At 44.9% G+C, this 57671-nt stretch carries 53 protein-coding genes and 2 pseudogenes; 35 read left to right on the forward strand and 20 right to left on the reverse strand.

Translation table 11 applies throughout. The annotated features are described in order from the left end of the window. Positions 1-449: pseudogene (locus tag SHD_RS02370) on the forward strand (transposase); the annotation flags it as partial. A gap of 653 nt (positions 450-1102) precedes the next feature. Then, on the forward strand, positions 1103-3196 hold the full coding sequence (locus tag SHD_RS02375; protein WP_039977246.1) for a TonB-dependent siderophore receptor: 2094 nt from the start codon (positions 1103-1105) through the stop codon (positions 3194-3196). 262 nt (positions 3197-3458) lie between these two features. Here SHD_RS02375 and ggt read toward each other — a convergent pair whose 3' ends face one another. Further along, positions 3459-5198 (reverse strand): gamma-glutamyltransferase, encoded by a 1740-nt coding sequence (gene ggt, locus SHD_RS02380; RefSeq protein WP_039977248.1) that lies wholly within the window; start codon positions 5196-5198, stop codon positions 3459-3461. 109 nt (positions 5199-5307) lie between these two features. Here ggt and SHD_RS02385 point away from each other — a divergent pair, with 109 nt between their 5' ends. Then, the gene (locus tag SHD_RS02385) at positions 5308-6573 is read left to right on the forward strand and encodes a GNAT family N-acetyltransferase (protein ID WP_023265677.1); all 1266 of its coding nucleotides are present in this window, start codon (positions 5308-5310) and stop codon (positions 6571-6573) included. 109 nt (positions 6574-6682) lie between these two features. On the opposite strand, the gene SHD_RS02390 is transcribed toward SHD_RS02385, so the two are convergent. Beyond that, positions 6683-7306 (reverse strand): LysE family translocator, encoded by a 624-nt coding sequence (locus SHD_RS02390; protein WP_023265678.1) that lies wholly within the window; start codon positions 7304-7306, stop codon positions 6683-6685. Positions 7307-7468: 162 nt separating this feature from the next. Beyond that, the gene (locus SHD_RS02395; RefSeq protein WP_200862642.1) at positions 7469-7798 is read right to left on the reverse strand and encodes a hypothetical protein; all 330 of its coding nucleotides are present in this window, start codon (positions 7796-7798) and stop codon (positions 7469-7471) included. Positions 7799-8161: 363 nt separating this feature from the next. Here SHD_RS02395 and SHD_RS02400 point away from each other — a divergent pair, with 363 nt between their 5' ends. The 7 genes from SHD_RS02400 (at position 8162) to SHD_RS02430 (ending at position 14190) form a co-directional block, all read left to right on the forward strand. Further along, entirely contained in the window at positions 8162-8773 is a 612-nt protein-coding gene (locus SHD_RS02400; RefSeq protein WP_023265680.1) for a YbhB/YbcL family Raf kinase inhibitor-like protein, read from the forward strand. 4 nt (positions 8774-8777) lie between these two features. Continuing rightward, positions 8778-9956 carry an L-dopachrome tautomerase-related protein gene (locus SHD_RS02405; RefSeq protein WP_023265681.1) on the forward strand — a complete coding sequence of 393 codons (1179 nt, stop codon included), beginning with the start codon at positions 8778-8780 and terminating at the stop codon, positions 9954-9956. A 21-nt stretch (positions 9957-9977) separates the two neighbouring features. After that, on the forward strand, positions 9978-10439 hold the full coding sequence (locus SHD_RS02410) for a VOC family protein (RefSeq protein ID WP_023265682.1): 462 nt from the start codon (positions 9978-9980) through the stop codon (positions 10437-10439). After that, positions 10440-11444 carry a glycine betaine ABC transporter substrate-binding protein gene (locus SHD_RS02415; protein ID WP_023265683.1) on the forward strand — a complete coding sequence of 335 codons (1005 nt, stop codon included), beginning with the start codon at positions 10440-10442 and terminating at the stop codon, positions 11442-11444. It abuts the gene before it with no gap. Then, complete coding sequence (locus SHD_RS02420) at positions 11441-11923, forward strand: Atu1372/SO_1960 family protein (protein WP_023265684.1); 483 nt, start codon at positions 11441-11443, stop codon at positions 11921-11923. The genes SHD_RS02415 and SHD_RS02420 overlap by 4 nt, the downstream gene beginning before the upstream one ends. 147 nt (positions 11924-12070) lie before the next feature. Then, positions 12071-12610: a sugar O-acetyltransferase gene (locus SHD_RS02425; protein WP_161629201.1), complete on the forward strand. Its 540-nt coding sequence runs from the start codon at positions 12071-12073 to the stop codon at positions 12608-12610. A gap of 176 nt (positions 12611-12786) precedes the next feature. Next, entirely contained in the window at positions 12787-14190 is a 1404-nt protein-coding gene (locus SHD_RS02430; protein WP_039977252.1) for a GGDEF domain-containing protein, read from the forward strand. A gap of 125 nt (positions 14191-14315) precedes the next feature. On the opposite strand, the gene hppD is transcribed toward SHD_RS02430, so the two are convergent. Both hppD and SHD_RS02440 read right to left on the reverse strand, forming a co-directional pair. Then, positions 14316-15356: a 4-hydroxyphenylpyruvate dioxygenase gene (gene hppD, locus SHD_RS02435; protein WP_023265687.1), complete on the reverse strand. Its 1041-nt coding sequence runs from the start codon at positions 15354-15356 to the stop codon at positions 14316-14318. 113 nt (positions 15357-15469) lie between these two features. Further along, positions 15470-16630: a homogentisate 1,2-dioxygenase gene (locus SHD_RS02440; RefSeq protein ID WP_023265688.1), complete on the reverse strand. Its 1161-nt coding sequence runs from the start codon at positions 16628-16630 to the stop codon at positions 15470-15472. Between the two features lie 218 nt (positions 16631-16848). Here SHD_RS02440 and SHD_RS02445 point away from each other — a divergent pair, with 218 nt between their 5' ends. Next, a complete protein-coding gene (locus SHD_RS02445; protein ID WP_023265689.1) occupies positions 16849-17763 on the forward strand; it encodes a LysR family transcriptional regulator in 915 nt (304 codons plus the stop codon). 158 nt (positions 17764-17921) lie between these two features. Next, complete coding sequence (locus SHD_RS02450; protein WP_023265690.1) at positions 17922-18716, forward strand: TIGR00266 family protein; 795 nt, start codon at positions 17922-17924, stop codon at positions 18714-18716. Positions 18717-18813: 97 nt separating this feature from the next. Here SHD_RS02450 and SHD_RS02455 read toward each other — a convergent pair whose 3' ends face one another. The 3 genes from SHD_RS02455 to SHD_RS02465 form a co-directional block, all read right to left on the reverse strand. Next, entirely contained in the window at positions 18814-21651 is a 2838-nt protein-coding gene (locus SHD_RS02455; RefSeq protein WP_023265691.1) for a TonB-dependent receptor domain-containing protein, read from the reverse strand. A gap of 705 nt (positions 21652-22356) precedes the next feature. Further along, entirely contained in the window at positions 22357-22689 is a 333-nt protein-coding gene (locus SHD_RS02460; RefSeq protein WP_023265692.1) for a hypothetical protein, read from the reverse strand. A gap of 58 nt (positions 22690-22747) precedes the next feature. Then, positions 22748-23209: an EVE domain-containing protein gene (locus tag SHD_RS02465; protein ID WP_023265693.1), complete on the reverse strand. Its 462-nt coding sequence runs from the start codon at positions 23207-23209 to the stop codon at positions 22748-22750. Positions 23210-23510: 301 nt separating this feature from the next. On the opposite strand from SHD_RS02465, the gene SHD_RS02470 reads away from it, so the two are divergent. Together SHD_RS02470 and SHD_RS02475 are read left to right on the forward strand one after the other, a co-directional pair. After that, positions 23511-23891, forward strand: a complete 381-nt coding sequence (locus SHD_RS02470; RefSeq protein WP_023265694.1) for a DUF6508 domain-containing protein — start codon at positions 23511-23513, stop codon at positions 23889-23891. 128 nt (positions 23892-24019) lie between these two features. Beyond that, positions 24020-25732: an AMP-binding protein gene (locus tag SHD_RS02475; RefSeq protein ID WP_023265695.1), complete on the forward strand. Its 1713-nt coding sequence runs from the start codon at positions 24020-24022 to the stop codon at positions 25730-25732. A gap of 65 nt (positions 25733-25797) precedes the next feature. On the opposite strand, the gene SHD_RS02480 is transcribed toward SHD_RS02475, so the two are convergent. Then, a complete protein-coding gene (locus tag SHD_RS02480; RefSeq protein ID WP_039977253.1) occupies positions 25798-26064 on the reverse strand; it encodes a PGPGW domain-containing protein in 267 nt (88 codons plus the stop codon). A gap of 339 nt (positions 26065-26403) precedes the next feature. Between SHD_RS02480 and SHD_RS02485 the strand changes: the two genes are divergently transcribed. From SHD_RS02485 to SHD_RS02495, 3 genes are all read left to right on the forward strand, one after another. Then, entirely contained in the window at positions 26404-27162 is a 759-nt protein-coding gene (locus SHD_RS02485) for a substrate-binding periplasmic protein (RefSeq protein ID WP_039977254.1), read from the forward strand. A 220-nt stretch (positions 27163-27382) separates the two neighbouring features. Further along, entirely contained in the window at positions 27383-28408 is a 1026-nt protein-coding gene (locus tag SHD_RS02490; RefSeq protein ID WP_023265697.1) for a M14 family metallopeptidase, read from the forward strand. Further along, positions 28408-29277: an alpha/beta fold hydrolase gene (locus SHD_RS02495; RefSeq protein WP_023265698.1), complete on the forward strand. Its 870-nt coding sequence runs from the start codon at positions 28408-28410 to the stop codon at positions 29275-29277. Before SHD_RS02490 ends, SHD_RS02495 begins: the two co-directional genes overlap by 1 nt. A gap of 62 nt (positions 29278-29339) precedes the next feature. On the opposite strand, the gene SHD_RS02500 is transcribed toward SHD_RS02495, so the two are convergent. Continuing rightward, positions 29340-29747 (reverse strand): YccF domain-containing protein, encoded by a 408-nt coding sequence (locus SHD_RS02500; RefSeq protein ID WP_011626453.1) that lies wholly within the window; start codon positions 29745-29747, stop codon positions 29340-29342. 284 nt (positions 29748-30031) lie between these two features. Here SHD_RS02500 and SHD_RS02505 point away from each other — a divergent pair, with 284 nt between their 5' ends. From SHD_RS02505 to SHD_RS02520, 4 genes are all read left to right on the forward strand, one after another. Then, entirely contained in the window at positions 30032-30982 is a 951-nt protein-coding gene (locus SHD_RS02505; protein WP_039977261.1) for a pyridoxal-phosphate dependent enzyme, read from the forward strand. 95 nt (positions 30983-31077) lie between these two features. Then, positions 31078-31791: an NUDIX hydrolase gene (locus SHD_RS02510; protein ID WP_023265701.1), complete on the forward strand. Its 714-nt coding sequence runs from the start codon at positions 31078-31080 to the stop codon at positions 31789-31791. 326 nt (positions 31792-32117) lie between these two features. Continuing rightward, positions 32118-33005 carry a ribose-phosphate diphosphokinase gene (gene prs, locus SHD_RS02515; RefSeq protein ID WP_023265703.1) on the forward strand — a complete coding sequence of 296 codons (888 nt, stop codon included), beginning with the start codon at positions 32118-32120 and terminating at the stop codon, positions 33003-33005. Positions 33006-33015: 10 nt separating this feature from the next. Next, the gene (locus tag SHD_RS02520) at positions 33016-34488 is read left to right on the forward strand and encodes a nicotinate phosphoribosyltransferase (protein ID WP_023265704.1); all 1473 of its coding nucleotides are present in this window, start codon (positions 33016-33018) and stop codon (positions 34486-34488) included. A 187-nt stretch (positions 34489-34675) separates the two neighbouring features. Here the strand turns inward: SHD_RS02520 and SHD_RS02525 are convergent, their stop codons facing one another. The 5 genes from SHD_RS02525 to SHD_RS02545 all read right to left on the reverse strand — a co-directional run bounded on the left by SHD_RS02525 (position 34676) and on the right by SHD_RS02545 (position 37939). After that, complete coding sequence (locus SHD_RS02525; RefSeq protein WP_023265705.1) at positions 34676-34936, reverse strand: hypothetical protein; 261 nt, start codon at positions 34934-34936, stop codon at positions 34676-34678. Positions 34937-35209: 273 nt separating this feature from the next. Further along, positions 35210-35383, reverse strand: a complete 174-nt coding sequence (locus tag SHD_RS22005; protein WP_023265706.1) for a hypothetical protein — start codon at positions 35381-35383, stop codon at positions 35210-35212. Between the two features lie 525 nt (positions 35384-35908). Next, the gene (locus tag SHD_RS02535) at positions 35909-36604 is read right to left on the reverse strand and encodes a ChrR family anti-sigma-E factor (protein ID WP_023265707.1); all 696 of its coding nucleotides are present in this window, start codon (positions 36602-36604) and stop codon (positions 35909-35911) included. Next, positions 36597-37265, reverse strand: a complete 669-nt coding sequence (locus SHD_RS02540) for a sigma-70 family RNA polymerase sigma factor (RefSeq protein ID WP_023265708.1) — start codon at positions 37263-37265, stop codon at positions 36597-36599. The genes SHD_RS02535 and SHD_RS02540 overlap by 8 nt, the downstream gene beginning before the upstream one ends. 122 nt (positions 37266-37387) lie before the next feature. Then, entirely contained in the window at positions 37388-37939 is a 552-nt protein-coding gene (locus SHD_RS02545; protein ID WP_023265709.1) for an LON peptidase substrate-binding domain-containing protein, read from the reverse strand. Between the two features lie 96 nt (positions 37940-38035). On the opposite strand from SHD_RS02545, the gene SHD_RS02550 reads away from it, so the two are divergent. Further along, positions 38036-38650 carry a class I SAM-dependent methyltransferase gene (locus tag SHD_RS02550; RefSeq protein WP_023265710.1) on the forward strand — a complete coding sequence of 205 codons (615 nt, stop codon included), beginning with the start codon at positions 38036-38038 and terminating at the stop codon, positions 38648-38650. A gap of 223 nt (positions 38651-38873) precedes the next feature. After that, the gene (locus tag SHD_RS02555; protein WP_023265711.1) at positions 38874-39818 is read left to right on the forward strand and encodes a chemotaxis protein CheV; all 945 of its coding nucleotides are present in this window, start codon (positions 38874-38876) and stop codon (positions 39816-39818) included. Between the two features lie 172 nt (positions 39819-39990). Here SHD_RS02555 and SHD_RS02560 read toward each other — a convergent pair whose 3' ends face one another. Continuing rightward, complete coding sequence (locus SHD_RS02560; protein WP_023265712.1) at positions 39991-40632, reverse strand: hypothetical protein; 642 nt, start codon at positions 40630-40632, stop codon at positions 39991-39993. A 57-nt stretch (positions 40633-40689) separates the two neighbouring features. Continuing rightward, positions 40690-41049, reverse strand: a complete 360-nt coding sequence (locus tag SHD_RS02565; protein ID WP_011072081.1) for a DUF2750 domain-containing protein — start codon at positions 41047-41049, stop codon at positions 40690-40692. A gap of 407 nt (positions 41050-41456) precedes the next feature. Here SHD_RS02565 and SHD_RS02570 point away from each other — a divergent pair, with 407 nt between their 5' ends. Both SHD_RS02570 and SHD_RS02575 read left to right on the forward strand, forming a co-directional pair. After that, entirely contained in the window at positions 41457-42749 is a 1293-nt protein-coding gene (locus tag SHD_RS02570) for a lytic murein transglycosylase (RefSeq protein WP_039977256.1), read from the forward strand. A 209-nt stretch (positions 42750-42958) separates the two neighbouring features. Further along, the gene (locus tag SHD_RS02575) at positions 42959-43447 is read left to right on the forward strand and encodes an FKBP-type peptidyl-prolyl cis-trans isomerase (RefSeq protein WP_011623029.1); all 489 of its coding nucleotides are present in this window, start codon (positions 42959-42961) and stop codon (positions 43445-43447) included. Between the two features lie 304 nt (positions 43448-43751). Here the strand turns inward: SHD_RS02575 and SHD_RS02580 are convergent, their stop codons facing one another. After that, positions 43752-45680, reverse strand: a complete 1929-nt coding sequence (locus SHD_RS02580) for a M1 family metallopeptidase (protein ID WP_023265714.1) — start codon at positions 45678-45680, stop codon at positions 43752-43754. Between the two features lie 385 nt (positions 45681-46065). Between SHD_RS02580 and SHD_RS02585 the strand changes: the two genes are divergently transcribed. The 4 genes and pseudogenes from SHD_RS02585 (at position 46066) to SHD_RS02600 (ending at position 52178) form a co-directional block, all read left to right on the forward strand. Further along, positions 46066-46293, forward strand: a complete 228-nt coding sequence (locus tag SHD_RS02585) for a DUF3389 domain-containing protein (RefSeq protein ID WP_039977262.1) — start codon at positions 46066-46068, stop codon at positions 46291-46293. Positions 46294-46345: 52 nt separating this feature from the next. Then, a complete protein-coding gene (locus SHD_RS02590; RefSeq protein WP_023265716.1) occupies positions 46346-47011 on the forward strand; it encodes an alpha/beta hydrolase in 666 nt (221 codons plus the stop codon). 363 nt (positions 47012-47374) lie between these two features. Beyond that, on the forward strand, positions 47375-49093 hold the full coding sequence (ushA, locus tag SHD_RS02595) for a bifunctional UDP-sugar hydrolase/5'-nucleotidase UshA (protein ID WP_023265717.1): 1719 nt from the start codon (positions 47375-47377) through the stop codon (positions 49091-49093). A gap of 436 nt (positions 49094-49529) precedes the next feature. Next, positions 49530-52178, forward strand: a pseudogene (locus SHD_RS02600) (TonB-dependent receptor). A 74-nt stretch (positions 52179-52252) separates the two neighbouring features. Here the strand turns inward: SHD_RS02600 and SHD_RS02605 are convergent. Next, entirely contained in the window at positions 52253-52612 is a 360-nt protein-coding gene (locus tag SHD_RS02605; protein WP_023265720.1) for a TraR/DksA C4-type zinc finger protein, read from the reverse strand. 163 nt (positions 52613-52775) lie between these two features. Further along, positions 52776-53723 carry a tRNA-dihydrouridine synthase gene (locus SHD_RS02610; RefSeq protein WP_039977257.1) on the reverse strand — a complete coding sequence of 316 codons (948 nt, stop codon included), beginning with the start codon at positions 53721-53723 and terminating at the stop codon, positions 52776-52778. Positions 53724-53982: 259 nt separating this feature from the next. On the opposite strand from SHD_RS02610, the gene SHD_RS02615 reads away from it, so the two are divergent. The 6 genes from SHD_RS02615 to apt all read left to right on the forward strand — a co-directional run bounded on the left by SHD_RS02615 (position 53983) and on the right by apt (position 57637). Continuing rightward, the gene (locus tag SHD_RS02615; protein WP_023265722.1) at positions 53983-54414 is read left to right on the forward strand and encodes an HvfA family oxazolone/thioamide-modified RiPP metallophore; all 432 of its coding nucleotides are present in this window, start codon (positions 53983-53985) and stop codon (positions 54412-54414) included. Positions 54415-54557: 143 nt separating this feature from the next. Then, positions 54558-55397, forward strand: a complete 840-nt coding sequence (locus tag SHD_RS02620) for an HvfB family MNIO-type RiPP peptide maturase (RefSeq protein ID WP_023265723.1) — start codon at positions 54558-54560, stop codon at positions 55395-55397. Continuing rightward, on the forward strand, positions 55397-56137 hold the full coding sequence (locus tag SHD_RS02625; RefSeq protein WP_023265724.1) for an HvfC family RiPP maturation protein: 741 nt from the start codon (positions 55397-55399) through the stop codon (positions 56135-56137). Before SHD_RS02620 ends, SHD_RS02625 begins: the two co-directional genes overlap by 1 nt. A gap of 156 nt (positions 56138-56293) precedes the next feature. After that, on the forward strand, positions 56294-56416 hold the full coding sequence (locus SHD_RS22360; RefSeq protein WP_039977258.1) for a hypothetical protein: 123 nt from the start codon (positions 56294-56296) through the stop codon (positions 56414-56416). Between the two features lie 119 nt (positions 56417-56535). Continuing rightward, on the forward strand, positions 56536-56904 hold the full coding sequence (locus SHD_RS02635) for a YbaN family protein (RefSeq protein ID WP_023265725.1): 369 nt from the start codon (positions 56536-56538) through the stop codon (positions 56902-56904). A 181-nt stretch (positions 56905-57085) separates the two neighbouring features. Beyond that, positions 57086-57637 (forward strand): adenine phosphoribosyltransferase, encoded by a 552-nt coding sequence (gene apt / locus SHD_RS02640; RefSeq protein WP_023265726.1) that lies wholly within the window; start codon positions 57086-57088, stop codon positions 57635-57637. The last annotated feature ends 34 nt before the right edge of the window (positions 57638-57671 follow it).

Here is a 57671-nt window from a genome sequence, read left to right on the forward strand (position 1 = left end):
GAAGCTGCGGTATTAGCCTGTATGACTTACGTTGATTTAAATCCGATTCGAGCGCAACTTGCTGATACACCAGAACAATCCGACCATACCAGCATTCAGCTACGTATTCGGGCCGCATTCAAAGGTGAGCAGCCCAGCAATCTCCTGCCGTTTATTGGTAACGAGTGCGACAATCAACCCAATGGCATTGCGTTTTCATTAACGGACTACCTTAAATTGGTAGATGATACAGGCCGAATTATTCGCAATGATAAACGCGGATGCATCAGTGAAAATAGCACCAAGATACTGAACAGATTAAATATCCCCCATCACAATTGGCTCAAACTAACCACAGAGTTTGGCAAACTATTTCATGGTCCAGTGGGCAACTAACCGATTACTGCGAACATCTCGAAAAGCGACGACGGCATTTTGCTAAATGCTGCCAGCACTTTTACAGCAACTGAAAACTACTTATATCATTTCAAAAGCCCCCATCCAGAACACATCCTAAGTACTATGGGCCAATTTACCTCGTCTGAAATACCCAATTTTTAAAGGAATTAGCGCAATTTATTGCCTTAGATGCTCTCCCCGCGACTGTGATGGTTCTTTTTTAAACAACATTAACTTTTACAAGTTGTAGGCAAACATAAAGTGCATTAAGTTTTTGATTTAAAATGGGTGGCTAGATTTACAACTCAACATGCCGAAAAACATCATGCTAGCGAAGAGCAACAGCAAAATCAGTAATAACATTGTCACAATAAATTCCTTTTTAATTAATACGTTAGAGCTTGATAATAAAGAGCGAGTTAATGCTGAGTCAATCTTATTTTTAAGGATAGAGCGCTATGGCGGTGTGTAATAGGCGAGTTTTACCACTTACTTAGTGAATCCTAAAGACCCATGAAACAGACGATATCGAATAAATCTAGATGGCGATACTACCTAGCCATGCAACATCGACCAACAATGAGGACTCGCCTTTAGCATGTGATGCTCCCGACATTTTTACAAACTTTGAATGTAAATGTAATGAGAATTGTTATCAATTCTGTGTATTGATAATTATTTTCAATTAAAATGCATCTCTCAAAAACAATGATGAGGAATCATGATGCAAAAAACGCTGTTAGCGACACTCATTGCGAGTTTTTTACTCGTACCAGGCACCTATGCCAGTGAAGACAAGTCCGCGACCAATATCGAGGTCATTAGTATCAAGGGGAGTCGATTAGACAAGGCCGCAACGGCAACAGGTTTACCCTTAACTCTTAGGGAAACTCCGCAATCAGTTACCATTATCGATCAAGAGTTTATTCAGAGTTTCTCACTTGATAGTGTTGCCGATTTAATGTTTTTAACCCCAGGGGTTTATGCTCAAAAAGCTGAAACTAATCGCTATTTCTTTAGCTCCCGCGGAAATCCCATTACCAATTTCCAGTTTGATGGCGTGCCCGTTAACTATTCGAGTTTCTTTAATGACGCTTCAACCGACACTATATTATTTGACCGCGTCGAAGTGGTTCGTGGAGCAACGGGACTCTTAACGGGGGCGGGTGAACCATCGGCGGCCATTAACCTTATCCGTAAACGGCCTAAAGCGACACCTAGTGGTTATGTCAGCGCAAAAGTCGGTTCATGGGATAGTTACCGCGTTGAAGGCGATGCCTCTGTTGATGTGACGGATAGTGGTGCCGTGCAGGCTCGTTTTGCCGCTGCCTATGAAAAATCAGATAGTTACATTAATCTTGCCGAAGATGAAAATCTCCAAATTTACGGTGTTATAACGGCAAGACTTGGTGACAATACCTTATTTACCCTAGGTGCCGATTACAGTGACCGCGATCCTAAAGGCTCAACTTGGGGTGGTCTGCCGCTATTTTATGCTGATGGCAGTTTGGCCAATGATCTCCCTCGCTCGACCACAACGGCTGCCTCTTGGTCGAGTTGGCAACGGAATGGCGCGAATGTCTTTGCCACGCTTGAACATGATTTTGATAATAATTGGGACCTTAAATTTGACGTCGAACATCGTGAAGATGAGATGGACGGCCACTTGCTGTATCTCTATGGTGCGCCGGATAAAACGACTGGCTTAGGTATGAAATCATCGGCGATGATCTACCAATCGACCCGTAAACAAGATGCCGCACGACTCTTTGCCTCAGGGCCATTTGAGCTCTTTGGTCGCGAGCATAAATTGACCGCAGGTTTATTGTATTCTAAGCAAGACACAACCGCAGATTCCTATTACCCGTTAAATAGCATAAGTATTGGTAACTTCTTCGAATGGGATGGCTCAGTTGCCGAACCTAATTATCCGTCTACGCCAATCTATCAAGAAGGTGAGGAAACTCAAAAAGGGGCCTATCTCGCGACCCAAATTAATTTACATGATCAATGGATGTTATTATTGGGTGGCCGCATTAGCCAATATAAATTTGAATCAAATGCTTCTGATGACTACAACAATAGCGATGTTTTTACACCTTATGCCGGCCTGATATACAACCTGAACGATAGCATCTCGATTTACACCAGTTATACCGAAATTTTCCAGCCACAGGATGCAAAAGACGCGAACAATAAGCGCTTAGATCCCATGACGGGGAACAATATTGAATTGGGGGCGAAAGGGGATTTCTTCGATGAGAAACTGACTGCCAGTGTCGCCGTATTTAAAGTGCAAAAGGAAAATGTGGCAGAACGTGACCCAAATTATCCCACGCCTTTACCCGATGGTAGCTATCCAATGCGTGGAGTGGACGGAACCAGTAACCAAGGTTATGAAGTCGAGCTAAACGGTAAACCAACAGAAAATTGGGATCTGTTTTTCAGCTATACCCATAGTACATCGGAAGATCAAGACGGGGCAGCCTTTAGCACTCATCTACCGAAGGATCTGATTCGTTTATCCTCGCTTTATCATTTTGATGGTGCACTCGCGGATCTGACAGTCGGTGGTAACTTAAGCTGGCAGAGTAAAATTTACAAAGATAAAGCGGGTCCTAATGGCGAGCGTTCCGAGCAAGATAGCTATTACCTAGTCAATCTGATGACAAGCTATCAACTGACGGATGATGCTAAAGTCCAATTAAATATCAATAACCTATTTGATAAAAAATATTACTCCAGCATTGATTTTTACAATCAAGGTTTCTTCGGTGAACCTCGGAAAATTGAGTTAAACCTAAGCTACAACTTTTAAATAATCTTTCCTGTAAGCTAGAGCTGTTAATGCCGTGTCTATTAAGACACGGCATTAACATTACGAAGTGATAGGAGATTAGTGAATGTAACGCCCGGCATTTGCTAAAAATACTAATCTGCTTTTGTTGGCTTGTCCGATTCTTGCTGAGAGAGTCAATATCCACGGCTTAGCTTGAATGCTCTATATCGAGCTGCTTGGCAATTAGCCTTATCACTCCTATCCATACCTTTTTACATAACGCTTGTATGCCAATCAGTGATTAGTAACCGACGGCTTCGCTACCCGAATGACGGGGATCGGTGGCGCCAAAAATCCCTTGCTCTGTCACCATAATGGATTGAGTGCTGCCCATGGCCGATTGTACTTTCACCTTATGCCCTTTGGCTTCGAGTAACGAAATAGTATCGCGGTTCAGGCTGGTTTCGACCCTAAGCTCATCGGGGAGCCATTGGTGGTGTACCCGCGCGGCATTGCTGGCTTCGGCAATGTTTAAGCCGTGATCAATCACATTCATAATGATTTGCAGCGTGGTGGTAATGATGCGTGAACCGCCTGGGCTGCCCGTCACTAAGAAAGGTTTGCCGTCTTTCATCACTATGGTGGGGCTCATTGAACTCAACGGGCGTTTATTACCTTCCACCGCGTTGGCATCGCCACCCACTAGGCCATAACCGTTAGGCGTGCCGGGTTTAGCGGAAAAATCATCCATTTCGTTATTGAGTAAAATCCCCGTGCCTTTGGCAACTAAACCCGAGCCGTAGCTAAAGTTTAAGGTGTAAGTGTTAGACACCGCATTGCCCCATTTATCGACCACCGAGAAGTGGGTGGTTTGGTCACTCTCATAGGGCGCTAGATTGCCGGGTTTGATTTCGGTACTAGGCGTGGTTTTGTTTAGCGCAATTTGGCTGGCAATCTTTTGGGCGTAATGCTTATCGGTTAACTGCTGGGCGGGCACCTTATAAAAATCGGGATCGCCTAAATACTCGCTGCGATCGGCGTAGGCATGCTTCATTGTTTCGGCCATCACATGAATGGTTTGCGCCGTATTGTGGCCAAATTGATCGATAGGGAACTGCTGCAACACATTAAGCATTTCGATAATGTGCACGCCACCTGAGGACGGCGGAGGCATAGAAACCACCTCATATCCACGGTATTGACCACGAACGGGTTCACGCTCGACGGCTTTGTAGTGTTTTAGATCTTCTAAGGTCATAATACCGCCAGCGTCTTGCACGGCCTTAACCAGTTTCTCTGCGGTTTCACCTTCGTAGAACCCTTTAGTGCCTTTCTCGGCGATGAGTTGCAGGGAGTGGGCAAGTTCTGGCTGCTTTAAAATATCATCTACTTGGTAGTCGCTACCGTCGGCCTTATAGAAGATAGCCGCCGTGCTTGGCCATTGGCTCATGCGGCGTTTTAAACCTGCAAGGGATACCGCCAAATCTGGGCTAACGCTAATCCCTTCCTGCGCCATTTTGATGGCGGGCGCAGTGACTTGCGCCATGGTCATAGTGCCATATTTTTCAAGGGCTAAACTCATGCCCATTACAGTGCCGGGTACGCCGACAGCCAGGCCATGCTCACGGCTTAATTTAGTCACCGCATCGCCATTCTCATCGAGGAAAATATCTTTTTTCGCTTTCGAAGGTGCAATTTCGCGGTAATCGATGGCAATGGTTTTATTTTCTTTGGCTAGATGGACAAGCATAAATCCGCCGCCGCCAATATTGCCCGCGCGGGGTAGAGTGACGGCTAAACTGAATGCGACCGCCACCGCAGCATCGACGGCATTACCGCCTTGTTTCAAGATCTCAACCCCTGTGCGACTGGCCAACATTTCTTGGCTGGCGACCATACCATGTTTTGCCCATACGGGTTGTGCCGTGGCCATTTGGCTAAAAATCGAAGGCTCATCAGCATGGAGAGTGGGCGATGACAACAAAGGCAGTGCCATGGCGATGGCGAGAATAAGAGGTCTAAAAGGTACTGCGCGGCGCATATTCAATCCTGAATTTATTTTCATTTTGACTATGCAATGTGCCGAGAATTAGGCTTAATTGCAACCTTGGATCTTGGCTTAGTGTGTTTAACGGATAAGAATTCAACGAATGAGACAACTGATATTGGCCTTTGCCAGCGCAGCGCAGAGTATTGACGCTAACAGCTGGGATCGATTGATGGGGAAGGACAATCCCTTTTGCCAGCATGCTTATTTCCTCAGCTTAGAGCAGAGTTTGTCGGCCTGTGCCGCGACGGGCTGGAGGCCCCATCATTTATGTGTGTTCGACGCCACTGGCAGTGAATTTGCGCAAGAGTTTGAGGCCGATATCATCATTAGTCCAAAAGATGCTGCAGATTTTATGGCTTTACCGCTACTGGCTTTGATGCCGCTCTATCAAAAATCCCACTCCTATGGTGAATATGTGTTTGATTGGGCATGGGCGCAGGCCTATGAGCGCCATGGCCTTGAATATTATCCTAAATTGTTAAATGCCATTCCGTTTACGCCGGTGCAGGGGCGGCGGTTGGGGTTATCGCCTACGCTTTTGGCAGAGGAAGCGCAGCAGCTAAGTCGCGTCGTATTTACGTGTTTAAATGAGCAATTAGCGAACGCGGATGCGCCTATGTCTTCTTGGCATAGTTTATTTGTCTCGTCTTCGCAGCAAGCGCTATTTGCAGAGGCATCTAATCACACCGCACTTAGGCGTTTAAGCACCCAGTTCCATTGGCATAACCGTGGCTATAAGGATTTTGAAGCCTTTTTAGCGGTGCTGACTTCCCGTAAGCGTAAAAACATCCTCAAGGAGCGCACTCAGATCCAACCCTATGGATTGCAATATCAATTTGTCGCGGGAGCGGAGATTAGCAGTCAGCAATGGCAGCATTTTATTGAATGTTATCAATTAACTTACCTTAAGCGCTCCGGCCATAGGGGTTATTTAACTCCAACATTTTTTAACATGATTGCCGAGCGGTTGGCCGAGCAAATTGTCTTGCTTGTTGTGAGTGATGCGAAAGGGCAGATGTTAGCGGGCGCGCTGTATTTTACGGGGCGCAACGAGCAGGGGCAGACATGCCTGTTTGGTCGTTACTGGGGCAGTATTGTTGAGCTTGAGGGATTACACTTTGAGGCCTGTTATTATCAGGGCATTGAATACTGCATCGCCCATGGGATTGATATCTTTGATGCTGGCGCGCAGGGGGAACATAAAGTGCTGCGCGGTTTTGAGCCTGTAGCACTCTATTCCTATCATAATATTGCCCATCCCGACTTTAAGCGAGCGATTGCTCATTTTACCGAGGAGGAAGCCGCGCAAATGCAAGTGTATATGCAGCAGATGTGTGAAGTGTTGCCCTATAAAAAGGGCCAATAACCACCACAAAAGTGAAGCGTTGCGTCAACAAATGCGTTGCTGCGACGCTAATGGGTCTACATAAAAGAGTGATGTGCTAAGTACATATCACTCAAGAGTGAATACTTGATTAGCTCACCGCTAACCAGATCCCAACGCCAATCATTAGGCTACCGGCGATACGATTTAGCCAACGAATATTATCGCCGCGACTTAAAAATATTCTCAGACTCTTACCGCCACTGGCGTAGGCCAACATGGAAGTAAACTCTGTCACCATAATAATGCTTAGGAGGGCAAGAAGTTGCGGCGCAACCTCGCGTTCGGCATTAATAAATGGCGGCAGAAGTGACACCATAAACGCCCAACCCTTAGGGTTAGCAATGGCGGTAATAAAACCCTGTGAAATCAGCGTAAAGTTACTGGCTTTTGGGTTAGTGTCATCATCGCTAAGCATGGCCATCTTGCCTCGGGCGCGCCACATCTGCACGCCGATATAGCCTAAGTAGATGCCGCCCACCCATTTAAATACCTGAAAGACTTCTGGATAGTTAAGCATAATGCTGGCCACTCCCATGACCGCAGCGGTCGCGACCAAGGCTACCCCAACAAGCTCGCCGAGCATCATCCACAGGGTACGGCGCACACCAATGCTCATCCCAAGCGTCATGGCAAGTGTCATACACATACCGGGGGTGATAGAAACAAAGAAAAAAGTCGGAATAAAAACAGCAAGTAAGGCAAAGTCTGGCATGTTTTTGGCTCTCGATGTGAAATAACTGGAACGCTAGTGTAATCAAAATGACTGATTTAGCAACGGAACAGTGCTCAGGCTTTCTTTCGATTATGTTACTTACTGTTACAAACGGCTGTAAGCATAAGGGTAATATGCTGAAATTGATCAAAGCAATGATAGTTAAATCAATAACTGAGTAATTACAGGTTCACATTCTGTATCAATTAAATAAACTGTCTCTTGGCCAATAATATAATAACTATATAAATTTTGATAAATATGCTCACCTAACTGCCCATAACAATGTAGCCTTGCATTTTTTACCGACTTCCATGCTGGCCAAGGCAAACTAAAGTCATCACGCTTGATAAAATCAATATTTAACTCTTGCTCTAAAGGGAATGCTGTATCGTTATTATTGAGTTGATGACAATAGGTTTGATAGCTGGACTCATCAATGATTTGAAGCCCTGCGATAGTTGGAAAATAAATTTCCATGGCTAGAGGCATGCCGGTTTGTCCTTGCCAACTAAGTGTTAACGATAAGTTATTGAGTTGGCAGTTAATCAGAGGATAAGGGCTTAGGCTGCGCTCAAGGGGAAACCAAGGTTGGTAGCGGGTTGATACCATAGATTTATCCTCCATTAATTATAAAGGTTTTTGATAAAAACTGTTTATATTCCCAGATAACATTTGGCCGAATACGTTAAATAGTGCCTCTGATAAAGCAGCATAACCTATTTTTTAAGGATTCATCCATGGCGATTATCTAATAATTTTTGAAACTCATATCAGTAAAGCGTGGCTTATCAAAATTTTGAGCCAGGTTATGCTTAATCATCATGACACTTTTTACTGTGAGTTGATCTTATTATGCAAAAATTTTCAATTGGTTATTCGATTAAATATTCACTAGTTGCAACAGTGGTTATTTTTAATATGGCCAGTATTAATGCGGAAGCTAACGCGACTGAAACAACCTTATTAGAGAGTTCACAAACCCCGTTTAACTTAAAAAGTAATTTAACAGCTAACGAGTTAATTCCTGCCGATTATTATTGGAATAACTTTGGCTGTTCAGGCGCAAATATCGCACCTTCTTTAACTTGGGAGAATGCCCCTAAGGGCACCCAAAGTTTTGCGATGACTTTTTATGATAAAGATGCCCCAACGGGCAGTGGTTTTTGGCATCGTGTAGTCTATAACATTCCAAAAGAAATCAATATATTAGCAGGTGGCGTCAATGGCGGTGAATTGCCTGCTGATGCTGTTGAAGCTAATACGGATTTAGGTAAGCCGGGATTTTTTGGACCTTGCCCACCTAAAGGTCGTGAGCATAGATATGTGTGGACTGTTCATGCTTTAGATGTGGCCAAATTACCGATAGATGCCAATGCTACTCCCGCTTTAGTTGGGTTTTATCTGTGGCAGCATAGACTAGGTGAAGCCAGTTTGACCTTCTTGGCGGGTTCGAAAGAGGGTTAAACCAATGAACAAATATGCATTACGTTTTTACCATAAAACCATTGTGCTTAATCTGTTATTGGTAAGCCAAGTGTTGGTTGCATCAAAAGTAATAGCACAGCAGCCTGATCAACAGGCCATTGCTCAAGTTCAACCTGAGGTTTATGCCAGCCTCGATGGTGCCGTAGGTGGCATTAGTTTTACCTCAACCGATAGGCTTATCTTTAGTTACCATCCTTTCTATCAACCTAATATCAAGGTGGGGGAATTGCTGGCTAACGGTAAGGTCACTCCCTTTCCGAACTCAGATTGGCAGCAATGTCATGATCCTCAAGGTAAACCCAAAGATCCCGATACCTGCTTGAATTGGGTTTTAGGGCTGCGCACCGACAATCAAGATAAAGTATGGCTGCTTGACTCGGGTCAAGCAGAGCCTCGAATCGAACCTAAGTTGGTGGCGTGGGATACCCGTAAAAATCAGTTAGATCGGATTATTCATCTGCCTTTTCCCGTATCGATCCCTGAGTCACAGCACAATGACTTTGTGATTTCATCTCGCCATCAAGCCATCATCATCGCGGACGAAGGCATTGCGACGGGTCCTATTGGTGATAAAGCTGCGTTAGTCGTAGTCGATCTCACCACGGGTAAGAGTCGCCGGGTATTGCAAGGTGATAACAGTGTGATGCCTGATTTGCAGCGGCCACTTATTATCGATAGTCACAGCACCAAACCTAAACAAATTGACGTATATATTGGCGCCGATGGTATCGCTTTAGATAGCGCTCAGCATTGGCTTTACTTTGCACCAATGAACAAGGACAAAGTTTACCGAGTTTCAATGGAGGATTTGCTCAATCCAGATTTAAGCACTCAAGCTTTATCTGCCAAGGTGGAAGCCTACGCCGACAAACCCAACAACGGTGGCCTCAGTATTGATGCTGCTAATAATCTTTACCTTACCGAAGTGGGTGAGCGTGCTATTGGCATCATCCCTGCGAACTCGCGCCAGTATCAAACCTATGCCTATGACGAGCGTATGGTTTGGCCCGATGGCGTGAGCTTTGGCAAAGACGGCTACCTGTATTCGGGCGCAGCACAATTACCGCTATCCGCGGCGTTGAATCATGGCAAAGCAGAAAACTACCCGCCGTATTATATCTTTCGTTTTAAACCCTTAGCTGCTGGTGTGCCTGGCAATTAACACTCACAGGGAGAAAGTCATATGAACATTGTTGGATTAGATCATTTTACCATCCGTACCCCGAAGTTGGCCGAAACCGTCGCGTTTTTTCAAGATGTGTTGGGTTTAACACTGGGATGGCGACCTCGGTTTGGCTTTCCTGGACATTGGCTCTATGCGGCAGATAAACCCGTGCTGCATTTAGTGGAGGTCGGTAGCCGGGCCTTGGATGCCTATTTAGGAGAAAGTCCAGCCCAGTTTGGTTCTGGTCGAGTCGATCATTTATCGTTTCGAGGGACAGATCTTGCGCAAATACAGCAGCATTTATGCCAACTAAAATACCCGTTTAGGGAGCGAATTGTTCCAGAAATTCTTGAGCATCAATTATTTATCGAAGATCCAAACGGTATCACTGTGGAAATGATTTTTCCTTACTCTAGGGATAATGCTGTGGTCGGGATTGCAATGGAAAGGCTCGCGATTCTACCTGAGGATGAAGCCTAAATGACAGCAATCGACCCAAAGCGTCGACAATTATTACAGGCACTAAGTGTCGGCGGCATGGCCTCATCTAGTTTATTAAGCCTCGGAGCGATAGCGATGAATTTACCGAATATCAATCAAGAAAATCAATATGAACATGGTCAAAAGCCTCAGATGCAGGCCTCAGGGCAACTGATCCAGTTAGGTGTTACAGATCTAAGTTTTCATCGAGTAACGGCGGCAGTTGTTGCCCACGTAATGCGGTTAATGGGCAAACAAGTTGAAATAAGTTATGCGCTGCACGAGGCAAATTTTCATCGGCTCAAGCTTGGGCAGATAGATTTGTTGAGCTCAGCTTGGCTACCTCACAGTCATGGCGTTTATCAGCAGGATGTTGAGACCCAAGTCGCAACGCGAGAATTGGGATTACATTACGAGCCGTACGCACTCTGGGGAGTACCAGATTATGTACCAGAGGATGCGGTTTCTCGCATCGAAGATCTGCTAAAATCTGAGGTAAAACAACGGATGCGGCCGATGATTCAAGGTATTGGTGAGGGGGCGGGTATTACCCGTTTCTCTAAAAATATCATGCGTGAATACCAATTAACCGCAGCGGGTTATCAGTTTAGAACGGGTACTCAAGCTGATTGCGTCGCGGCATTTGAGTCAGCTGTGTCGGTAAAAGAGTGGGTCGTTGTGCCACTCTGGCATCCACAATTTTTACATCACCAATATGCAATTCGTGAGCTTAAGGATGTTAAGGGATTGCTTGGGGGCAAAGACAGAGCCGTATTGCTCGCAAGGGAGGATAAGTTAATCGAGCACTTTACTCCTGAACAAATTACCGTGTTAGATAACATAACACTGTCTAATCAAATTGTTGCCGAATTAGATTATGGTGTGAACCGCTTAGGATTAAGCGAAGATCAAGTTGCATCACAGTTTTTAACGAACAATCCCGCAGTATTGACGGCTTGGCTTACGCCACTGTTAACGCAGATGATAAAGAAGGCCACACTATGAGCAAGCCTAATCATTGTACACCAGAGACTAGGCTTGCAGAGGCTGGGATTGCTTTGCCCGAAGTCGCCAATGCCCTGGGGCATTATGAACCCTATGTGATTGTTGGCTCGCAACTGATGACCTCTGGGCAGTTTCCTTACTTAAATGGTGAGCTGATGTATAAAGGGCAGCTTGGGCGCGACCATACCTTGCTTGAAGGTTATGCGGCCTGCCGGCTTGCGGCGCTCAATGCTATTGCTCAGCTTAAACAGGCGTGCGGTGAGTTGTCGCGGATCAAGCAAATTTATCGTTTGGAGGGGGTATTAAGTGTCCACGAATCCTGTGGTGAGCATCCACAAGCATTAGATGGTGCTTCTGATTTGCTACTGCAAGTGTTTGGCGAGGCTGGGCGACATAGCCGGATGATTTGGACTAATCCTGTGATGCCCTTAAACAGCTTATGTTTAGTCTATTTATTTGCTGAGTTGTATGCCGACTAACGCTTTACGCTGGGCGGCGCTTTCAGTCGCCTTTGACTCATTTTTGTTCGCAGTTGTTATGTTTCTTGAATTTTTGCTGGTCGATTGTTAGGGTGCGTCATTATTACAAGCAGTTAGTGTTGAAACTTGATAACAGAAAAGCAAAAAATGTTGGCGGGCCAACCCTATATCGCCTCAGATGAAACCTTATTAGCTGAAAGAATGCAGGCTAAATTGATGTGTCATCGATTCAATCATGCCGATCCTACTGAGCTTGAGGCACGGATGGCCTATTTACGGGAATTGTTGCTCATCCCAAATTGCGGCCATATCGAACCTAACTTCTTTTGTGATTACGGTTATAACATTCAAATCGGTAAGCAGTTTTACGCTAACCATAACTTAACCATACTCGATGTTTGCCAAGTGACCATTGGCGACCATGTGATGTTTGGTCCCAATGTGTTGCTCTCTACCGCAACACATCCTATTGAACCCCGTGCACGCCTCACAACTGAATACGGTAAGCCTATTCAGATTGGCCACCATGTGTGGTTAGGCGGTAATGTCTGCGTGTTGCCCGGCGTGACCATTGGTGATAATTGTGTGATTGGCGCGGGGAGTGTGGTGAATAAAGATATTCCCGCTAACAGTGTCGCCGTAGGTAATCCTTGTAAAGTGATTAAACAGATCCACGATACGGTTTAAGTGCGCCTTCAGCGGTAAATCGGGGTGGCGAATAGGCGTGTTAAAGCAAAAAGCCTTTTATCTATTACACTTAGCCTAGACTGTTGCGCCTAATACATTTTATGGTGTCGCGCATTTGCGTTTAGTTAGCTTTATTCAGATTAATAGCCTTATCACTTTGCAGGATTGATAACGGATTGAAGACACTTTTTACGCCATCTTTTCCACTTCGACAGAGCAATACTTCGCTGCTATTGGCGACGGTGATCTATTGGATGACGGGCGCTTGGGGGCAAACTTTATTTAGTTTACAGCCCGCGAATATCACCTTGATTTGGCTACCATCGGGCGTGGCATTAGTCATGCTGTTAATCTGGGGGCGTAAGGCGTTGGCGCTTATCTTCCTGGCAAGCCTTATGCTGAATTATCAAGGAATGACGCAGGATACTTCGCTGATTCTCTCGATAGCCCATACGGCTATAGCGGCGTTGATTGATATGCTTTCTCCCGCTATGTCTATGTATTTGCTACGACGTTTCTTACCCCTTGGGACTCGCAGTGCAAACGATTTGATGAAGTTTGTGGTTGTAGCGTGCATAGTGCCTATTTTAGGCTCGAGCGCCCTGTTATCGGGAAATTTAGTATTAGGCGGTTATATTCCCTCGAGTGCATTTTGGCGGATGGGACAAATGTTCTTATTTGCCGATATTCTAGGCATAGTGTTGGTGTATCAGCTTTATGCAGGTTGGGTAGAACCGAATGCACTGAATATTACTAAAAAGCGTCATCTCCTTTTGCCTTTGATTGGTCTGCCACTATTTTGTTTGATTGGCGTAAATTTTGACTTAGGTTGGTTGTTTTACATTATCCCACCGTTATTAATCGTCCTGTCCTTTGAGGTGACGCGCTTTTACCTTGCACTCTTTAGTAGCGCCTCCATGCTGTTTATGATTATAGCGACGGCGCAGGGGTATGGTCCTTTTATTAATCCCACACCATTTCAAACCAATACCGAAATGATGGCCTTTGTATTGTCATCTGCATTGACCATTTTTGGGGTGTCACTACAAAGAGCGCAGTTGCGCCGCACCGAGCAGGACAAACAAACGGCAGAGCAAGAAGCCCTGTATGATCCACTCTCTGGTTTATTAAATCGTCGTGGTTTTATGCCACAACTAGTGGATCTGGATACATCAACCACGCCTTACTCTGTCGCTATGTTGGATCTCGATAACTTTAAGATGATTAACGACACCTATGGTCACAGTGTGGGCGATAGGGTCATCCAGCTGTTGGCGCAGCTGATACACAATCACAGCCGTAGCCAAGATATAGCCGCGCGCCTAGGCGGCGAAGAGTTCGCCCTTGTGATTAGGGATATTGATGCTGCGCAGGTGCAGCCTGTGCTTGAGCGGATTAGAAGATCCTTTGCAGAGATGTCGATAGCGGCCGAGGAGCACACGATTTACTGCACTGTGAGCATTGGCTGGGTGGAGTATCAGCAAGGCATCGCTGGCGAGTCGTTGTTGCATTTGGCGGATAAGGCCTTGTATCAAGCGAAAGCAAAGGGCAAGAACACGATTGTAAAGTATCAAGCTTAAGGACAATACCAAGAGTTTTTGTTCGAAAGGACATACGCGAAGAGTGACAAACAAAAAGCGATAATAGGACATAAAAAACGGTACGCAATGCGTACCGTTTTTTCTTATGAGATTAAAGGCGGAAATTACAGCACGCCACGGCGCATTTGATCCCGCTCAATCGATTGGAACAGGGCAGTAAAGTTACCTTCACCAAAGCCTAAGTTGTTCTTGCGTTGAATGATTTCAATAAAGATCGGGCCAAACAGATTTTTAGTGAAGATTTGTAATAAATAGCCTGATTCGTCACCATCTACCAAAATTTGGTGATGCTTGATGCGATCACGGTTTTCGGTCACTTGCGGGACTTTATCGAAAATGGTGTCGTAATATTCGGGAATAATATCCAAGCATTGGATCGAGCTGCCTTCCATCGCATCCAAGGATTTTACGATATCACGGCTTCTAAAGGCTAAGTGTTGTACGCCTGGACCATTGTATTCCTTCAGGTATTCATCGATTTGGTTCTTATCGTTGCCTTTACCTTCGTTAATCGGAATGCAGAAGCTGCCATCGGGTGAGCGCAGGGCATAAGACACCAGTGCAGTTTGTACGCCGCTGATGTCGAAGTAACGTACTTCAGTAAAACCAAAGATGTTTTTGTAGAAGTTGGCCCAATGCTCCATGGTGCCTTTGTAGACGTTATTGGTTAAGTGGTCGACTTCAATAAAGCCTTTCTCTTGGGTGATAACTTGTTCACTTAAGTCTTCAAAGTCAGTGGCATAGATATTGTTGTCGGCACCAAAGGTGTCGATAAAATAAATTAAGCTGTCGCCAATACCATAAATCGCCGGATAGGGCAGATCCTTGGCCGAATCGGCTACGGCTTTGGCGCCGCGTTCTACTGCCACACGGTGAGCAAAGCTGGCATCTTCTACACGCCAGCCCATAGAGCAAATTGCAGGACCGTGGGATTTGGCAAATTCTGCCGAAAACCCTTCGCGCTCGTTGTTGAGCAGGAAGTTAATATCATTTTGTTTGTAGTACAAAATGTCTTTATTCTTGGCTTTTTTCAGCAGTGAAAAACCAAAGTCGATAAACACTTTGTGCATAAAATCGCTGTCGGGGCTGGCGAATTCGGTGAATTCGATACCGAGTAAGCCCAGTGGATTGAGTTCGCTTGCCATGATCTGTTCCTCTTGATTAATTCAACACGCAGTCACTCTTGTTGCTTTGTACACTGTGGTGACTTACGGCTAGTCGGTTTAGTTAAGCCATTTACTCATGCTGCAGTGCAGCGTTAGTTTTCTAGCCAAGAGCGGTTGTAGTCTTTACTCATGCAATTTTGCACATGTTCGGTTAATTTCAGTGGGGCGAAGGTGTCCACCATCACTGCATATTCATAGGTTTCTTTTTTGCCAATCGAGGCTTCGGTGCGGCCAGGTTGTGGGCCGTGTGCCACCCCTTTTTGGTGTAGGGTAATGTAGCCAGCTTCAATCCCGGTGCGGCTCATAAAGTCGCCATCAACGTAGTACAGCACTTCGTCACTATCGATATTGTTGTGATAGTAAGGTGCTGGGATGGCGCGCTCGTGGAAGTCGTAAGGACGCGGTACAAAGTTACACACCACAAAGTTGTGGGCGGTAAACACTAAGTGGTCTGAAGGAGGTAAGTGAATTTTGCCGACTTTAGGCGCGTATTCGGTAATGTTAAATGCCCAGGGGTAAACACAGCCGTCCCAACCCACAAGGTCAAAGGGATGCCACTCTAAGGTGGTCAGTTGGTACTTATCACCAAATTTACATACCAGCGGGAAGGCGCCGCGTTCAATTACGGCATCTTGCAATACGGGCGTGCGTAGATCGCGTTCACAATAGGGTGCTGATTCGAGTAATTGACCATATTCATTACGGAAATGCTTTGGCACTTCCACCATTGAAAAGGCTTCAATCACAAATAAGCGCACATTGCTGTAATCGTTAAATTTGAGCTGATGTGTGGTGCCTCGTGGGATAACTAAGTAGTCCCATTTTTTAATCTCTAGGGTGCCATATTCACTGTAAAGCGTGCCTTCACCTTCGTGCACAAATACCACTTCATCGGCGTAGGCATTACGGTAAAACTCCTGCGTGTCTTGGGTGACTTTTGCGGTGTAAAGGGCCACATCATTGTTATAGAAGATTTTGTTGCGGGCGCTAAAGAAGTTGCCTTCACGATCGGCCGTGCGAGAGTCCAATTTATAGTTTTGAACTAAAGAATCTTCCCATTGGGCACCGTGACCGAGGTGGTAAGGAGCGACTTCTAGCGCCTTCGTCGGCATATTGTGATGATATTTATTGGAATAAATATTGGAAAAACCATGGGTTGAAAACAGCTCTTCACGATATAGCTCGCCGTTTTCCTTCTCAAATGCGATATGGCGCTTATGGGGTACTTGGCCTTGTTTCACATAAAATGGCATGGTGGATCCTTGAGTTTTATGCGCTGTGAGTGGGGCTCTACAGCGCTTATTGTTATGTTGCAAGTTGCATTACTGTGATCTTCTTATCAATTTAGTTGCTTAGATGAACAAAAAAAAGAATAATAAATCTGTCATCTCAATCTAAAAAATAGATGGTATTAACTACTTTACGCTTCGTAGCGTTTGCGTGACATTTATATTCGCGCCAAGGAGTCCCTATGCGCATCGATATTGATGCTTTTAATGTCCTGCAAGTGTTAGTGGAAGAGGGCAGTTTTGCTAAGGCTGCCGAGCGTTTACACAAGGCGCAATCGGCGGTCAGCTATCAGGTCAAAAAGCTAGAGGAACATTTAGGTGTGCAACTTTTTAGCCGTGACCAATACCGCGCCGAGCTGACGAGTGAAGGGCGGGTGATCTTGGCCGAGGGGCAAAGACTGTTACAACACCTTGCCAATATTGAACATCTTGCCAGTCGTTTTAGTGAAGGTTGGGAACCAAAACTGGAGTTAGTGATCGATGGCGCCTTGCCGATGGAGCCGATTATGACTGCGCTTAAACGAATGGCTGAGCATCAAATCCCGACGAAAATTCAGCTCAACATGGAGTTTCTCGGCGGTGTGCAGCACAGATTTGAACGTGATAATGCGGATCTGATGTTGGTTAAAGACTACCGCACCGGCCCCTATTATCACCCACAGCCGCTGCCAGCGATTACTAGCGTGCTGGTGACGAGTGCTTCACATCCGCTGGCACTATTAAAAAAAATCAGTCTGCCTGAGTTACAGCAGCATGTTGAGCTGACCATCGAAGATTCCTCCCCCAATAAAACCTATCGAGATGAGCTGCAATTCGGTGGCGATAAAGTGTTTTATCTTTCTGGTTTTATTATGAAAAAAAACGCGTTATTAAAAGGACTCGGCTTTGGCTGGTTGCCAGATTTTTTAGTGCAGGAGGAGTTATTGAGAGGTGAGCTTGTGGAGGTCGATTTTGTCGGTGGCAGTCGTTATACCTTTATCCCCCAATTAGTGTCGACCCTTGAGCGGCCCCTGGGCCGTGCGGGTAAGCTGTTTACTGAATTGATCCTAGAGGAATTTGCTAAGGTAGAGCAGTTTAATGGGGTGGGTTTAGGTTAATCCGCTGCTACTTGTCATGTTTGGAACAACTTTCTGCTGCAAAATTGAGATAAAAATAATCGCATTTTGACATTTTATGTCATAGAGTAAGTCCTAAATCGAACTATGTTTTACGACTTATCAAATCAATAAGGACTGACAGAGTAAAGGGGAATTGTATGTCTAGACGTTGCCATGAAGTGGACTATGAAATTATCGGCCACAGTATGCAGTTGGTTGAAGTGGAGCTCGACCCTAATGAGACTGTGATCGCTGAAGCTGGTGCGATGAATTATTTGGAGCAGGACATCAGCTTTGAGGCCAAAATGGGTGATGGCTCCGAGCCGGAGTCAGGCTTTTTTGGCAAGTTGATGGGGGCCGGTAAACGTGTGCTGACGGGTGAGAGCATCTTTATGACGCACTTTACGAACCTCGGGCATCAAAAACGCAAAGTCGCCTTTGCAGCGCCTTATCCCGGTACGATTTTGGCAATCGATCTCGCCCAATATGGTGGCGAGCTGATTTGCCAGAAAGACAGTTTTCTCGCTGCAGCCCTTGGAACTCGCGTTAGCATGAAGTTTAATCGCCGTTTAGGTACAGGCTTTTTTGGCGGTGAAGGCTTTATTCTGCAAAGCTTGCAGGGCGATGGCATGGCGTTTATCCATGCGGGAGGCACTTTAGTTAAGAAAGAACTAAAAGGTGAAACCTTACGCGTCGACACAGGTTGTTTGGTCGGTTTTACCCCGGGGATTGATTACGATATCGAGCGCGCAGGCTCGTTAAAATCGATGGTTTTTGGCGGTGAAGGGCTATTTTTAGCGACCTTAAAGGGCCATGGTACTGTGTGGTTACAGAGTCTGCCGTTCTCGCGAATGGCAGATCGCATAATTGCTCACGCCCCTTCTGCTGGCGGTAGCGACCGCGGCGAAGGTTCAGTCCTCGGCGGGCTTGGCCGCATGCTCGATGGGCGCTAAGTGTGTGCAGGTTTATGCTATAACATCAAGGTAAAAAAAGTGACATATCGAAATTGAAGATATGTCACTTTGAATGGGAGATCTTAATTAAAGCTAATTAAAACTTATAGTTAACACCAACGGTAATACGTTGACCTAGGATGTCATAGTATGCACCTTGGTTGTAAACACTTGGTTGACGTGGTGGGGTTTCATCAAACATGTTTAGGATACCTGCACGTACTTGTAGTGCATCAGTAATGTTGTAACGTGTCGTTAAATCAAACGTCATATACGATGGAATATCGTTGTAATTGTTTTGATTCGGTGACCAGTCATTACTGAGGACTGTGCTGCTACGGTAGTTTGCGGTTAACACTGCAGAAAAATCTTCATAGGTATAGTCTGTAGTGAAACGATGACGCCAACGTGGTCTTTCCTGCTCACCCGTTTCTTTGACTTCGTCTTCAGCAAAACCTGTAGAGTTGAACGAGCGTTCTTCTAGGTAAGTACTGAATAAACGGAAGCCCCAATCACCAAAGCTCGTTTCTAAGGTGTAGTTAGCTTCGATATCAAAACCTGAAGTTTTGCTGGTGGCTGAGTTAACTGGTTTCTCGTAGTAGTTAACGATCTCATGAGTATTAGGATCACGTTCAAGCAGAGGACAGAATGGGTTGTTCAATGTACTTGATTGATAACAATATTTTACTACTTCCTGACCTGTGAAACTGTTGATGACATTTTTCATGTCAAACGTCCAGTAGTCCACTGTAAAGCTAAGATTTTCAATATAGCTTGGGGTGTAAACGAAGCCGATTGTGATGTCATCTGCTACTTCGTTCTTCAGATCTTCGTTACCTACAATGAATCCAGGACGTGTAGAGCCATACCAATCCTGTGAAGGTTCGAAATCAGCAGGGATACCCTGAGCCGCACAGTTTGCTAGCACATTATCTAAATAGTCTGGATTGATTTGATTACGGTAACTTGCAGCACAGTAATCTCTCATCGTTCTGAATGTTTGCCCTGGTGGGTTATACAACTCACCAATATTCGGAGCTCTAACAGACTTAGAACGGTTGAAACGCAGTCTTAAATCATCATAAACAGCCCAGTTCAAACCAACTTTCCAAGCTGTATCAGAGCCTGAGGTAGAGTAATCCATGTAGCGGTATGCTGTTTCTAACGTTAAGTCTTGCACAAAAGTCACATCACTTAACAATGGAATAGAAAACTCTGCAGAAGCTTCTGTTACGTCAAACTCACCTTCTAATGGTTGAGATTGGTTGTTGAATAGCAAACCTTCTCGCATTGCTGGATCGGGTAACGTGTCAGCTTTCTCTTTTCTATATTCAACACTGAATGCACTTGATACAAAACCAGCGGGTAATTCGAATAAGTCACCACTTACTGATGCGCCTAATGCAGATTGAGTGATTGACGAACGACGAATTGCGTCAGTGCTAACCCAGTCGTAGGCATCTTGGTCGAAAATACCTCGGCCAAAGACGTTTAAAGGCAAGCAGCCATTATCTCTGGCGCTTTCGCTACGACAAACAACATTACCATTAGCATCTTTTACAGTATCAACAGCATCGTAGAAGCGTTGTTCAAACATTTCACCATACCATTCGGTATCCGCTTGGACATGACCAACTGTAGCGTAGGTATCATATGACCAGTGTTCAGACAGCGAACCCTCAAATCCTAATGCTACACGGGCAGTAGTTCGTTCTTGACTATATTTGCGGTTACCGAAGTCAGATGCTAAGTAACCAACATTCACACCTTTGCCTGGACCCGATTGACCAGCACTAACAAGTGCAGACGCCTCTGGAGATAAGAAGCCGTTATCTTCGTATAATCTGAAGTTTAAAAACGCAGGAGAGCTTTCACCATAAGCGTCTGATTTGCTTAACGTAGCTTCCATTGTCATTTTATGGTTGTCATTGATGTCGTAGCTCATTACTGAGAAGAAGTTGATACGATCCAATGGGGTTTTGATGAATGAGTTTTCGGCAAAGTTATAACCCTCACCGCCCAAATAATCCACGCGGCCAGAAGTTAGCGGTGGTAAAGGCTCACCGAGTTGCATTGGACGAACATTGCCATTTTCATCAAATGTATAGCGCGTACCGTTAGAAACAAAAGTACCCGTTTTGCTATATGAAGCAAGTACTTGCTGACCATATCCCCAAACAACCGCTTGTGGATCATCTGGACCTGTTGCATTTTGGTTTCTGACAACAATAGGAGCGTCACGTAAGAACTCTCTGTCCATATAAGACAATTGGCCTTGACGTGCCCAGCTCAAGTTTGTCACAAAGCTTGCTTTGCCAATCTCCGAACCGAATGTGATCGAGGCGTATTCTTCTTCGCCACCATCTTCTGTCGGCTGAGTGGTTGACACGTCTACAGCAATGCCATCAAAACTCTTCTTCGTGATAATGTTTACTACACCCGCAATAGCATCGGAACCATAGACTGCTGAGGCGCCACCTGTGGTAATTTCGATACGCTCGACCATCGCAGTTGGAATATTGTTAAGGTCTACGGCGCCTGAACCTGGTGCACCTGCAACAAATCGACGTCCGTTAACGAGCACGAGGGTACGGTCAGAACCTAAACCCCTAAGGTCAGTGTTATTTAAGCCGCTAGCAAATACGGTATTGTTGGTCGTTTCAGGTGATAAACCAACTAAGGTATTTGGCATTTTGTGTAATAAGTCGGCAACGTTTACAACGCCTGCATCAACTAAGCCATCACCAGTAATGACGGTAACTGGAGTCGGTGCAAGTTCACCAATACGCTTAATTTTTGAGCCAGTGACTTCAATACGTTCAATTGTTTCAGCTTGTTCTTCAGCTTGAGCATAAACTAAGTTTGAAGCTGTTAAGCTTGCTGCGGCAAATATGCCGTAGCGAACTGCTTTTGCCGTCAGAGACAACGAGTTCATACATTTCTCCTTTATATTTATATTTCTAATTGGTTAATTGTTTTTCTTTTGTGAAATCGGTTGTTAACAATTTCATCAATATATTTATTTGTTGATTACATTGATGTCAATACGGAGAAGATAAACGGAGTGGAACATAGTCAATAATTAAGATTAAATTAAGCTATAAGTTACAAATCTAACAGAAAATTAAATATTTTTTAACAAAAATGTGATGGGTTATGTTTTTGTTGTTTATCTAACCTATTGTTATTAAGTGAATATTTTTAATGTAATTGATTTTGATTTTTTTGTGTCTTTAATTTGTAACTTATTGTTATTGGCGTTTGTTAGGAGTGATCTTATGGGGCGCCGTTCTGCATGTATTTTTATAAAATAGAGAAAAAGTTGTATTTACTTTTTATTTTTGCACAGAGTTTGTGTTGTGTGTTTGTTTCTAATTGTTGCGGCTTGACTGACTTTTCCCTTCGTTATGTTGATCGTTAGATGAGCCTCATCAGTGAGTAGTGCTTAGGGTGTTTTGTGTGTTTTTTAAATAGCGCTGAATTTCTGATTTATCAATTTGGATGTTTTGATGTGAGAAACGGAGGGGAATTGAGTGAAATTATGCTATTGGTACGATTTTAAAAAAGGTTAAAAGCTTACGTGTTGTTAGTTTTACTAAAGCGCACATAATACAATTTAAATGTGCGCTTTTATTTCATCTTAATCTGTAATGATATTTACAATATCAAGGATCTTGCGGCTTTTTTCATCGAGTTTGATGATAGAACCTTCAATTTGAATACTTATCTCACCGTCTTTATCTAGCGGAACTACCACGCGACCACGGTTGTAAATATCGTAATCTAGGATATCGCCACGGTGCAGTTTTTTCTGCCATCCAGGCGGGAGAGGTTGGCCGTTATCGACTTTCTTCTGTAAGCCTTGAGGTAAGTCTTTGTCCTTTTTATCATTATCGTGTTTTGCCAAAGCGTTTATCGGGGCGATTAAGCTGAAAACGACTCCGCCAATCAGTGAAGTGGTGAATTTATTCATACTTGCGCTCTGTTAAATTCAACCTCGTATGGATGAATTTTGAGCTCAACATAAGCTGTTATCGAGTGAGCATCAGTACGGCTTGCCATTGCTCGGCGGTAACGGGTTGAATACTCAGCCTTGAACCTTTGGATACTAAGTACATATCAGCTAATTGTGGCAAGCTTTTAATCAAACTCAATGGAATGATTTGCTTAAATTGTTCCACAAAGCGAATATCGACCCTGAGCCATCTTGGGTTGCTAGGATCTGACTTAGGATCAAAATAGGTTGATTCGGGATCAAAGGCCGAGCTGTCAGGATAGGCCTCAGTCACGACTTCGGCAATGCTGACGATGCCGGGGACTTTGCAACTTGAGTGGTAAAAGAAGACTTGATCGCCAATTTGCATCGCATCTCGCATAAAGTTACGTGCTTGGTAGTTACGGATCCCAAACCAAGCTTCAGTTTGATTGGGGCAAGCCTTAAGATCGTCGATACTAAATTCGTCGGGCTCTGATTTCATCAGCCAGTAGTTCATCTTTTATCCTTCACAAAAACAGCCAGTCTCTTCGAGTTAATGCATTGAGTTTATCTTACTTTTTGTTTGCCCCACAATTAACCGTACTCTGAGCAGATTATTGAGAGCGTTAAGTCAGCGTTCAGTTAACACCGCTTACCCTGTCATCTCTATCGAGTCTGGTATGCCTTATGCACTGGTGCTATGACGCCGCAAATAGATGCAATGTAGGCAGCTTTAGGTCCCAATCCAAAAGGTCCTAATCCAAGCCTTATTTCAATACCTGACTTATATGAGTGATGTTGAGACAGTGAGGTGTGCTATGGAAACTTCAGCAATGACCACAGACAGTGGCCTATTCACTAAATACCTTAAAGATTTCACCGCGGGTGATGTGAGCCTGCACCGCGATCGCATGTTGGAATTTGTCAGCGATTTAACTACTCAGGGCTGGTTACTTGCTAATTTCACTTGGGATTACTGGTATAACAACAGTTACTTAGTTGATAAACCTGCTTATATCCGTGATGCCAGTGTCGCTCAATGCCGTTTGTTATTAACTGCGATGACTCGCCTCGAAGTGTTCAGTCCTGGGGTGTTAGAGAATATGCGCCGCCAAGGGGTATTGCTGGCGATTATGGAGCGTTTGCAACGTTTAGAGGTGTTAACCACTGATAAACAGGTGGCGTTTATTACCCGTTAATCAAGATGTTCGAGTAATAGAACATCCTTACTCTTTAGTCTAATACCGTGCTTTTTTACTTGTGAGATGTTCCGAGGTTTGGTTAGTTTGAATCCCGCTAACCATAATAAAAAAGCACGGAGGCCTTAATGTCTGTTTCAACGACCCAAGCAACAAACCCACTTAAGCACAGTGAGTTCCGGGGACCAAATTCCCCGGAGCTTGTTGAAAAAACGATAGGACAGTACCTTAACGATATCGCTAACACTTATCCCGAACAGTTAGCCGTTGTCGTGAATCATCAAGATATCCGCTGGAATTATCGCCAATACCTTGCGCAAATTGATGCCTTGGCCACAGGCTTACTTAAACTGGGCATAGGTCCTGGAGATCGCGTCGGCATTTGGTCGCCCAATAATATTGAGTGGTGTCTAACCCAATTCGCCACCGCCAAAATTGGCGCCATTATGGTGTGTATCAACCCCGCTTATCGACCTGAAGAATTACAATATGCCCTGACTAACGTGGGCTGTAGAGCGGTGATCTGCGCCGATAAATTCAAGTCCAGTAATTACTTGCAGATGCTCTACGAGTTAGCGCCAGAGCTTAAGGTGTGCGCCGCAGGGCAATTACAGGCCAAGGCGTTGCCCGAGTTACAATTTGTGATCCGCATGGGGGCTGAAAAGTCTCCCGGCATGTTGAACTTTGATGATTTATTGGTTGAAGTGACGGCCGAGGACAAGACTGCGCTCGAGCAAATCGCCGAATCACTTAGCCCTTTTGATGCGATTAATATCCAATTTACCTCTGGCACCACAGGCAGCCCGAAGGGGGCGACCTTATCGCACCACAACATCCTGAATAATGGCTACTTAGTGGCCGAGGCGATGAAGTTTACCTGTGAAGATAAGCTCTGCATTCCAGTACCTTTATACCATTGTTTTGGGATGGTGCTCGGGAACCTTGTATGCCTAGCTAAGGGTGCCGCGGCGGTCTTTCCAGGAGATTCCTTCGACCCGCTAACCACCTTAGAGGTGGTTGAGCGTGAACGCTGCACCGCACTGCACGGTGTTCCCACTATGTTTATCGCCGAGTTAGAGCACCCCGAATTTAAACGCTTTGACTTAAGCTCGCTGCGTACCGGTGTTATGGCGGGAGCGACTTGCCCTGAAGAAGTGATGCGCCGGGTACAAAACCTGATGTATATGCAGGAAGTGTTAATTGGGTATGGGCAAACCGAGTGTAGCCCGCTGAACCACATTACTGAAATTGACTCACCCGTAGAGAAGCGAGTGCTTACGGTTGGCCGTGCTTTACCCCATACCGAAGTGAAAATTGTCGATGAATTTGGTGAAGTGTTGCCGATTAATACGCCCGGTGAAGTCTGTAGCCGTGGGTATTGCATCATGCAGTGCTATTGGAATGACCCTGAAAAAACGGCGGCAACCATCGACAGTGAAGGCTGGCTGCATTCTGGCGATATTGGGCAAATGGATGAGCAAGGTTATGTACAAATCGTTGGTCGTATCAAAGATATGATTATTCGCGGCGGCGAGAATATCTATCCCCGTGAAATTGAAGAGAAACTCTACACCCATAAAGATGTGCAAGATGCAGCAGTGTTTGGGGTACACAGTGATAAATACGGCGAGGAAGTGTGCGCGTGGATCAAAATTCGCAGTGGCGCCACGATTTCAGAGGAGGATATTCGTCATTTCCTCACCGAAAAGTTCGCTTACTTTAAAGTGCCACGCTACATCAAGTTTGTGGAGCAATACCCAATGACAGTCACCGGAAAAATCCAGAAATTTAAAATGCGTGAGTTGATGTACCAAGAGTTGTATGAGGACATTAATGCCTAGGGCGTGTTAAGAAAAATCAACCCAAGTCAGATGACTTGGGTTGATGTTTAGGTGGGGACTCAAGATTAACAGCGGTGGCGCCGAATTTGGCTATCGAGCCAAGCTGCACTCTTGCTTAATTGTCGCTGACTTAGACGCAGCCAACGTTTTGCCCAAAGGTATTGGGTGCTTAATAGGGTTAATCCGATAAGGAGAAAAAGTAATCCTGGCCCAGGTAAGAGTAAAAATATCGCGCCGATCAAGGTGAATATTACGCCGATGAACGTGATGATCATTTGATTTATAGACATTGGGATATTACTCAACTTGTTGTCTTTAAATGAAGCTCGCATATCTTCCCCTAGTTAACATGTTGAATTACTGATAAATCAAAATCAGTGTTGCAGCTTTCACTTACTCTTGCAGTTTAGCTTCATTCTTAAGGTTTTTTTAAGCGTAAAAATGTAACAAATAGTCATTACCGTGGGGGAAATGGCGATTATAATTTAAAGTGTTTGTAACGGTGAACGTCTGTTATTGCAAAATGGCGAGAGCGTATGGGGGTTACCTTAGATAAATCTACTGTAAGATAACCTTAAAGCATCAGCATGCTCTTATTAGTTTGTCGACAAGGAGTGTTAAAAATTTTTGCCTGAAGTATCCACCAGCCCAATACTAAGTGGGGAGGCTTTATGGTTCGATGGCTTTTTTGGCTCTTTGGATGTGTTTTCTCGCTTATTAGCTGTGTTAATGCGGATACACTCAAACTCACATCCTTGTTGTGGCCACCATATTCGGGTCAACAATTACCTCAACAAGGGGCAAGCATTGCTGTTGCTAGAGCGGCTATAGAGAGAATGGATCAGCAGCTCGCTGTGGATTTTTATCCATGGAGTCGTGCTGTCAAGTTAGCTGGCTCTGCTAAATCTGATTATATTGGATATTTACCTGAATATTATTTTGAGACGGATAAGTTTGTATTTTCAAAATCTATTGGCGCGAGTCCGTTAGGAATTGTCGAACAAAAATCCCACCCAATTAGCTGGCAACATCTAGAAGATTTAAATCGCTACACACTTGGTGTTGTGAAAGATTATGTCAATACCGATGTCTTGGATTTGATGATTAGAACAGGGGCGCAGCCTGTAGAAGCAGTGACATCAGATGAGCAAAATATCAGAAAAGTAGCCGCTGGTCGGATTGATGGTGCTGTGATTGATATTAATGTGCTGCATTACTTACTCAAACAACCTCATCTACAGCCGCTTGCTGAAAAATTGCAAGTTAATCGACAACTGTTAGCGAACAAACAGCTATATGTGGCTTTTCGTAATACAGATGAAGGGCGTCGTTGGCGAGATTTGTTTGACCAAGGTTTAGCTAAAGTGGATATCGATAACATTATGGGTGAGCTGCTGTTTCAAGAGGAATCGCAGCTCCCCCCACGGTAAATCTCTGTCAGGCCTTTGAGGCGAATGATAAGCGCAGACCGTCATTCGCGAGAACAGATTGTTACTCCTCGTTTATCTTGTCTGAATGAACAAAATTCCTTCTCGATATGCTTTTATGCTTTGTTTAGCAACAAAATATCTGTTGTCATAAATTTGTCGTGGTTCGTTAGTAATATCACTAGGCCTATGAATCGACACTCATTTCATTGTCTAGGATGATATGAACAATATTCCTTTTGAGTTAGATACACTATCGCAACTCATTGATAGTCATCATTTTAAGCTCAAATATCAGATCCTCGCAGACATCCCATTCCGGCATCAACATTTTCCACTTTACAGTGTCGAGCTAGGCCTTACCGAGCGCCCGTGTCCTACCGTGCTATTTGTGGGCGGCGTGCATGGGGTGGAGCGGATTGGCTCCCAAGTGATTTTAGCCTTACTTAACAGCCTGTTGCAGCGCTTAACTTGGGATAAACACCTACAACAGTTATTGACTGAGATCCGTTTAGCCTTTGTGCCTGTGGTGAATCCGGTCGGTTTATTGCTGGGGAGTCGCGGTAATGGTAATCAGGTCGACTTGATGCGCAACGCGCCGATAGAGTCCCGGGAAAAAGTGTCTTTTATGGTTGGAGGGCAGCGGCTTTCCTCCAAGCTGCCTTGGTTTCGTGGCCTTGGCGGGATGGAGCTTGAAACCGCGGGGCTGGTGGCCTATGTGCAACAATTGCTTAGACAAAGCACTAGTCTTATCTCCCTCGATGCGCATTCAGGCTTTGGTTTGACGGATCATATCTGGTTTCCCTATGCTCATACGCGCGCGTCCTTTGAAAATGCGCATTTTATTTTTCACTTAAAACAATTGTTTGAAGCCAGTTACCCCCATCATGGCCACTATCGGCTTGCACCCCAGAGCCAGTTTTATCGCACCCATGGTGATATTTGGGATTATTTATATCGCCAGCATCATATCCAAGATCCTCAAGCCAATATTCCATTCCTGCCTTTGACCTTAGAGATGGGTTCTTGGGCATGGATTAAGAAAAATCCAAGGCAAATATTTAATTTTGCGGGCTTCTTTAACCCGCAAAAAACACACAGGCACCACAGGATTTTACGTCGGCACACAGTGCTAATGCAGTTTTTGATGGAGGCGGCGTACGCACGGGAGTTAGAAGGGCTTACGCCCGAAGATCTCGCGCAATTGGCACAGAGTGCCCAGCAGTTTTGGTATCGGGAGCGTTTTTGATGACAACTTGGGTATTACTTAGGGGCTTAATGCGGGATCAACGCCATTGGAATGGTTTTGATCAAAGGTTAAGGCAAAGAGGTTGCACAGTATTAACCCCTGATTTACCTGGCAATGGGATCCTCACTCACCAAGCCAGTCCTTTAACTATCGCTGAATATGCCAGCTCGGTATGGCAACAACTAGATGAACAGCTAGCGGGACAAGCCTTTTATCTGCTGGGATTATCTATGGGAGGTATGATCGCCATGGAAATGGCTAAACAGCGCCCGGAGCAGATAAAACATGTGTTTGTGCTTAATAGCAGCGCGGCTAACTTATCGCCTTGGTATCAACGATTTAATGGATTGAATGCCCTGAGTGCTTGGCTCAAACGTTGCCGTGGTCGACAGCTTAATCCCATCGAATCGACGATTGTCCGCTTAACCAGTTATCGCCATCGCCGCGATATTGCCTTGATTGAGCGTTGGAGCCGATATCGCCACGAGTCGACACCACATTTTAGTAATGCGTGTCGCCAATTGTGGGCGGCATTTCACTATCGCTGCCCTGCATCTTTGTCGGTGCCTGTGAGTATTTTATCGGGTGATCGTGATGCCTTAGTGAATATTCAAACCAGTAAGGCATTGGCACAACATTTTAAGGTCGACTTGGTTGTTTTAGCCTATTGTGGTCATGACATCACTATAGATGCGCCAGCTAAATTGGCGCATTATCTCTTTGAAATCATCTGCTCACCTGAGCAGGATGTGGGTGAGCCGTTTGCTGATTACACTGATTTACTCGATGAAGAAAGGAACTATCACGAAGCAAGATTAGTGCAATCGCTGCCTAACTATACATCAGCACTACCCAGTGAGGCTGAGTAGTGCAGAGTGATATGCCTTACGCCTTAGAGATTATGGTTTTTACGCTTTCTCGACTATAGCTATTACGCTTTCGCGACTATGGTTTGCCCAATTGGCGTTAGGCTTAATAGCGCGAGCTTAATATGTTGGATCCCAAAGGGGATACCAATAATCGTCACAAAGCAGGCGAGGGCATGGGCTAAATGACCTATGGCCAACCAAATGCCAAACAGCAAGAACCAAATAATATTGCCTACCATGCCAAAGGCGCCTGTGCCTAGATCCTCACGGCCAGTTAAATGGCGTCGATTCATTTGTTCTTGCCCAAAAGGCCAGAAGGTCAGTTCGCCAATCACAAAGCAGGCTCGACCAAAGGGAATACCGATAATACTGATAAAACACAAAATCCCTGCGAGCCACCAGGCTAGGCCCATCACAAATCCACCAAGGACAAACCAAGCAATATTGAAAATTAACCGTAAAAGCGACATTAAATACTCCTTAACCCATTTTAAATCTGTGTTGGATTGGCATTGGCCAACACATAGGATCATTAATTGATTCTGAAATGGAGTAAGCGAGAATTGTGCCAAAAAAATTTTATCTAAATATCAATTAGATAATGGTTTTGTTTGTGGTGGGGATTTGTGATATTCGCTAGATTTTCGCGAAAATGCTTAATAAATACGGACGATGTTGACAAGCTCGCGGTACACTACAGCCCTTGTTTACTTCGAGTATATCCATGTTATCTAATAGCCAGTTGACTCATAGCCTGCTCTCTAACAGCCCAGTTGAGTCTTTTTCCTTCGCTGGACGCGAGATATTTCTCAAACGAGACGATCTATTGCATCCTGCGTTTAGTGGCAATAAGGCGCGTAAGTTTGCTTATTTTTTAGACCATGAGTTTGCGGGGATGACTAAGGTTATAGGCTATGGCTCTGCGCAGGCCAACTCACTGTATTCATTATCGGCGCTCGCCAAACTGAAAGGCTGGCTGTGCGATTTTTATGTCGATCATATCGCTAACCATGTTCGTACGTTGCCGACGGGCAACTATGCCGCTGCTATTGCTAATGGTACGCGTGTCATTGATTTATCAAGCCTGATTGCTGCTAATCCTTCTCTTCATCGTGAGCCTAAGTGGACTTGCCAAGATTATATTGAGCAGCAAGTCTTGCCTGCAGAGCCTAACGCTTTGTTTGTTCCCGAGGGTGGGCGCTGCCAGTATGCGGAGTATGGTGTTAGCCAGTTAGCTACCGAAATTGAAACGTGGGCAATGCAGCAGGGGATGAGCGAGTTAAAGGTTTTTTTACCTGCAGGCACTGGAACGACGGCGCTTTTTTTAAATCAGTATTTTGTGCGTCAGCAAATAGATATTCAAGTGCTTACCTGCGCGGTTGTCGGTGGCGATGAGTATTTAGCGCAGCAGTTTTATGAGTTAAATCCTAACGCAGCTGAGCATCCACAGATTTTGAATGTGGGGAAGAAATACCACTTTGGTAAACTCTATCCTGAGTTTTATGCCATGTGGCAGCGAATCAATGCCAGTGATGTGCAGTTTGAATTACTCTACGATCCCTTAGGTTTTATGGTGTTAGAAAAGTTTTTACCGCAGTGGGGCGCAAGTCCTGTGATGTATATCCATCAAGGTGGCTTACTCGGGAATGAAACCATGTTGCCACGTTATCAGCGTAAATTTGGTAAAAGTCGCACGACCCTATAGAGCAGATGATTTACTTAGTGACGCTAAGACATAATGTGTTTGAAGCTAGGATACGCCTAAGTTAAGCTAATGAAGTTGCACTATGGGGAATACTAATGACTGAAGCAGAATATCTCGCCAATTACGATCCTAAGGCTTTTAAGGCTCAGCTACTGACGGTTGATGCCGTATTGTTTACCTATCATGATCAGCAACTTAAAGTACTCTTAGTGCAACGCTCAAATCATCCTTTTTTAGGTTTTTGGGGATTACCTGGAGGGTTTATTGACGAACTTTGCGACCAATCCCTTGAGGAAGCGGTGTTACGCAAATTGCAGGAAAAAACGGCAGTAGTGCCGCCTTATATTGAACAACTTTGTACTGTTGGTAATCGTCATCGCGATATGCGAGGCTGGTCGGTGACTGTGTGTTATACCGCGTTGATGAGTTACCAAGCCTGCCAAATTCAGATTGATTCGGTGAGTGATGCTAAGTGGTGGCCATTAGAGGATGTGTTACAGATGCCCTTAGCGTTTGATCATTTGCAGTTAATCAAGCAAGCGCGCGAACGTTTAACCCAGAAAGCCTTATATTCCTTAGTGCCAGGCTTTGCACTCTCAGAACCCTTCACTTTGCCAGAACTGCAGCATGTACATGAAGTCTTGCTGGGTAAGCCTATTCAAGGGAAATCCTTCCGTCGGCGAGTGGAACAGGCCGATTTATTGATTGATACGGGCTTAAAACGTACTGAACGTGGCCGTCCAGCCAATTTATACCGTTTGAAGTCGGATACGGCATCCTATCGATTCTTAAGAAATCTAGAATGTTAGCTGTGCTGGCCACTTAAAGCTGTTACCCAGAGCAATAATAGAGACTGTTTGTGCAGCAGCATGAATTATCAGGGTTATGTAGCCGCCGATGTTGCCGTAATACGTCCATTCTTTACTTTTCGATACCCATTTCCCCATTATCATTGCTAAATTTCATATAGTGTCTTAAAGACATTATATGCAATTTAGGTCTATCTCTTACCGTTATCCCGTAAAAAATAGTCTAAAAATCAACTTTACACATTAGTGTCTATAAGACATTATTTGTTCGTGGCACAACAAGAGTGCTGTATATTGCAGCAATCTTGCATAGACAGGAGGTGCATATGTCTCTAGGCATTCAAACGTATCAAGGCGCAGTTAACCCATCACATCAGCAGGCTAATTTTTATCGACTCCCTGCCGCTAGCGATGAAAATCACTACCGTTTATTTCAATTTGGTGCAGGGGAGAATCATGTTCAACTGCTGGTCTCTCCAGCGAAACGCGTCACAATCTATTTTGGATATCGCGGTGATCATTCCATGATCCAGCTCTTGTTGTTAACTGATGCATTACGCCGTAGCGGTGCAGAGCAGATCGACCTTTTACTGCCTTATATGCCTGGAGCCCGTCAAGATAGAGTCTGTAATGTGGGCGAGGCCTTATCGGTAAAAGTCTATGCTAGTCTAATTAATCAGCAGCAATATGCTTCAGTCAGCGTTTTTGACCCGCACAGCGATGTCACTGCCGCATTATTAGACCGAGTACAGGTAATCGATAACCATAGCTTTGTCGCCGCGATAGCCGCCCAATTAACCGGTGAGCTAGTGCTAGTGTCACCCGATGCAGGAGCGAATAAGAAAGTATTCGGCTTAGCTAAGGCGTTAAAAGGAATGCCAGTGATCAGGGCCGACAAACATCGTGATGTGGTCAATGGTCATATTATTGCCACCGAAGTGTTCTGTGATGATTTATCGGGTAAAACCTGCTTAATCGTCGATGATATTTGCGCGGGTGGCAGAACCTTTATTGAACTTGCCATTAAGTTAAAGCAGAAGGGGGCCCAAAGCGTCATTTTGATTGTTTCACATTATGAAGATAAGGCCAACGAGTTAGCCCTGCGTGATGCGGGTATAGATAGGTTATTTTGTACAGATAGTTTAGGCACTCCCACACATATTTCGAGCGAGTTCTGTGATTGCCATGCTGTTTTGAGTTATATGAATTATTAAGGAAAATATGATGTATTTGAATCCCGTTACCGCCATTGATGGCTACAAAGTCGACCACCGTCGTCAATATCCCGATAATACTCAAGTGATTTTTAGTAACTTGACCGCCCGTAAATCCCGTCGTGGTTATACAGATCAAATGGTGTTTTTTGGTCTGCAGTATTTTATCAAGCATTACTTAATTGACAGTTGGAACCGCGATTTCTTTCTGCAGCCCAAAGAGCAAGTGATCCGCCAATTCTCCCGCCGTATTAATAACTATCTTGGACCAAATAATGTCGGTACTCAGCATATTGAGGAGTTGCATGATTTAGGTTATTTACCAATAAAAATCATGGCATTGCCGGAAGGTTCTGTGTATCCATTAAAAGTGCCTTGCTTGGTTTTGTACAATACCGATGAGCGGTTCTTTTGGTTGACTAATTACCTCGAAACCATTCTTTCTGCAAATGTTTGGGGAATGTGTACTAGCGCCACTACCGCGTTGCATTACCGCAAAATATTTGAGGCTTACGCGCTAGAAACCGATGGCGACATAGGTTTTGTTGATTGGCAGGGCCATGATTTTAGTTTCCGCGGCATGTTCGGAGCTGAGGCTGCGGTTATGAGCGGCGCCGCTCATTTACTCAGTTTTACAGGCACTGATACTATCCCTGCAATTGATTTTCTTGAACAATATTACCTTGCTGATAGTGATAAAGAACTTGTCGGTGGCAGTGTGGCTGCAACTGAGCATAGCGTGATGTGTGCAGGTGGCATGGAGAACGAATTAGAGACGTTCCGCCGTTTGATAGAAGATATTTACCCTAGCGGCATTGTGAGTATCGTTTCTGATTCTTGGGATTTTTGGCAGGTGATGACAGAGTTCACGATTGCGTTAAAAGACCGGATTCTTGCCCGTGAGGGCAAAGTGGTGTTTAGACCTGATACCGGGTGTCCTGTTAAGATCATTTGTGGCGATCCACAAGCACCCATCGGGAGTCCCGAATATAAAGGCGCTATTGAGTGTCTGTGGGACGTCTTTGGAGGCAGTACAACAGCCAAAGGTTATAAATTACTTGATAGCCATGTCGGACTGATTTATGGCGATTCAATCACAATTGAACGTGCTGAAGTTATCTGCGCAGGCTTAAAGGCTAAAGGTTTTGCTTCGACAAATATCGTGTTTGGGATTGGTAGTTTTACCTATCAACACGTGACCCGAGATACTGACGGTTATGCTGTGAAAGCAACCTTTGCAAAAGTCGATGGCAAAGACAGAGAAATCTTTAAAGATCCTAAAACCGATGACGGCACTAAAAAATCTGCTAAGGGATTAGTGGCTGTATTTAAAGATGCGCAAGGTCAGTTCTATCTTAAAGACCAAGCGAGCTGGCAAGACGTTAACAATTGCGAGTTTGTTCCCGTATTTGCCGATGGAGAATTATTAATGGAATATTCTCTGGCGGATATTCGTGCAAGATTAGTGGCATCTCGTCGCTGAGCCGGCAGCTTATGGTTTGAAGTTTTACTGTATTAAACCATCTAAATCACTATCGATAGTCGGAAAAAGAATAGGCTGGCAATGCGTTTTTATGTGAATACGCTTGCCAGTCAACTTTCACAAGTTAGGATGTTATGGCGCAGTTATTGCGAAATGGGCGAGTCAAACATAATTAAATGGTGAAAACCTAAGAGATTAGCTTGTTTCGTTTAAGTATTTTATAAGTTCGAAGACCAATATTTTCGAGGTGTTTTAAGTCCTTTAGGCCAGGTCTTGTATCAGTGTATTGCCAATAGCTGATTTCCGCATCCAACATTTCAAGCATTTTTTTAGAGCACCCTAAACACTCACCTTGGCACATTTGCGCTTCATTTAAGTTCAGCGGAATTGCTTGCTGGATTTGAGCAATAAGCTGTTGCATAGCGGTTTTGGTATTCGGTTTTGACATAAGAATACTGCACAAAAGGAAATTGTGAAGATATTAGCAGAAGCTAAAGAGGATTGGTTTGATCTAGATTAATACACATTTGGTTCAGCGTGTATCTATGTGAGCGAGATACTGGCTGAACCAAACGAGTTCGTCATATCGACGTGAAGAGGGATAGCGAATCGTGATATTAAGCTATCTTGTGCAGCAACTAGGCTTCGGTATAGTGAGGAAAATGGGAACCGAATAAACCTAAATACTGTTGTTGATACTCGAAGGAGTACGAATATAGACTTATTTATTCGCCGATAATAGCCATTTCATAAAGTTTAAGGCTTCGGTGCGCTTTGAAAAAGTCTGCTTATTTTTACCTTGTCTATCAGTAAAAGCAATTGAGGTTTTGTTGACTGAAATAGAATCTACAGGAAAGTTCACTGTAATTTCATGTCCGTTAATTTTGTATGACATAGGCCACACTCCTTTTAATTAAATTCACCCTGAGGTGAGTAAGTTATAACAATAAAATATCCTTAGCATAGTTGCGAAAGATGATACTAATGTGTCTTGAGGTTACCCATTCCAAGAGCATTAATCAAGAGATGCGTTAATGATAACTAATGCAAATCAACGATTATGTCAATGGAATATCTCAATTAGTCCAGTTGACCATAGTAAAATGACAATACTATGACATTGACTGAATTAAATAGTTCACGGTTTTTGAGTCGACGCTAAAAATCATTAACTCATTATTTTTGTGGGACTTACTTGAAGTAGGCTTTCTTTGTGAGGATCATGTTTGCGATTACTTTTGGCAATGTACAAACCGATATAAAAAGGATAACGACAAGATACTTCTCAAAACGCTGCGCAGTATAACAGCAAATTTCCCGCTGGCAAGTTTATTTTTTACTCAGCAGGAAATATCGGTGTTTTAATGTTGCATGAATTGTTGCGTATATGTTTTATTTTTTAGTTTGGTCATTGATCAATTTAATAAATGAGCTCTCCAATCGGATTCAATAATTTACTGAGCCCTTTAGTGAAATATAGCGGTGCATCTAATACGGTGTAGCAGAGACATCCGGATTTCGTAATGGGTGAATGTTGAGTGTTACCATCCAGTATAATGAAATCACCGGGAACATAATGGCCGTGTAGATCTGAAAACTCGCCAGCTAATAGCAAGGTAAGTTCATATCCCTTATGGGTATGTTGTGGGATTTCACCCTGGGCATCAATATGTAAGAGGCTCGCACGGGTATTATTTTCATCCACATCAAAGCGCATTCTGCTCACTTTACCAATCTGTTGCCATGGATGGGCAATATGTTGGCGAAATACTCTAGGTATTTCATAACGCACATTTTTGTGATTAACAGTAACTGTCGGACTGACAGAATGGTCAGCTTCTTGCTGCACGGCATCCGGCAAGGCCATAATGTGCGATAGCATTTGCAACCAAGCGTCATCTTGTGGTGAATCGGTTTCGCTTGTTCCATTTTCAATAGTGGCTTCGCTAGGTGCTAAAAATGCGCGTTCGGCCGCTTGATCTGTATATCGGCTAACGAGAGATTGGCACTCATGGCATAGGGCACAGTGAGCTGCAACTGCGATGGACATGGACAAAGGTAATTCACCTTGTGCATGGGCTAATAATAAATCGGTATGGGGATGATGTTTAATCATGTTGTGTCTCCAAAAAGCTTTTCAGCTTTTCTAACCCCAATCTGAGTCGCGACTTTATCGTACCAATCGGGACTTTTAAGGCATCAGCTAATTCTTGTTGCGTGAGCTCTTGCATATAAATTCCTTGAACCACTTGACGTTGTGCAAGGGGAAGGGCATCCAAATGTGCAAGTAGTTTTGCAGTAAATTTATGATCTTTATTGTCTTCTTGATTTACAGCAACATCGTAAATTGGCCAAATATCATCACCAAAGGCATCTTCACGGTTGTGTTGAATACGTCTGAGCATATCGAAACACTGATTGCGCATAATGGTAAATACCCAAGTCGTTACCGAGCCTTTGTCTGCGTTGTATAAATGGGCTTTAGTCCAAACAAGTGTCATGGTTTCTTGCACTAGGTCCATGGCAAGACCCTGTTGATTTAATCTTTGCAAACCAAATGCTCGGATCTTGGGCATAAAGTGTCTGAACAAGGCTGCAAAGGCGGCCTTATCCCTTTGATTCGCAACTTTTACAAGTGCGTTAGTCAAAGGATCCGTTTCTGTACTTGGCGCGTTGGCTGTCGAAATTGTGTGGTCGTTTTCCATAGCCATATCGATAGGGGATGATAACTGCCTATCATAGCGATTTTGCGCTAAATGTGATTGAAAATTTTCCATTATTCGGCTCTTTACTTAAGGTTCAATCCAGCAAGAACATCACAAAAGATATCTCTTTACGGTCGATATTCGATAAGCATAGGGAGCAATACGTAGTGAGTGAGATGATGGATCACTCAAATTTAGTTAATAACTGTGCGTAATAAATCCAGCGTTAATTGATGATCCAATGCATTGATACAAGTGTACTTTTCAGCCGCTTGTACGGGTAAGATCTCTAACCAGCGCTGACATACCCACGTAATATCCTCAAATTGCTCTACTTGATAATGCTGAAGGTGTTGCGGGTACTCTTTTAGTATGTTTTGCAGCATTTCACTCAAGTAACGTTCATCCTCTTCGATTGCTGCCGTTGGCCAATTATCAATAAGGTTAACTTCAGCGCGCTTTAAGCCATCAGGTTCTACAGCAATTTCACCTAGGGTAAAACGTTGTTTCCCTTGAATACTTATCCCGAGCATACCATCGGGTAAGGTTTCAAAATCAATGATATGCGCTAGCGTTCCGATAGGATATAGGGTTTTCCCTTCTTCAGACGTCATGCACAAGCCAAAGCCTTCACCAGATTTGAGCGATTCAGCCACCAAGCGTTTATAGCGTGGCTCAAAAATACGTAACTGAGTATATCCCTCTGGCAGTAGACAAATGGGCAAAGGAAAAAGAGGTAATTTCATAGTGGCCTCAGATGAACTTATGTCTATATCATTACGTACCATAATCAGAAGTTGATCAGTGATTCAACTAATAAGCTACTCATATAAGGGGATATAATGAAGTTAAACCCATTCGAGAAAAAGTTAGTTCAACATCCACTGCGCTTTTGGTTACAAAATCATATCGAAGCGCCGTTACTGACCTCAATGATGCCAAAGCCGCATCCTGATATACGACAGGCCCTTGAAATTGGTTGTGGTTTTGGTAATGGCATTCAGTTGATCCGTGACCATTTTGGTGCAGAGCATGTCACTGCCGTCGATCTTGATCCCGAGATGATCGCTGCCGCAAAGGCACGTTGGCAAGAGTCACCCCATGGGCTGAAACAACTGGATTTTACCGTTGCCGATGCTACTTCATTACCTTTTGCAGACTCACAGTTTGACGTTGTGTTCAACTTTGCTGTGTTTCACCATATTCCTGATTGGCAAGCAGCAATTGCTGAAGTGGCAAGGGTACTCAAGCCTAATGGCTATTTTGTGGTGGAAGATTTATACCGTGCAGCTATTTGTAATCCCTTGAGTCGAAAACTATTTGAACATCCACAGCAGAATCGCTTTAACCACCAAGAGTGGTTATCTGGAATGCGTCAGGCGGGATTTAACATTTTATGCGATAGAAATCTGTTCAATCTAAGTGGCATGGTATTGGCTCAAAAAAGCCTTGCTTAAATCCAAAGGGTAAGATTGTCAGTTCACATAGCGAGTTTGATGCCCCGATTCTGGCAGAAATGGTGAAACAAGCAAAAATATCATCATTTAGCTATCAGAGTGATTGTAATTTTTAGATAAAATCGACATGTCACATGGTTCTCATTGCAAGTTTACCGCTATAATTTGCTTAATCCTTAGCAGCTGAGGGAATTTTTTTCCTCCAGAGTAGAGAAGCAGCATTATGGCAAATGTATTGGCAACGGTAGACCAACGCACCAATCTTGTCGGTGAGAATCGACTAGAGCTGTTGCTGTTCCGGATTAACTCCATGCAGTTATTTGCAATTAACGTCTTTAAGGTGAAAGAAGTTGTAAAATTGCCACCTTTGAATGCCATGCCTGGTAGTCATCCACATATTTTTGGGGTAGCCAATATTCGTGGTATGTCGATTCCGGTGATTGACCTACGTTCAGCTATCGGCTTTAAAACTGTGCCTCCAGGAGATGATGCCAATATGATCATCACCGAATATAACCGCAGCGTGCAGGGCTTTTTAGTTGGTAAGGTCGAGCACATTATCAACATGACCTGGAGCGATATTATGCCACCGCCCAAAACGGCAGGGCGTAATAATTATCTTACCGCTATCACGCGTATTGAGTATCAAGGTCAGTCGCAATTAGTGTCGATTATTGATGTTGAGAAAGTTCTTGCAGAAATCATCCATTATGATGTTCGTCTTTCTGAAGGGGTGTTGGATGAAAGTCTGTTAGATAAAATGCCAGGCAGAAAGGTACTGATTGTCGATGACTCGTCGACTGCAAGGCGCCAAGTGCGTGAGACCTTAGGCCAACTCGGGATCGAAATCATTGAAGCATCCGATGGTCTACAAGCATTGCATTTACTGCAAAAATGGCGTGATGAAGGCAAAAATGTCGCCAAAGAGCTTTTGATGATGATAACCGATGCTGAAATGCCGGAGATGGACGGCTACAAGCTGACCTATGAAGTGCGTAACGATAAGGCGATGGCGGACTTATTTATCACCTTAAACACTTCGCTCAGCGGTAGCTTTAACAATGCGATGGTGGAGAAGGTTGGCTGCGACAGGTTTATTTCTAAGTTCCAGCCCGACTTGCTGGTGGAAGTGGTGCAGGACAGATTAAAACAAGTTATCGGCAAATAACGCCACTGATTTAGTTGATTGCTCAATAACAGGTTGAAACCCATAGGCCGACTGAGCAACCTGCGATTGGCGGCCTGGTTATTTTCGGTGCCCGATTTTAGCAACAGACTTTAGATTTTGATTTGCGATTGTGGCTATTTGCCGCAATTCGAATGACTTACCGCGATACGAATTATTGGCTGAGTTCGGCTTTGACATCGGCAAGGACTTGGCGCTTCATCTCTTTGGCGGCGGCGATATGGATCCGCGCAAGCCTTAGAGCATAGTTAAATCTCTGCCTACCGACTAACCGAATAAGCTCGGCAAAAAATACGGGATCTAAGCAGAATTGCTGGCTGTAGTAGTGAATCGCCGCGGGTAAAGAGGTGTAAGTCACCCCATCAAACTCAAAGCGAGTACTGTCTAACTGGCATTCGAGTTCAACGCCTTCAAGTTGTATCGGCCAGCCCGGAAAATTAATCCTGTCGCGGGCAATTTGATACATCATCCAAGCGCTTTTTTTAAAGCCTTCAAACACTTTGCAGGAAAACTCAGACTCGGCTAGCTCTTCCTCCGTCCAATTAATCCCAATGGCTAAGTGCTTGGCATAAATGGTCATTAGGGCATCTTTAACCGCCACACGGCAATCCCAGATAGAGGTTAAGGTGTGCTTTTTAGCAAGTTTTAAGCATTCGGCGCAGCAAGGGACGGCTAAAGCCGGGTGGGGCGCATGTGACTCTGCTTGATATTCCAATCTGTCTTTGCAGGGCTCGCCGCAAAACCAACAGAGGTGACGTTTATCGAAGGGAATGTCGATACAAGGGAAAGCGGACATCAAGGGCTCAATACCTCAGCCCTTGATGCCTTAAACATGCTGTTTTGGTTGATGGAATTAAACCTCTTCAACATCAACTAAATCTTTCGCCAGAACGATAGGATCTAACTCTAAGCAGTCTTCATCACTCTGCCAATCAACACCAATCAACACGCCATCATCGTTGAGATCCGATACCCAGTACTCGAGGAATTCTTCGAGGCTAATGGCCACCGCTTGGTAGTCTTTCCACTCTTCGGTGCAGTGAGACTTTGCCTGCGCTTCACTCGACCATAAAGGCATAACATCAGTATCTTCGAACTCGCCCGAGTCACAAACGACCCAGCCTTCGCCAGTTTCATCCATCAAACCCCAGAGTGTTTGATGTTCTTTTACGTTTTCGATAAAGCCAGCCAACGCCGCGTTGATTTCAGTCATGATAGGTCTCTTTGAAGTATGCTGTTAACTTGTCCATTATACGGCAACGGATAGATAGTCCAAGGGATTCTTTGCTAAGATTTTTTTGCTGTTGGTTAACTGAGCAATAAGTGAATTTATCCGGCGATTTGTGGTGATAAGCATTGTGTTAGCGGGCGCTATGGGTCAGGATGTGCCGAGCAGAGGCACCAATAAGGATTACTGATTGTTGGTGAGTATCTGACTTGATTTTCTGGGGGAGAAAATAGTTTCGTGGATGTTTGGCCGTTGCCCTGTTTTTTTGATCTATCAACACAGCTGCAACCTGTTTATGGCTAAATATCGTATCTCTCTTGGCTCGGGGTTATTCACCTCTTGCCTCGCTCAGCTAAGATACATTCTTAGCGCTGACTGTAGGAGTAATTGATTTGATCAAACTGAAAGGAATGTCCTATCTTGCCGCCAGCATCGCCGCGTGTGTGAGCTTAAGTGCGTGTTCGAGCGCGCCAACCTCCGGCGGTAATACTCAAACTGCGATCGCCGAGACGCAGGCCGCCGTGCAAGAAATGCCGCTCAGTGACACCATCGCCGCCCATGCTGCGGCATTCCCGACCTGTGTAGCTAACTTACAGGAGCGCGCACGTACCGAAGGCTTATCCGAAGCCACTATCCAAGACACAGTCGCCAGTTTGCAGTTTGTGCCTAAAGTGATTGAGCTTGACCAAGCTCAGCCCGAGTTTAGTCAAACCTTCAACAACTATTTTACCAAGCGGGCGACCGATTGGCGGGTGAATGAAGGACGCCGTTTACTGAAAAAACACCGCGCGCTGCTCGATAAATTGGCGCAGGAATACGGCGTGCCACCACAATATATTCTGTCTTTCTGGGGGCTTGAGACTAACTACGGTTCCTACAAAGGCAAAATGTCCGTGTTAGATTCCCTTGCTACCTTGGCCTGTGAGCCGCGTCGCAGTGGCTATTTTACGACTGAGCTGATGCAAGCGCTTAAGTTAAAAGAAAAATACGGCTTTGATAAGAGTACTATGGTGGGCTCTTGGGCCGGCGCTATGGGGCACACCCAGTTTATGCCCTCGGCCTATGCAAAATATGCCATCGATGGGGATGGTGACGGTAAGGCCGATTTGTGGAATAGCACCGAAGATGCACTTACCTCGGCGGCGAACTTTTTGCAGCACTTAGGCTGGCAACGCAATGAGCGTTGGGGGCGAGAAGTGGTATTGCCGCGCAATTTCAGCTATGAAAACCTTGGCGCCAAACAGGCGCTGCCGCTATCCCAATGGGCGGTGCAATCTGTCGTGCAAAGTAATGGATTGCCTTTACCCGCCATCGATATGAAGGCGGCGCTGTATTTGCCCTCGGGTCATACTGGTCCCGCGTTTTTAGGCTATGAGAACTTCAATGTGATCATGCGTTGGAACCGCTCTGAATTTTACGCCATTACCGTCGGTCATTTGGCCGATAGAATTAATGGCGGCGAACCATTAAAAGTAGCACCGCCCGAGCAACCACGTTTGAGTCGCGAGCAAATCAAACAGTTGCAAACCAAGCTGAATGAATCAGGCTTCGATGTCGGTAAACCCGATGGCGTACTTGGGCGTAACTCTTCGGCGGGGATCCAAGCATTCCAGCGCAGTAAGAATATGATTGCCGACGGTTTTCCAAGCCCTGAAGTCTTTAGCGCACTGGGGATTTCACTCTAAAGTATTTAGGTTGTGTCGTACTTCCTGCGAATATTGCCGCAAGTGGGTTATGGTTAACGCAATCCTATGCCACTTTAGGTGCGAGGCCTGCTAATCCGCAGCCGCTTAAGCTTTGGTGAGGCATCGCAGGGATAAAACAGTGGAGTGCAAAGGCCAGTTTTGTTAAGCTCGGCCGACATTTGAAATCGAAGCAAATCAAAGGATATTCGATGAGCATTAAAGACGATATGGTTGTGCAGTTTAACTACACTCTGCGCGACGAAAAAGGCGAAGTGATCGAGACGAACGAAGGTCGCGAGCCGATTGCTTACTTACATGGCCATGACAACATGATGCCAGGTGTTGAGAATGCGATTAATGGTAAAGCGATTGGTGAAAAGTTCACTGTTACTCTGCCATGCACTGAAACCTATGGTCAACGTATCGAAGGCGAAGCGGCGCAGCAACGTGTGTCAGTGAAGCACCTGTTAGGCGCTAGCGTGTGGAAACCAGGTATGACGGCTGTGGTTCATACTGATCAGGGTCAACGCCAAGTGACTATCGTCAAAGTGGGTAAGTTTATGGCGACTGTGGATGTTAACCATCCATTAGCTGGCCGTGACTTAACCTTCGATATCGAAGTGGTTGGCGCCCGTGATGCGACCGATGAAGAAATCGCCCACGGTCATGCCCACGGTGTAGGCGGTCACCACCACTAATCTGTGTGGTTTCTCCCATTAATACTCTGTTACAGCAGGCGTGCCCGGGAATAACGACCAGATAAATAAACAAAAGCCCAAACCTAGGTTTGGGCTTTTTTGTGCGCTAATGCTTTGTTTTGCAATCCATGTTTTGTAATCAAAACCTCTCCATCACAGTCTCGCAATCACAGCTTCGTAATCAAAGTCTCGCAATCAGCGTCGTAGTTTTTGTGCAAAGGATTCACCGCTAAACTTATGCCCACGTTTCGTGGCGAGGCTTGAGCACGGGCTTTCCTGCGCTCAAGCCAAACAAGCGATCCGCTTAATGGGTATGCTCCAGCGGTTGATCACTAAACATCATATCGAGACTCGCTTGGGTCTGTGGGTGATAACCACTGCGGGCCGCCAAATAAACGGTTTTTGCCCAATCATAGTACTCGCTGCTCGCGAGTTTTTGATACAAAGGCACAATCAGCCTGCGCCGGCCAATCTCGGTTAAATGTTGTTTCAGTGCAGGTAGGACACTGTAATAACTGTTATCGAGGGCGAGGGCATACCAGGCAAAGGCGATTTCATTATTGTGGGTGCCAGTAAAATGAAAGGCCTTATCTAACTCGGCTAATTGCTGCTCTGTGAGATTTAGCCTTGGCATTTCATTAATAAAGCGTAGCCATTGATGCACAGTCCAGCCCTGAGTGTTTAGCGCGCTGGCATCACGTTTGCCCTCTAACCACGCTTGGCGCTGGGCATCGATATCATCGAAGGCGTGTGAGTTCGGCGGCACTAAAAAGCTGGGTAAGCCTTGCCCCTCAACCCAAGTATCCACTTCAGATTCACTGACGATATTGGGATATTTTTGCAATAACTGCTGCGTGAGGTAACTACGGAACTGCTCCGTGGTAATACTTTGAAACGCAAAGTGATCGAAGTAGCTTTTCACAAAGGTGTCGAACCGTTCGCGGCCAAATTTTTGCTCGAGGAAGCGCAAAAATAATTGCCCTTTCACATAGGGGACGCCGCTAAAGGCATCGTCGGGATCGCGATCGCCTAAGTCAATATGCAGCACTGAATCGCTGGCGGGTAACTCGGCTAATTCGGCCAACAGCTCTGAGTAACCAATGGTTTGCTCCATTAGAGCGCGGTCGCTGCCATAGAGATCTTCCATAATGCGGTTTTCCACATAGGTGGTAAAACCTTCGTTGAGCCAGAGATCGCGCCAGGTGGCGTTAGTGACTAAATTGCCCGACCAAGAATGGGCCAGCTCGTGGGCGATTAAACTCACTAGGCTTTTATCTCCCGCGATGACCGTGGGGGTAATAAAGGATATACGTGGATTTTCCATCCCACCGAAGGGGAAACTTGGCGGAAGGATCAGCAAATCGTATCGGCCCCAACGGTAATCGCCGTAGCGTTTGGCGGCGATGGCAATCATCTCTGGCGTATCGGCAAATTCTTTGCTGGCCTTGGCAAGCATTTCGGGCTCGGCCCAAATGCCTGAGGTGTCGTCTAAGGCGGCAAATTGCAGATGTCCTGCGGCAATCGCAATCAAGTAGGCTGGAATCGCTTGTGGCATAGTGAATTGAGTTTGCGTCGCAGACACGCTCTCTCTATCGGCACTCATCACGACATTAATGCCTTGCTTGGCTGTGACAGTGGCGCTGTAGGTTTGGCGCACTGCGGGCGTATCTTGCAGTGGGATCCAGCTTCTGGCATGGATGGCTTGGCTTTGGCTAAACATAAATGGCCATTGCTTACCTTGGGTTTGCTCTGGAGTCAGCCATTGAATGCCTGATGGATTCTTGGAGGTATGATAATTAACTTTGACTTTAGCGACTCGCTCTTGAGGCAGATTGATGGTGAGCGCTGCGCCTTTGACCTTATCGGCTGCACCTAAACTAAAGGGCACGGATTGCCATTGGCCGTTTGCATTTAACATGCTGACACTGTTAATCGTAAGGTCACGTGTATCGAGCACCAGCACTTTTCCGGTCTGATGCCAATCCAGTTCGAGAATCGCGTCCCCCGAGAGTTGCTGCTGCGCAAAATCTACGTTTAATGCCAATGCGATGTGATGAATGCTCACTTGCTGGTAATTGGCAAAGGTCAGCTCATCGGTGACAGAGTACATTTGGCTGGCGGTGACGCTGGCTAGGCTCGTATTCGGTAAGGCATTGGCCGCATTGGCATATTGTACTAATGGCAGCAGCATCAAGAGTGCGCTGCTAATGAGGGTACGACGGGATAAAAACATATAACCACCCAGTGTTGTGATTCTTGTTATGGCGTAAAGCGTACTAGCCGTGAGCGGGCTTGCATCGCAGATGCGGGATTTTACTCGAACTGCTCTGCTTTGGGCACTTTAGCTGACACTAAAATGTAATTAAACTTTATCTAGACTGTGGGATTACCATTGCTAAATGGCTTGGCTAAGAGTCTATGCCGAGCGGATAAGGATTTGACGTAAGCGCACTCAAACCGAGCGATGTAGATTTTATGTCGATGGGTAGACCTAAGCTTGCTCAACCTATGGCGTGTCTGTGATCAACGGTAGTGCGAGTTTAAAAGTTCATCCTTGGCGAAATAACTTTGCTATCATGGCGCGTTTTAACAGTGACTATCACGAGAGCGGAATTGCTATGCTAGTGGAATTTTCTCAGGGTAAGTTGATTGCCACTGAATTTGAAGTGCAGATCCGGCTGAACATGGCCAATGTGGTGCTTCAAGCCGCGGCCGAAGACATCAGCCTTAGGCTGGAGCCCCCGATGATCATCGCCAATGGCGGCGGCGTGCGTTGGAGCATTAAATTAGATAACACAAATCAGCTCGACGCATTGCAAGCCCTCCTCGGCATTGATTATCTGTAAAGCGCTCGCGGGGCGAGAATAATAACTTTTGATTTATAAGGGATTTGTCAGTATGACACTTGAACGTATTGTGATTGAGCCTCAAGTTGAGGCGACGGCGGCGGTGATTTGGTTACACGGTTTAGGGGACTCGGGTGCCGGGTTTGCACCTGTAGTTCCAGCATTAGGCTTGCCAGCGGGACACAGTATTCGCTTTATCTTTCCCCACGCACCTGAGCAAGCGGTGACCATCAACGGCGGCTACATTATGCGCGCTTGGTATGACATTAAAAGTATGGATTTGCACGATAGAGCCGATATGCAGGGCGTGATGGCCTCGGAGCAGAGTGTGCAGGCCTTGATTGACGAACAAATCGCGGCTGGTATTCCGAGCGAGCGCATCGTCTTAGCTGGTTTTAGCCAAGGCGGAGTGATGAGCCTGTTTACGGGATTACGTTATCCTCAAAAACTCGCTGGCATTATGGCACTTTCCTGTTATTTACCGACGGGTGATGTATTACCCAGCCAATTAAGTGCCGCCAATGCGACAACACCTATTTTACATCAGCACGGTGAACAGGATGATGTGGTGCCATTATCCGCAGGTTTATTAGCGAAGAGTGCGCTAGAGGCGGGTGGATATTCGGTACAATGGCAAACGTATCCGATGCCACATTCTGTCATTCCTGTGCAATTAAAAGCGATTAGCACTTGGTTACTACAGTGTTTTGAAATGTAGAAAATTCTAAATGCCTATAAAAACACCATGCGGTAAGAGGTTTTTTATCCGCTGGTGTTTTTTATTTAGAACAATTGGCAGCCAGGTGCGGTGGTGCTAACTTGCTTAAAAATAACGAATTAAATTTTTATTTTTAGTACAATTAACTTATAAAAAGAAAATGTCAAAATCAGCCATTTAGCTTATTTTTTATTTGAAACAAATCTGTCTTAAAAGTCGCCAAATATCCCACATTAAAGTCACGTTTATTAATAAAAATGACACAATTCATCTTTATTCTTTGGTATTATGCGTGACGCGAGAGTTGATGGTGCTCGCACAATCTTTCTATGATAAAATAATTAAAATCAAGGGGTTGATGTAATGACAAATAAGCTTATTAAAGGATTGATTGCAACTGCTGTGCTGGCAGCGTTAGCAGGTTGTAATAGTGATGATGATAATAAAGTCCCTACAACCTGTGCCGAAGCGGGCAGTGCTTGTAAAACTTTTACCGTATTACACACCAATGATAACCATGGTCGTTTCTGGGAAAACAGTGATGGCGAATATGGTATGGCAGCGCGTAAAGCGTTAATTGATCAAATTCGTGCTGAAGTCAGTAAGAATGGCGGTCAAACATTATTATTGTCTGGTGGTGATATCAACACTGGTGTCCCAGAATCTGATTTACAGGATGCGATTCCTGACTTTACCGGTATGAACAAAATTGGTTACGACGCAATGGCAGTTGGTAACCATGAATTTGACAACCCATTATCAGTATTAGATATGCAGCGTCGTTTAGCCGAATTCCCAATGCTGGCGGCGAACATTTATCGTAAAAACGCTGAGGGTGGTCAAGGTGAGCGTTATTTCGAGCCTTACAAAGTGTTCGATATTAACGGTCTTAAAGTGGCTGTAATTGGTTTAACCACAGAAGACACTGCCAAGATTGGTAACCCAGAATTTATTAGTGATTTAATTTTCACCGATCCTAAAGTGGAAGTGGCGAAAGTTATTAAAGAAATTAAAGACGCAAAAGCCGCTGATATTATCTTCGCAACGACTCACATGGGTCACTATGCCGATGCTCAAAACGGTAGCAACGCCCCAGGCGATGTGGCGATGGCGCGTGCGTTAAATAAAGGTGATCTGCAAGTCGTTATCGGCGGCCACTCACAAAACCCAGTGTGTATGGAACCTGGTAGCGACAATAAGTCTTATGCCAACTTCAAACCTGGTGATGATTGCGCCCCAGATCAACAAAACGGTACTTGGATCATGCAAGCCCACGAATGGGGTAAGTATGTTGGCCGTGCGGATTTCGAATACTTCAACGGTGAATTGCACTTAGCTAGCTACAAGCTGATCCCAGTGAACATGCGTAAACTGGACGAAGCTGGCAAGAAAACCACTGAGCTGGCTGGCACTAAGATTGAACCAGATGCTGAGCTAAAAGAGCTGTTGTCTTACTACCAAGAGAAAGGCCAAGCTAAGTTAGACGAAGTGATTGCGACTACTGATGCGCTGCTCGATGGTGAACGTGCGAACGTACGTAACAAGCAAACCAACTTAGGCCGCATGTTAGCCATGGCACAAAGCGGTAAAGTGTCTGCCGACTTTGGTGTGATGAACTCAGGTGGTGTGCGTGCTTCTATCCAAGCGGGCGACATTACTTACCGTGATGTGCTGACAGTTCAACCTTTCGGCAACATGGTCACTCTGAACGAAATGACAGGTACTGAAGTCGCGGCTTACTTAGGCGCTGTGGGCAGTATCCAAATCGGTTCGGGTGGTTATGCCCAGATCACTGGCGTGAAAATGACCATCGACTGTGCAGCTAAGACTGCTAATATCAGCGAAATCAATGGCAAAGAGTTCAGTGCGACAGCTAGCTATAAATTCACTGTACCTAGCTTTAACGCTGCAGGTGGCGACGGTTATCCAAAACTGGCTAGCCCAATCCAAACGGGTTACGTGGATGCGGACTTACTCTATTCATTCCTGAAAGAGAAGCAAGCAATCGTAGCTGCTGACTATAACCCAGTTGGCGACATTGTTTACGAAAACTCAAGCAGTGTTGAAGGTTGTAAGCTGTAATTCTTGAGCAAGTTATTTAATACCATAATGCCACTCAACTGAGTGGCATTATTATTTATACCCATCACTATTTTTACTCTGCATTGGTTAATACCAAAATCAATTTCGCAAGATGATACATCTAGTGCTTATTGTTGCTGATTTGTTTTTATTTATTTTGTGTAAACATAAAATTATCAGGTGACTGTTATTTGTATCTTTTACATACTTAATAACATGGTTGTATTTTATTTATCTAAACCATTGTTTGCTTATGTTTTAATTCTTATATTCCCTCCTGTTGTTTTGTCCTCTATGTAACAATTTGTTCTTTTGTTGTTATTTTTGATTGCGGCAATTTGCTGTAATTAACAATATTGATACGTCAAGGAAACTTGCAATTTAACTAGAATAACAACAAGTCGGGTTTTATAAATTAACCCTCCAGGAGAGATATATGCATCACCTAACGTTAGCAGCTAACGCTGTGCGGGCTAGTCTAATTACTATGGGTTCTGCTAGTGTTTTATTTTCAGGAATAACGATAGCCGCAGAGGATAATACTAAAGTTGAGCGTATTGAAGTCACAGGCTCACGTATTAAACAGGTTGATATGGAAACGGTTTCTCCTGTGACTGTGATTAATGCCGCTGATATTGCTATGACGGGCGAAAAAACTGTCGCTGATGTATTAAATAATTCGGCTATTAATAGTTTTGGTTCATGGCGCGGTATTTCGGGATATGGTTCAGGGGCGAGTTCAACAAGCAATGTTAACCTTCGCGGTTTAGGCTCATCGGCGACACTGGTACTGCTCGATGGCCGCCGTATGCCTGGCACTAGTTCAAGTTCTGGTTCAGTTGCCGACACATCTTCTATCCCAATGGCAATCGTTGAACGTATTGAGATCCTGCGTGATGGCGCTTCTGCTGTCTATGGTTCTGATGCGGTTGCGGGTGTAATTAATATTATTACGAAGAAAGAGTTTGATGGTCTGCAACTTGATTACAGCACAGAACAACCGAGTGTTGATGGTGGTGATGCAAATCGTTTATCGATTGCAACGGGTTATAACACAGATAAGGGTAATATCACGTTAACCTATGAATATTATGATACCAAAGCGGTAATGGACCGTGATATTTGGAAGATGGATGATCCGAGTTATTCGGCCTACAGTGGTTTTAGTTCTGTGCCTAATGGTAGTTCGGCATCCGGTTGGTATAGTAATTCAGAAATCTGTGAGCAAACTGAAAATACCGTAGACACTACCGATGGTAATAATATTGGCCGCTGTTTATATAACCATGGCAATGTGACCAAATTATTTGGTGACCAAACACGTAATTCAATTTTGTCGAATTTTTCCTATGAGATCTCCGATGGCATTCAATTTCGTGGCCGAGCATCTGCCTCTTTGGCTGAAACTGAAACTTGATATGCCGGAACGCCAGTGTCAACTAATTATCCCGTGATGAGTGCGGATAACAAATATAATCCAATTGGCGAAGACATGACGCTTTATATGCGCTCAGCTCAAATTGGTGAGCGCGACACCTTAACAGAAACCAATAATGTTGATATTTTAGGTGGTTTTCTCGGAACGTTTGACTTAGGTAATGGTGTTGATTGGGAATTAAATGCTCAGCATTCGCGTTCGACGACAAATTCATTTAATTACAACTTAATTAATGACGAAATCATTCAGCAAGCGATAGATTCTGAGCAGTATGATATTTTCAATACCTCGGGCATGAGTTACGCACAATGGAATCAACAAATGACCGAGTTGTATCGCAAAGCGGCTCATACAGGCGTGTATCAGGGTAAATTTGAGAGTACTCAGCTTGATGGATTAGCGTCAACTCTGCTTGTCGATAATGGCGATGTCTCCGTTGCTATGGTGGGTGGGCTTGAATATGAAATGATCAAGTTTAAGCAAACCAGTGATCCTGAATCGGCCTCAGGTATTATTTCGGGCGGTTCTGGCGGCGATGATGTTGATGCAACCCGTGATCGAAGTGCAGCTTATTTAGAATTTCAAGTTGGATTACCGGCTAATGTCGAGTTTTCTGCCGCGGTTCGCTATGAGCGTTACGAGCAGGAAGGTTCGCTCACTGGCGCACAAGGGGCCGTGGTGAACTCCTCGACCTTCGACGCCGTGGTTCCTAAGTTTGGTTTAAGCTGGCGACCTGTTGACAGTCTATTATTGCGGGCCAGTTATGGTGATTCCTTCCGTGCACCTAATATGAGTGAGATGTTCTCTTCGCAATCCTTAAGTTTTGAAAAAGCAGTCGATTCGCTGTGGTGTAACGAGCCAGGTAATGTTGATGCTATTTACTGTGCAACCAATAACCAGCACAAAACCTGGTATGGCGGTAATCCCAATCTCGAGGCTGAGGAGGGGAATTCACTCACGTTAGGTGGTGTCTGGAATGTCACTGATGATTGGAATGTGGAGTTATCCTACTTTTCAATTACCTATGACAATAAGATTGAATCGGTAGATGTCGACGATATTCTGCGTGATGAAATCAAAAATGGCTCATCACCCTATGTTCATCGCGGTGCAGATGGCAAAATCGAATATATTGAAGCAGGCGTCCGTAACTTAGCGACGGTTGAAACCTCAGGTATCGATTTTGTAACCGCCTATAATCTCGAAACTGCAATTGGTGACTTTAACTTCAAGCTGGATCTGACCCATGTGCTTGACTTTAAAAAGCAAGATAATGCTGAAGCAGAGATGATTGATTATGCCGGTACAACCGATTCACCCGATTGGCGTGGAAACTTGGCAACTAGCTGGAAATATGACGATTTTTCAGCAGCATGGACTGTGGTGTATATAGGTAGTCAATCTGCTGATTACTACAATACTTTAGAAGAGACAGACCGTTACGTCGATTACTCTCATTACTTTAAACACAATATCCAGTTTGCCTATCAGCACGCTTATAACGGTTCAATCACCGTAGGGGTGAATAATTTGTTTGATGCCGATGCGCCAAACTATTACACCTATGCCGATTACCGTGATGTAAACGTTGGCCTCTATGATGTGTTGGGGCGTACTTATTATCTGAGAATTAATCAGAAGTTTTAAGTTATCCCTCTCCCTGGATAACTCAAACCTCCGCTTGCGGAGGTTTTTTTGCTTGTAGAATATATCGATGCTGCTTAATGACTCAGACGCAGCTCATGGCGATGCTCATGCAGATAATGCTCGGCGCAGCTGCTGCAACGTTGCTCGGTGGGATCTTGGGTCAAGCGCTCGGCTTCGATTTCGGTTTCGCAATCGGAGCACAGGCCGTATAAGCCTAAGTCGAGTTGACAAAAGGCGGCATCGAGGCGGTTTAAACGGCAAAATAGCGGATGTTCAGCGAGGTGACTTTGTGCCAGGCGGTCAATCAATTCGCCTAAGCTGAGGCTGGCATGATGTGCCCCAAGTATTTCAATAAACTGAGGGAGCGCGCCGATTTCCTTCCTTAGATTAGCTTCAAGCTCTGACAATTCTTGTCTGATATGGGTGGTGCTCACGTAAAATCGCCTGTTTTATCTGACTCTGGACATTCAGTCTAATAGTTCCACTATCAGCGACTATGATAAAGATCAAGTATCTGTGCGATTTATGGGGATTAAGTGGTGGTTTACCTAAAAATTCACCACTTTCTCATGGGATTATCCTATGCGCTATCCACAGTTATTCGCAGAGACGCTGCTGCGCCTCTTCCAGCACCCGCACAATTTCCTCAGTGGTTTTATAGATGCGCAGCTCCCTAAACAGGGTGTCCGCCTCGGGGTATTGGCGATTTAAGTAACTAAACCATTGCTTAATTCGCGCCGGATAATAATCACTCTTACGACCGCTCAGTTCACGTTGGGTGTAACTCAGCATCAAACCCAATGTATCTGCCCAGCTGTAGGGCGCCGCGCCAGTCTTAATGGTATCGGCAAGATTGGGCAGCGAAATCGCGCCGCGGCCAATCATAATGCTGTCGCAGCCTGTCACTTGCATACAACGCTTGGCATCCTCGCTGTTCCAAATCTCACCGTTGGCAATCACTGGAATGGGCAAACGCTCGCGCACTTCGGTGATGTATTCCCAGTAGGCGGGTGGTTTGTAACCATCTACTTTACTGCGGGCATGGATTGCCAGCTCAGTCGCACCGGCTTCATACACGGCTAGCGCATTTTCCATAAACAGGGATTTGTCTTCGTAGCCTAAACGAATTTTCGCCGTCACTGGATGTTCGGCGGGCACCGCTTGGCGCATCGCACGCACAATATCGTGAATGGTATTGGGGTACTGCAACAGTACAGCGCCGCCATTACTGCGATTGACCATCTTGGCAGGGCAACCAAAGTTAGCATCGACGCCGTGGGAGCCTAGCTCAATCGCCCGCATGGCATTTTCGGCCATGCAGTTGGGTTCTTGCCCTAAAAGCTGTACACGAACGGGCGTACCTGAGGGGGTAAAGCCACCATTAAGCAGCTCGGGACAGAGTTTAAGAAAGACTTTCTCTGGTAAGAGTTGGTCAACCACGCGCACAAATTCGGTGACGAGCAAATCGTAGGGGTTAATTGAGGACAAAATATCTCGCATTAAGTCGTCAACCACGCCTTCCATCGGAGCCAAAATTACGCGCACTGCAACAAACCCATATCCAGTTTCAAAGGGCGTGCATTCTATCCTATTGGACTGTGGTTACAAAGCATTGCGAGGGAAGGGCGATGACTGTTTTGAGTTATTTTTACGACTAAATTCTGCTTCCTATCAGCATATTTTGATTATTTCTGTGATTTGGTGATATTTTTTGAAATGAAACCGAGATGGGGCGGGTCTTTTGCAGTAAGCCAGCTACAACACTGTTGTTGGCCACCATTCATCAAATAAAAGGAAGAAGCATATGAAGTCAGTTAAGCATACAGCCGTTGCAGTAGCGTTAGGTACAGTCGTGGTCGGTTCTGCATTCGCCGTGAATGCGCAAACCAACCCATTCGGATTTGAAACCATGGAAGCGGGTTATCAAATCGTCGGTTCAGAAGGAAAATGTGGCGAAGCTAAATGCGGCGCTGATATGAAAAAAGCCGCAGCCGAAAAAAACAAAGAAGGTAAATGCGGTGAAGCCAAATGTGGCGCCGACATGAAGAAAGCAGCCGCAGATAAAGCCCACGAAGGCAAATGCGGTGAAGCTAAGTGTGGCGCCGATATGAAAAAAGCCGCAGCCGATAAAGCCCACGAAGGTAAATGTGGTGAAGCTAAATGCGGTGCAGATATGAAGAAAACCGCAGAAAAAGTGGATGCCAAGACAGAAGCGGTCAAAAAAGAAGTGAAATAAACGCGAGTCGAAGCAATCAAGCTTTTGCTCTGACACTTGGCCAGCCTTTGCTGGCCTTTGTTTAGCGGCATTCGAGTATGAGTTTGACAGAACGAAAAGGTAATATCGACAGGTCAACACACCCTAGGTAAAAGGTGAAAGCAATGCAAGAGAGTGGATTGGTTGGATTAGGCTTACGGCGTGAAATGCTCAGTGAGTTTTGCCAAGCGCTGCCAAAGTCTATCGATTTTTTAGAGGTCGCCCCTGAAAACTGGATGACGCTCGGTGGAAAATACGGCAAGCAATTTAGGCAACTTACTGAGCAACATACTTTTTTCTGTCATGGTCTGTCACTCTCTATCGGCAGTCCTGCCCCTTTAGATTTGGCGTTTGTCCGCCAAGTGAAGGCGTTTATGGATCTGCACCAAATTGATGTTTATTCAGAACATTTAAGTTATTGCTCAGGAGCTGGTCATTTATACGATTTGATGCCCATCCCCTTTACCGATGACGCCGTTAAGCATGTGGCGACGCGGGTCAAACAGGTGGAGGATATTTTAGAGCGGCCTTTGATCCTCGAGAATATTTCCTTTTATGCTGCGCCGAGCGCACAGATGAGTGAGCAGGCGTTTTTGACCGCAGTGCTAGAAGAGGCCGACTGTAAGCTGCTGTTAGATGTGAATAATATCTATGTGAACTCGATAAATCATCAATACGATGCCGAGGCTTATTTAAAGGCCATGCCAACGGAGCGCATCGCCTATTTACATATTGCAGGGCATTACCAGCAGTCAGAAACCTTGCTGATCGACACCCATGGCAGCGACATCAACGATCCGGTCTGGGCACTGTTGGATAAGTGCTATGCCCAGCATGGCGTCTTGCCGACGCTGCTCGAGCGTGACTTTAATTTGCCTGAAACGGTGCAGTTATTGGATGAGATTAACCAAATCCATGCCTATCAAGCACGGGCTAAAAATCGTTTGGATAAGAGGATTGCCTGATGGATTTTAAGCAAGTACAGCAATCCTTTATCGATTATATTCGCGATCCCCAAAAACCTGTGCCAAGCGGTGTGCCCCTCGAGCGTATGCAGGTTTATCGAGAGCTATTTTTTAATAATGTGATGGGCTTTGTCTCCAATGCCTTTCCCGTGCTCAAAAGTCTCTATAGCGATGCACAGTGGCAAGCCTTAGTGCAGGCTTTTTTCAGCCAACACGATTGTAAGTCTCCAATTTTTATTGATATTGCTTGGGAGTTTTTACAGTTTCTGCAGTTTGAATATTCGCCAGCAGAAAGTGATCCACCCTTTATGTTGGAGTTGGCGCACTATGAATGGCTCGAGCTGCGAGTGGCAACAGCGCAGCAAACGAGTGAGCAAGTTTTGCTATCCAAAGAGGATATTCTGCAACTTAATCTATGTTTAGCAACAACGGCCTGTGTGGCCCAGTACCAGTATCCTGTGCAGCAGATCCGCCAAGATTATCGCCCAGAAGAGCCATTGCCGCAGCCAGTGTTTTTTTGCCTCTATCAGGATGAAGCGGGCGAGGTGGGATTTTTGCAATTAACGCCGTTAAGTGCGCAAGTGCTGGGATATTTGGCAGAACAAGGGCAGCGTCGCCTCGATGACATACTGAACTGGCTGCAAGGGATTTATCCGCACATGCAACCGGAAATCTTAACCCAAGGCTGTATTGAGTTACTCGAGCAACTCGCGGTCAAAGGAATCGTGCGTGGGATTTAAGTAGTATGTTGCTAAAATCAGCAAAATAAATGCAATAACCTTACATAAAAAGGGTTTTTGTTGATTTGACAAACCGCTACAATGGCGCCCGTTTTGTGATCTTAATCACTGTATGATTCCTGCGCACTTATCTTTGCACACATTTGAGGAGCTGTAATGAGCAGTCAGCCATTTAAAGACCCATTTAACTTTACGTATTTTATTGGTTTTATTTTAGTCTTACTGTTGCCGACGCTTCCAGCAAGCCTGACTTGGTTAAAGCAATTAGGCTTAATTTAAGCAGGTTTTAATCTCAAATTGAGTATACTACTGGCCACTCTTTGAGTGGCTTTTGTTTTCATGTTTTGGCGCATTAACATACTTTACTTATCTACAAACTATATGGTCATCTACAAACTATGATATTGAAACGCGGTTTGTTTTTATTGATAGGCTGTCTTGCGTTGGGCCTTGGACTGCTGGGTATCGTAGTACCGCTTCTGCCGACTGTGCCGTTTATCCTATTGGCGGCGTATTGTTTTGCCCGCTCAAGCGAGCGATTACATCAGTGGTTGATGACACACCCGTGGTTTGCCGATGCGCTGACCCAATGGCAACAACATAGGGCAATGCGCCCAGGCCTTAAACGCAGGGCGATGTTACTTACGGGACTCAGTTTTAGCATCAGTATCCTAGTGGTCCCGATTATCTGGGTGAAGTTGCTGCTGCTCACCATGGCGTGCGGATTACTCTGGTATCTTAAAACCATTCCTGAAATCGAATCCTAAGCACATTTGATCTAAGGCACAAATTGGTAACCAATTCGTCACTTGAATACGCTGCTTATTGCAACTCAAACCAAAGCGGCATAAGCTTTGTGCGAATGATTAAAGCTCGTCCACACTCGCTGTGGACGTTTTGTTTTTACCGCCAGCAATTACGCGTGGCGAAACGATTAAGTTAAATTAAATGGCTATGAATACAGAAACCTTATCCTTGATAAAGCAAAGCATTAAAACCATTCCTAATTATCCTAAGGAAGGGATTCTATTTCGCGATGTGACCAGTCTGCTGGAAAATGCTGCCGCCTATAAAGCGACTATCGATTTATTAGTTGAGCATTACCGCAACAAAGGCTTTACCAAGATTGTGGGTACCGAAGCCCGTGGTTTCTTATTTGGTGCGCCTTTAGCACTGGAATTAGGCATTGGTTTTGTGCCAGTACGTAAACCTGGTAAATTGCCACGCGCGACTATTAGCCAAAGCTATGAGCTGGAATATGGCCACGATAGCCTTGAAATCCATACCGATGCGATCACCGCGAATGACAAAGTATTAGTGGTTGACGATTTGCTGGCTACCGGTGGCACTATCGAAGCCACAGTAAAACTTATCCGCCAACTGGGTGGTGAAGTACAAGATGCGGCCTTTGTGATTTCATTACCTGATTTAGGTGGCGAAGCCCGTTTAACTGCCTTAGGTCTTGAGTTGGTTAAACTTTGTGAGTTTGAAGGCGAATAATTCTTCAGCCAAAGGCGCCTAGGGATAGTTTAAT

It is taken from the genome of Shewanella decolorationis S12, assembly GCF_000485795.1.
Classification (GTDB): domain Bacteria; phylum Pseudomonadota; class Gammaproteobacteria; order Enterobacterales; family Shewanellaceae; genus Shewanella; species Shewanella decolorationis.

What these genes read in the sequence shown, in the direction of transcription:
- SHD_RS02375 (WP_039977246.1), top strand. Translation starts at nt 1,103, where the DNA reads ATGCAAAAAACGCTGTTAGCGACACTCATTGCGAGTTTTTTACTCGTA.
- ggt (WP_039977248.1), bottom strand. Translation starts at nt 5,198, where the DNA reads ATGCGCCGCGCAGTACCTTTTAGACCTCTTATTCTCGCCATCGCCATG.
- SHD_RS02385 (WP_023265677.1), top strand. Translation starts at nt 5,308, where the DNA reads ATGAGACAACTGATATTGGCCTTTGCCAGCGCAGCGCAGAGTATTGAC.
- SHD_RS02390 (WP_023265678.1), bottom strand. Translation starts at nt 7,306, where the DNA reads ATGCCAGACTTTGCCTTACTTGCTGTTTTTATTCCGACTTTTTTCTTT.
- SHD_RS02395 (WP_200862642.1), bottom strand. Translation starts at nt 7,798, where the DNA reads ATGCCTCTAGCCATGGAAATTTATTTTCCAACTATCGCAGGGCTTCAA.
- SHD_RS02400 (WP_023265680.1), top strand. Translation starts at nt 8,162, where the DNA reads ATGCAAAAATTTTCAATTGGTTATTCGATTAAATATTCACTAGTTGCA.
- SHD_RS02405 (WP_023265681.1), top strand. Translation starts at nt 8,778, where the DNA reads ATGAACAAATATGCATTACGTTTTTACCATAAAACCATTGTGCTTAAT.
- SHD_RS02410 (WP_023265682.1), top strand. Translation starts at nt 9,978, where the DNA reads ATGAACATTGTTGGATTAGATCATTTTACCATCCGTACCCCGAAGTTG.
- SHD_RS02415 (WP_023265683.1), top strand. Translation starts at nt 10,440, where the DNA reads ATGACAGCAATCGACCCAAAGCGTCGACAATTATTACAGGCACTAAGT.
- SHD_RS02420 (WP_023265684.1), top strand. Translation starts at nt 11,441, where the DNA reads ATGAGCAAGCCTAATCATTGTACACCAGAGACTAGGCTTGCAGAGGCT.
- SHD_RS02425 (WP_161629201.1), top strand. Translation starts at nt 12,071, where the DNA reads ATGTTGGCGGGCCAACCCTATATCGCCTCAGATGAAACCTTATTAGCT.
- hppD (WP_023265687.1), bottom strand. Translation starts at nt 15,356, where the DNA reads ATGGCAAGCGAACTCAATCCACTGGGCTTACTCGGTATCGAATTCACC.
- SHD_RS02440 (WP_023265688.1), bottom strand. Translation starts at nt 16,630, where the DNA reads ATGCCATTTTATGTGAAACAAGGCCAAGTACCCCATAAGCGCCATATC.
- SHD_RS02445 (WP_023265689.1), top strand. Translation starts at nt 16,849, where the DNA reads ATGCGCATCGATATTGATGCTTTTAATGTCCTGCAAGTGTTAGTGGAA.
- SHD_RS02450 (WP_023265690.1), top strand. Translation starts at nt 17,922, where the DNA reads ATGTCTAGACGTTGCCATGAAGTGGACTATGAAATTATCGGCCACAGT.
- SHD_RS02455 (WP_023265691.1), bottom strand. Translation starts at nt 21,651, where the DNA reads ATGAACTCGTTGTCTCTGACGGCAAAAGCAGTTCGCTACGGCATATTT.
- SHD_RS02460 (WP_023265692.1), bottom strand. Translation starts at nt 22,689, where the DNA reads ATGAATAAATTCACCACTTCACTGATTGGCGGAGTCGTTTTCAGCTTA.
- SHD_RS02465 (WP_023265693.1), bottom strand. Translation starts at nt 23,209, where the DNA reads ATGAACTACTGGCTGATGAAATCAGAGCCCGACGAATTTAGTATCGAC.
- SHD_RS02470 (WP_023265694.1), top strand. Translation starts at nt 23,511, where the DNA reads ATGGAAACTTCAGCAATGACCACAGACAGTGGCCTATTCACTAAATAC.
- SHD_RS02475 (WP_023265695.1), top strand. Translation starts at nt 24,020, where the DNA reads ATGTCTGTTTCAACGACCCAAGCAACAAACCCACTTAAGCACAGTGAG.
- SHD_RS02480 (WP_039977253.1), bottom strand. Translation starts at nt 26,064, where the DNA reads ATGCGAGCTTCATTTAAAGACAACAAGTTGAGTAATATCCCAATGTCT.
- SHD_RS02485 (WP_039977254.1), top strand. Translation starts at nt 26,404, where the DNA reads ATGGTTCGATGGCTTTTTTGGCTCTTTGGATGTGTTTTCTCGCTTATT.
- SHD_RS02490 (WP_023265697.1), top strand. Translation starts at nt 27,383, where the DNA reads ATGAACAATATTCCTTTTGAGTTAGATACACTATCGCAACTCATTGAT.
- SHD_RS02495 (WP_023265698.1), top strand. Translation starts at nt 28,408, where the DNA reads ATGACAACTTGGGTATTACTTAGGGGCTTAATGCGGGATCAACGCCAT.
- SHD_RS02500 (WP_011626453.1), bottom strand. Translation starts at nt 29,747, where the DNA reads ATGTCGCTTTTACGGTTAATTTTCAATATTGCTTGGTTTGTCCTTGGT.
- SHD_RS02510 (WP_023265701.1), top strand. Translation starts at nt 31,078, where the DNA reads ATGACTGAAGCAGAATATCTCGCCAATTACGATCCTAAGGCTTTTAAG.
- prs (WP_023265703.1), top strand. Translation starts at nt 32,118, where the DNA reads ATGTCTCTAGGCATTCAAACGTATCAAGGCGCAGTTAACCCATCACAT.
- SHD_RS02520 (WP_023265704.1), top strand. Translation starts at nt 33,016, where the DNA reads ATGTATTTGAATCCCGTTACCGCCATTGATGGCTACAAAGTCGACCAC.
- SHD_RS02525 (WP_023265705.1), bottom strand. Translation starts at nt 34,936, where the DNA reads ATGTCAAAACCGAATACCAAAACCGCTATGCAACAGCTTATTGCTCAA.
- SHD_RS22005 (WP_023265706.1), bottom strand. Translation starts at nt 35,383, where the DNA reads ATGTCATACAAAATTAACGGACATGAAATTACAGTGAACTTTCCTGTA.
- SHD_RS02535 (WP_023265707.1), bottom strand. Translation starts at nt 36,604, where the DNA reads ATGATTAAACATCATCCCCATACCGATTTATTATTAGCCCATGCACAA.
- SHD_RS02540 (WP_023265708.1), bottom strand. Translation starts at nt 37,265, where the DNA reads ATGGAAAATTTTCAATCACATTTAGCGCAAAATCGCTATGATAGGCAG.
- SHD_RS02545 (WP_023265709.1), bottom strand. Translation starts at nt 37,939, where the DNA reads ATGAAATTACCTCTTTTTCCTTTGCCCATTTGTCTACTGCCAGAGGGA.
- SHD_RS02550 (WP_023265710.1), top strand. Translation starts at nt 38,036, where the DNA reads ATGAAGTTAAACCCATTCGAGAAAAAGTTAGTTCAACATCCACTGCGC.
- SHD_RS02555 (WP_023265711.1), top strand. Translation starts at nt 38,874, where the DNA reads ATGGCAAATGTATTGGCAACGGTAGACCAACGCACCAATCTTGTCGGT.
- SHD_RS02560 (WP_023265712.1), bottom strand. Translation starts at nt 40,632, where the DNA reads ATGTCCGCTTTCCCTTGTATCGACATTCCCTTCGATAAACGTCACCTC.
- SHD_RS02565 (WP_011072081.1), bottom strand. Translation starts at nt 41,049, where the DNA reads ATGACTGAAATCAACGCGGCGTTGGCTGGCTTTATCGAAAACGTAAAA.
- SHD_RS02575 (WP_011623029.1), top strand. Translation starts at nt 42,959, where the DNA reads ATGAGCATTAAAGACGATATGGTTGTGCAGTTTAACTACACTCTGCGC.
- SHD_RS02580 (WP_023265714.1), bottom strand. Translation starts at nt 45,680, where the DNA reads ATGTTTTTATCCCGTCGTACCCTCATTAGCAGCGCACTCTTGATGCTG.
- SHD_RS02585 (WP_039977262.1), top strand. Translation starts at nt 46,066, where the DNA reads ATGCTAGTGGAATTTTCTCAGGGTAAGTTGATTGCCACTGAATTTGAA.
- SHD_RS02590 (WP_023265716.1), top strand. Translation starts at nt 46,346, where the DNA reads ATGACACTTGAACGTATTGTGATTGAGCCTCAAGTTGAGGCGACGGCG.
- ushA (WP_023265717.1), top strand. Translation starts at nt 47,375, where the DNA reads ATGACAAATAAGCTTATTAAAGGATTGATTGCAACTGCTGTGCTGGCA.
- SHD_RS02615 (WP_023265722.1), top strand. Translation starts at nt 53,983, where the DNA reads ATGAAGTCAGTTAAGCATACAGCCGTTGCAGTAGCGTTAGGTACAGTC.
- SHD_RS02620 (WP_023265723.1), top strand. Translation starts at nt 54,558, where the DNA reads ATGCAAGAGAGTGGATTGGTTGGATTAGGCTTACGGCGTGAAATGCTC.
- SHD_RS02625 (WP_023265724.1), top strand. Translation starts at nt 55,397, where the DNA reads ATGGATTTTAAGCAAGTACAGCAATCCTTTATCGATTATATTCGCGAT.
- SHD_RS22360 (WP_039977258.1), top strand. Translation starts at nt 56,294, where the DNA reads ATGAGCAGTCAGCCATTTAAAGACCCATTTAACTTTACGTATTTTATT.
- SHD_RS02635 (WP_023265725.1), top strand. Translation starts at nt 56,536, where the DNA reads ATGATATTGAAACGCGGTTTGTTTTTATTGATAGGCTGTCTTGCGTTG.
- apt (WP_023265726.1), top strand. Translation starts at nt 57,086, where the DNA reads ATGGCTATGAATACAGAAACCTTATCCTTGATAAAGCAAAGCATTAAA.